Source organism: Streptomyces sp. NPDC048419 (assembly GCF_043200415.1).
Taxonomy (GTDB): Bacteria; Actinomycetota; Actinomycetes; order Streptomycetales; family Streptomycetaceae; genus Streptomyces.
Window position 1 is genome coordinate 340,820 of sequence record NZ_JBICXT010000001.1, and the last position, 56,563, is coordinate 397,382.

Annotated in this window: 48 protein-coding genes and 3 pseudogenes (1 of these 51 only partly in view); 20 read left to right on the plus strand and 31 right to left on the minus strand. The window is 72.0% G+C overall.

The features are described from left to right. Nucleotides 1-124: 124 nt before the first annotated feature. A complete protein-coding gene (locus ACGFYN_RS01485; protein WP_393863666.1) occupies nucleotides 125-2,668 on the plus strand; it encodes an ATP-dependent Clp protease ATP-binding subunit in 2,544 nt (847 codons plus the stop codon). On the opposite strand, the gene ggt is transcribed toward ACGFYN_RS01485, so the two are convergent. Further along, entirely contained in the window at nucleotides 2,669-4,483 is a 1,815-nt protein-coding gene (ggt, locus tag ACGFYN_RS01490; protein WP_393863667.1) for a gamma-glutamyltransferase, read from the minus strand. A gap of 105 nt (nucleotides 4,484-4,588) precedes the next feature. On the opposite strand from ggt, the gene ACGFYN_RS01495 reads away from it, so the two are divergent. After that, entirely contained in the window at nucleotides 4,589-5,350 is a 762-nt protein-coding gene (locus tag ACGFYN_RS01495; protein WP_393863668.1) for a hypothetical protein, read from the plus strand. Nucleotides 5,351-5,466: 116 nt separating this feature from the next. Continuing rightward, nucleotides 5,467-7,032 carry a CocE/NonD family hydrolase gene (locus ACGFYN_RS01500; RefSeq protein ID WP_393863669.1) on the plus strand — a complete coding sequence of 522 codons (1,566 nt, stop codon included), beginning with the start codon at nucleotides 5,467-5,469 and terminating at the stop codon, nucleotides 7,030-7,032. 229 nt (nucleotides 7,033-7,261) lie between these two features. On the opposite strand, the pseudogene ACGFYN_RS01505 reads toward ACGFYN_RS01500, so the two are convergent. From ACGFYN_RS01505 to ACGFYN_RS01555, 11 genes and pseudogenes are all read right to left on the minus strand, one after another. Then, nucleotides 7,262-7,375 (minus strand): annotated as a pseudogene (locus tag ACGFYN_RS01505) (amino acid ABC transporter ATP-binding protein); the annotation flags it as partial. A gap of 126 nt (nucleotides 7,376-7,501) precedes the next feature. Then, on the minus strand, nucleotides 7,502-7,909 hold the full coding sequence (locus ACGFYN_RS01510; protein WP_393863670.1) for a DUF6278 family protein: 408 nt from the start codon (nucleotides 7,907-7,909) through the stop codon (nucleotides 7,502-7,504). Nucleotides 7,910-8,114: 205 nt separating this feature from the next. Continuing rightward, complete coding sequence (locus ACGFYN_RS01515) at nucleotides 8,115-8,894, minus strand: exodeoxyribonuclease III (RefSeq protein ID WP_393863671.1); 780 nt, start codon at nucleotides 8,892-8,894, stop codon at nucleotides 8,115-8,117. A gap of 51 nt (nucleotides 8,895-8,945) precedes the next feature. Next, nucleotides 8,946-9,581: an MBL fold metallo-hydrolase gene (locus ACGFYN_RS01520; protein ID WP_393863672.1), complete on the minus strand. Its 636-nt coding sequence runs from the start codon at nucleotides 9,579-9,581 to the stop codon at nucleotides 8,946-8,948. 25 nt (nucleotides 9,582-9,606) lie between these two features. Then, entirely contained in the window at nucleotides 9,607-10,908 is a 1,302-nt protein-coding gene (locus tag ACGFYN_RS01525) for an alpha/beta fold hydrolase (RefSeq protein WP_393863673.1), read from the minus strand. A 145-nt stretch (nucleotides 10,909-11,053) separates the two neighbouring features. After that, a complete protein-coding gene (locus ACGFYN_RS01530; protein ID WP_393863674.1) occupies nucleotides 11,054-11,797 on the minus strand; it encodes a hypothetical protein in 744 nt (247 codons plus the stop codon). A 385-nt stretch (nucleotides 11,798-12,182) separates the two neighbouring features. Then, nucleotides 12,183-14,198 carry an SWIM zinc finger family protein gene (locus ACGFYN_RS01535; protein ID WP_393863675.1) on the minus strand — a complete coding sequence of 672 codons (2,016 nt, stop codon included), beginning with the start codon at nucleotides 14,196-14,198 and terminating at the stop codon, nucleotides 12,183-12,185. Then, nucleotides 14,195-17,020, minus strand: coding sequence for an SNF2-related protein (locus tag ACGFYN_RS01540; protein ID WP_393863676.1), 2,826 nt, complete (start codon nucleotides 17,018-17,020; stop codon nucleotides 14,195-14,197). Before ACGFYN_RS01540 ends, ACGFYN_RS01535 begins: the two co-directional genes overlap by 4 nt. Before the next feature lie 107 nt (nucleotides 17,021-17,127). Continuing rightward, entirely contained in the window at nucleotides 17,128-17,709 is a 582-nt protein-coding gene (locus tag ACGFYN_RS01545) for a sugar kinase (protein WP_393863677.1), read from the minus strand. Continuing rightward, entirely contained in the window at nucleotides 17,706-18,854 is a 1,149-nt protein-coding gene (locus tag ACGFYN_RS01550) for an ROK family glucokinase (RefSeq protein ID WP_393863678.1), read from the minus strand. Before ACGFYN_RS01550 ends, ACGFYN_RS01545 begins: the two co-directional genes overlap by 4 nt. A 176-nt stretch (nucleotides 18,855-19,030) precedes the next feature. Continuing rightward, nucleotides 19,031-19,768: a GntR family transcriptional regulator gene (locus ACGFYN_RS01555; RefSeq protein ID WP_393864144.1), complete on the minus strand. Its 738-nt coding sequence runs from the start codon at nucleotides 19,766-19,768 to the stop codon at nucleotides 19,031-19,033. 129 nt (nucleotides 19,769-19,897) lie between these two features. Here ACGFYN_RS01555 and ACGFYN_RS01560 point away from each other — a divergent pair, with 129 nt between their 5' ends. Beyond that, entirely contained in the window at nucleotides 19,898-20,920 is a 1,023-nt protein-coding gene (locus ACGFYN_RS01560) for a Gfo/Idh/MocA family oxidoreductase (RefSeq protein ID WP_393863679.1), read from the plus strand. On the opposite strand, the gene ACGFYN_RS01565 is transcribed toward ACGFYN_RS01560, so the two are convergent. From ACGFYN_RS01565 to ACGFYN_RS01580, 4 genes are all read right to left on the minus strand, one after another. Then, a complete protein-coding gene (locus ACGFYN_RS01565; RefSeq protein ID WP_393863680.1) occupies nucleotides 20,913-21,413 on the minus strand; it encodes a hypothetical protein in 501 nt (166 codons plus the stop codon). The two genes, ACGFYN_RS01560 and ACGFYN_RS01565, sit on opposite strands and share 8 nt — an antisense overlap. A 35-nt stretch (nucleotides 21,414-21,448) precedes the next feature. After that, on the minus strand, nucleotides 21,449-22,633 hold the full coding sequence (locus ACGFYN_RS01570; protein ID WP_393863681.1) for a cytochrome P450: 1,185 nt from the start codon (nucleotides 22,631-22,633) through the stop codon (nucleotides 21,449-21,451). A 69-nt stretch (nucleotides 22,634-22,702) separates the two neighbouring features. Beyond that, on the minus strand, nucleotides 22,703-23,383 hold the full coding sequence (locus ACGFYN_RS01575) for a response regulator (RefSeq protein ID WP_393863682.1): 681 nt from the start codon (nucleotides 23,381-23,383) through the stop codon (nucleotides 22,703-22,705). A 50-nt stretch (nucleotides 23,384-23,433) separates the two neighbouring features. Then, on the minus strand, nucleotides 23,434-24,687 hold the full coding sequence (locus tag ACGFYN_RS01580) for a sensor histidine kinase (RefSeq protein WP_393863683.1): 1,254 nt from the start codon (nucleotides 24,685-24,687) through the stop codon (nucleotides 23,434-23,436). Between the two features lie 180 nt (nucleotides 24,688-24,867). Here ACGFYN_RS01580 and ACGFYN_RS01585 point away from each other — a divergent pair, with 180 nt between their 5' ends. Next, a complete protein-coding gene (locus ACGFYN_RS01585) occupies nucleotides 24,868-25,068 on the plus strand; it encodes a hypothetical protein (RefSeq protein ID WP_393863684.1) in 201 nt (66 codons plus the stop codon). Nucleotides 25,069-25,122: 54 nt separating this feature from the next. On the opposite strand, the gene ACGFYN_RS01590 is transcribed toward ACGFYN_RS01585, so the two are convergent. The 3 genes from ACGFYN_RS01590 to ACGFYN_RS01600 form a co-directional block, all read right to left on the minus strand. Then, nucleotides 25,123-25,527, minus strand: coding sequence for a ribonuclease domain-containing protein (locus ACGFYN_RS01590; RefSeq protein WP_393863685.1), 405 nt, complete (start codon nucleotides 25,525-25,527; stop codon nucleotides 25,123-25,125). A gap of 123 nt (nucleotides 25,528-25,650) precedes the next feature. Next, complete coding sequence (locus tag ACGFYN_RS01595; RefSeq protein WP_393863686.1) at nucleotides 25,651-26,262, minus strand: dihydrofolate reductase family protein; 612 nt, start codon at nucleotides 26,260-26,262, stop codon at nucleotides 25,651-25,653. An 86-nt stretch (nucleotides 26,263-26,348) separates the two neighbouring features. Continuing rightward, a complete protein-coding gene (locus tag ACGFYN_RS01600; RefSeq protein ID WP_393863687.1) occupies nucleotides 26,349-27,158 on the minus strand; it encodes an AIM24 family protein in 810 nt (269 codons plus the stop codon). Nucleotides 27,159-27,278: 120 nt separating this feature from the next. Here ACGFYN_RS01600 and ACGFYN_RS01605 point away from each other — a divergent pair, with 120 nt between their 5' ends. After that, a complete protein-coding gene (locus ACGFYN_RS01605) occupies nucleotides 27,279-28,025 on the plus strand; it encodes an SDR family oxidoreductase (protein WP_393863688.1) in 747 nt (248 codons plus the stop codon). A gap of 59 nt (nucleotides 28,026-28,084) precedes the next feature. On the opposite strand, the gene alc is transcribed toward ACGFYN_RS01605, so the two are convergent. Both alc and allB read right to left on the minus strand, forming a co-directional pair. Further along, on the minus strand, nucleotides 28,085-29,200 hold the full coding sequence (gene alc, locus ACGFYN_RS01610) for an allantoicase (protein ID WP_393863689.1): 1,116 nt from the start codon (nucleotides 29,198-29,200) through the stop codon (nucleotides 28,085-28,087). Nucleotides 29,201-29,239: 39 nt separating this feature from the next. Next, nucleotides 29,240-30,580: an allantoinase AllB gene (allB, locus tag ACGFYN_RS01615; protein ID WP_393863690.1), complete on the minus strand. Its 1,341-nt coding sequence runs from the start codon at nucleotides 30,578-30,580 to the stop codon at nucleotides 29,240-29,242. Between the two features lie 254 nt (nucleotides 30,581-30,834). Between allB and ACGFYN_RS01620 the strand changes: the two genes are divergently transcribed. After that, nucleotides 30,835-31,632 (plus strand): IclR family transcriptional regulator, encoded by a 798-nt coding sequence (locus tag ACGFYN_RS01620; protein ID WP_393863691.1) that lies wholly within the window; start codon nucleotides 30,835-30,837, stop codon nucleotides 31,630-31,632. A gap of 109 nt (nucleotides 31,633-31,741) precedes the next feature. Here the strand turns inward: ACGFYN_RS01620 and ACGFYN_RS01625 are convergent, their stop codons facing one another. Further along, complete coding sequence (locus ACGFYN_RS01625; RefSeq protein WP_393863692.1) at nucleotides 31,742-32,056, minus strand: DUF5955 family protein; 315 nt, start codon at nucleotides 32,054-32,056, stop codon at nucleotides 31,742-31,744. 186 nt (nucleotides 32,057-32,242) lie between these two features. On the opposite strand from ACGFYN_RS01625, the gene ACGFYN_RS01630 reads away from it, so the two are divergent. Next, complete coding sequence (locus tag ACGFYN_RS01630) at nucleotides 32,243-32,842, plus strand: NTP transferase domain-containing protein (protein ID WP_393863693.1); 600 nt, start codon at nucleotides 32,243-32,245, stop codon at nucleotides 32,840-32,842. Between the two features lie 184 nt (nucleotides 32,843-33,026). Further along, entirely contained in the window at nucleotides 33,027-34,661 is a 1,635-nt protein-coding gene (gene aceB / locus ACGFYN_RS01635) for a malate synthase A (RefSeq protein WP_393863694.1), read from the plus strand. Nucleotides 34,662-34,772: 111 nt separating this feature from the next. Here aceB and ACGFYN_RS01640 read toward each other — a convergent pair whose 3' ends face one another. Further along, nucleotides 34,773-35,678: a HipA family kinase gene (locus tag ACGFYN_RS01640; protein ID WP_393863695.1), complete on the minus strand. Its 906-nt coding sequence runs from the start codon at nucleotides 35,676-35,678 to the stop codon at nucleotides 34,773-34,775. Nucleotides 35,679-35,693: 15 nt separating this feature from the next. Further along, nucleotides 35,694-37,208, minus strand: a complete 1,515-nt coding sequence (locus ACGFYN_RS01645; protein WP_393863696.1) for an IucA/IucC family protein — start codon at nucleotides 37,206-37,208, stop codon at nucleotides 35,694-35,696. A gap of 93 nt (nucleotides 37,209-37,301) precedes the next feature. On the opposite strand from ACGFYN_RS01645, the gene ACGFYN_RS01650 reads away from it, so the two are divergent. The 3 genes from ACGFYN_RS01650 to ACGFYN_RS01660 are packed head-to-tail and all read left to right on the plus strand — an operon-like array spanning nucleotide 37,302 to nucleotide 40,968. Beyond that, on the plus strand, nucleotides 37,302-38,831 hold the full coding sequence (locus ACGFYN_RS01650) for an IucA/IucC family protein (protein ID WP_393863697.1): 1,530 nt from the start codon (nucleotides 37,302-37,304) through the stop codon (nucleotides 38,829-38,831). Between the two features lie 59 nt (nucleotides 38,832-38,890). Further along, nucleotides 38,891-40,156: a VWA domain-containing protein gene (locus tag ACGFYN_RS01655; protein ID WP_393863698.1), complete on the plus strand. Its 1,266-nt coding sequence runs from the start codon at nucleotides 38,891-38,893 to the stop codon at nucleotides 40,154-40,156. Continuing rightward, nucleotides 40,156-40,968, plus strand: a complete 813-nt coding sequence (locus tag ACGFYN_RS01660) for a hypothetical protein (RefSeq protein ID WP_393863699.1) — start codon at nucleotides 40,156-40,158, stop codon at nucleotides 40,966-40,968. The genes ACGFYN_RS01655 and ACGFYN_RS01660 overlap by 1 nt, the downstream gene beginning before the upstream one ends. Before the next feature lie 126 nt (nucleotides 40,969-41,094). Here ACGFYN_RS01660 and ACGFYN_RS01665 read toward each other — a convergent pair whose 3' ends face one another. Further along, the gene (locus ACGFYN_RS01665; RefSeq protein ID WP_393863700.1) at nucleotides 41,095-41,721 is read right to left on the minus strand and encodes a winged helix-turn-helix transcriptional regulator; all 627 of its coding nucleotides are present in this window, start codon (nucleotides 41,719-41,721) and stop codon (nucleotides 41,095-41,097) included. 82 nt (nucleotides 41,722-41,803) lie between these two features. On the opposite strand from ACGFYN_RS01665, the gene ACGFYN_RS01670 reads away from it, so the two are divergent. The 5 genes from ACGFYN_RS01670 (at nucleotide 41,804) to ACGFYN_RS01690 (ending at nucleotide 46,124) form a co-directional block, all read left to right on the plus strand. After that, nucleotides 41,804-43,012 (plus strand): pyridoxal phosphate-dependent aminotransferase, encoded by a 1,209-nt coding sequence (locus tag ACGFYN_RS01670; RefSeq protein ID WP_393863701.1) that lies wholly within the window; start codon nucleotides 41,804-41,806, stop codon nucleotides 43,010-43,012. Nucleotides 43,013-43,106: 94 nt separating this feature from the next. Then, the gene (locus ACGFYN_RS01675) at nucleotides 43,107-44,264 is read left to right on the plus strand and encodes a serine hydrolase domain-containing protein (protein WP_393863702.1); all 1,158 of its coding nucleotides are present in this window, start codon (nucleotides 43,107-43,109) and stop codon (nucleotides 44,262-44,264) included. Between the two features lie 67 nt (nucleotides 44,265-44,331). Beyond that, complete coding sequence (locus ACGFYN_RS01680; protein WP_393863703.1) at nucleotides 44,332-44,931, plus strand: histidine phosphatase family protein; 600 nt, start codon at nucleotides 44,332-44,334, stop codon at nucleotides 44,929-44,931. Nucleotides 44,932-45,001: 70 nt separating this feature from the next. Further along, nucleotides 45,002-45,637, plus strand: coding sequence for a hypothetical protein (locus ACGFYN_RS01685; RefSeq protein WP_393863704.1), 636 nt, complete (start codon nucleotides 45,002-45,004; stop codon nucleotides 45,635-45,637). Nucleotides 45,638-45,701: 64 nt separating this feature from the next. Beyond that, on the plus strand, nucleotides 45,702-46,124 hold the full coding sequence (locus tag ACGFYN_RS01690) for an acyl-CoA thioesterase (RefSeq protein WP_393863705.1): 423 nt from the start codon (nucleotides 45,702-45,704) through the stop codon (nucleotides 46,122-46,124). 534 nt (nucleotides 46,125-46,658) lie between these two features. Here the strand turns inward: ACGFYN_RS01690 and ACGFYN_RS01695 are convergent. After that, a pseudogene (locus tag ACGFYN_RS01695) lies at nucleotides 46,659-46,823 on the minus strand (winged helix-turn-helix transcriptional regulator); the annotation flags it as partial. Between ACGFYN_RS01695 and ACGFYN_RS01700 the strand changes: the two are divergent. Together ACGFYN_RS01700 and ACGFYN_RS01705 are read left to right on the plus strand one after the other, a co-directional pair. Further along, a pseudogene (locus tag ACGFYN_RS01700) lies at nucleotides 46,823-47,212 on the plus strand (MFS transporter); the annotation flags it as partial. The pseudogenes ACGFYN_RS01695 and ACGFYN_RS01700 sit on opposite strands and share 1 nt — an antisense overlap. A 111-nt stretch (nucleotides 47,213-47,323) precedes the next feature. Then, entirely contained in the window at nucleotides 47,324-50,344 is a 3,021-nt protein-coding gene (locus tag ACGFYN_RS01705; protein ID WP_393863706.1) for a glycosyl hydrolase, read from the plus strand. Nucleotides 50,345-50,402: 58 nt separating this feature from the next. Here the strand turns inward: ACGFYN_RS01705 and ACGFYN_RS01710 are convergent, their stop codons facing one another. Then, nucleotides 50,403-51,257 (minus strand): NAD(P)H-binding protein, encoded by an 855-nt coding sequence (locus tag ACGFYN_RS01710; RefSeq protein ID WP_393863707.1) that lies wholly within the window; start codon nucleotides 51,255-51,257, stop codon nucleotides 50,403-50,405. A gap of 96 nt (nucleotides 51,258-51,353) precedes the next feature. Here ACGFYN_RS01710 and ACGFYN_RS01715 point away from each other — a divergent pair, with 96 nt between their 5' ends. After that, on the plus strand, nucleotides 51,354-52,151 hold the full coding sequence (locus ACGFYN_RS01715; RefSeq protein ID WP_393863708.1) for a helix-turn-helix domain-containing protein: 798 nt from the start codon (nucleotides 51,354-51,356) through the stop codon (nucleotides 52,149-52,151). Between the two features lie 60 nt (nucleotides 52,152-52,211). Here the strand turns inward: ACGFYN_RS01715 and ACGFYN_RS01720 are convergent, their stop codons facing one another. The 4 genes from ACGFYN_RS01720 to pucL all read right to left on the minus strand — a co-directional run. Then, nucleotides 52,212-52,832 carry a TMEM175 family protein gene (locus tag ACGFYN_RS01720; protein WP_393863709.1) on the minus strand — a complete coding sequence of 207 codons (621 nt, stop codon included), beginning with the start codon at nucleotides 52,830-52,832 and terminating at the stop codon, nucleotides 52,212-52,214. A gap of 64 nt (nucleotides 52,833-52,896) precedes the next feature. Then, nucleotides 52,897-54,264 carry a nucleobase:cation symporter-2 family protein gene (locus tag ACGFYN_RS01725; RefSeq protein WP_393863710.1) on the minus strand — a complete coding sequence of 456 codons (1,368 nt, stop codon included), beginning with the start codon at nucleotides 54,262-54,264 and terminating at the stop codon, nucleotides 52,897-52,899. A gap of 195 nt (nucleotides 54,265-54,459) precedes the next feature. Continuing rightward, nucleotides 54,460-55,839: an 8-oxoguanine deaminase gene (locus tag ACGFYN_RS01730; protein WP_393863711.1), complete on the minus strand. Its 1,380-nt coding sequence runs from the start codon at nucleotides 55,837-55,839 to the stop codon at nucleotides 54,460-54,462. A 136-nt stretch (nucleotides 55,840-55,975) separates the two neighbouring features. Further along, nucleotides 55,976-56,563, minus strand: the 3' portion of a protein-coding gene (gene pucL / locus ACGFYN_RS01735; protein ID WP_393863712.1) for a factor-independent urate hydroxylase. Its footprint extends 345 nt past the window's final position; the window shows 588 of its 933 coding nt (coding positions 346-933); the start codon falls outside the window, past its right edge; its stop codon occupies nucleotides 55,976-55,978.

The window sequence follows — 56,563 nt, forward strand, 5'->3', positions numbered from 1 at the left end:
TGCCCCCGTCCGGCGGTCGTGCGAAGGTGGTGTGACCGGGCCCTGTTGGGGCACCCGCGTGGGCCAGCACGTCGATCAGCGAGCGCGTCCCGGGCCGCGCCTCGGGACGCCGGAACGGAAGGCCATGACCAGCGGCTTCAGTGGCCCTGAGGGCTACGACCCCTTCGGCGAATTCCTCGCCCGCTTCTTCGGCGGCCCGCGGTCGGGCCCCCGGCAGATCGACATCGGGAGACTGCTCAGTCAGCCCGCCCGGGAGCTGGTCCGGGGGGCCGCGCAGTACGCGGCCGAGCACGGCAGCCGGGACCTCGACACGCAGCACCTGCTGCGCGCCGCGCTGTCCAGCGAGCCGACCCGGAGCCTGCTCAGCAGGGCCGGCGCCGATCCCGACTCGCTGGCGTCGGAGATCGACGAGCGTTCCGGCCCCGCCCAGCACACGGCGGAGGAGGCACCGCCGCCCACCTCGCTCTCCCTCACGCCGGCCGTCAAGCGGGCGCTGCTGGACGCCCACGACCTGGCGCGGGCCAGCGGCGCCGGCTACATCGGCCCCGAGCATGTGCTGAGCGCCCTGGCCGCGAACCCCGACTCGGCCGCCGGGCACATCCTCAACGCGGCCCGCTTCGCCTCCTCGGGGCTGCCGCCCGAGGCGCCGGAGGCTGCCCCGCCGCGCGGCGGCGAGCGCCCCCGCCCCACGGACACGCCCACGCTCGACAAGTACGGCCGCGATCTCACCGACCTGGCGCGGCAGGGCCGTATCGACCCGGTCATCGGACGGGACGAGGAGATCGAGCAGACCATCGAGGTGCTCTCCCGCCGCGGCAAGAACAACCCGGTGCTCATCGGGGACGCGGGCGTCGGCAAGACCGCCATCGTGGAGGGGCTCGCACAGCGCATCGCCGACGGGGACGTGCCCGACGTACTGCTCGGGCGCCGGGTGGTCGCGCTCGACCTGACGGGTGTGGTCGCCGGTACCCGCTATCGCGGCGACTTCGAGGAGCGCCTGAACAACATCGTCGGCGAGATCCGGGCCAACTCCGAGAAGTTGATCATCTTCATCGACGAGGTGCACACCGTCGTCGGCGCCGGAGGCGGCGGCGAGGGCGGCGGGGCCATGGACGCCGGCAACATCCTCAAGCCGGCGCTCGCCCGCGGCGAACTGCACATCGTCGGCGCCACCACGCTGGAGGAGTTCCGCCGGATCGAGAAGGACGCGGCACTGGCCCGCCGCTTCCAGCCGATCCTGGTGCCCGAGCCGACCGGGCCGGACACGATCGAGATCCTGCGCGGGCTGCGCGACCGCTACGAGGCCCATCACCAGGTCAGCTACACCGACGAGGCCCTGGTGGCCGCCGTTGAGCTGTCCGACCGCTATCTCACCGACCGCCGCCTGCCCGACAAGGCCATCGACCTGATCGACCAGGCCGGCGCCCGGGTACGGCTGCGGGCGCGCACCAAGGGCACCGACGTGCGCGCCCTGGAGCGCGAGATCGACCAGCTGACCTGCGACAAGGACCAGTCGGTCGCCGACGAGCAGTACGAGCGGGCGATGCAACTGCGCGACCGTATCGCGGAGTTGAAGCAGCGGATCGCCGACACCGACGGCGGGAACAAGGCCGACGAGGGGCAGCTGGAGGTGACGGCCGAGGCGATCGCCGAGGTGGTGTCCCGGCAGACGGGCATCCCGGTCAGCAGCCTCACCCAGGAGGAGAAGGAGAAGCTGCTCGGCCTGGAGGAGCACCTGCACGAGCGGGTGGTCGGCCAGGATGAGGCCGTCGGCGTGGTCTCCGAGGCGGTCCTGCGCTCGCGCGCCGGGCTCGCCAGCCCCGACCGGCCGATCGGCAGCTTCCTCTTCCTCGGGCCGACCGGCGTCGGCAAGACCGAGCTCGCCCGCGCCCTCGCCGAGGCCCTGTTCGGCAGCGAGGAGCGCATGGTCCGCCTGGACATGAGCGAGTACCAGGAACGCCACACCGTCAGCCGGCTGGTCGGCGCCCCGCCCGGCTACGTAGGCCACGAGGAGGCCGGCCAGCTCACCGAGGTGGTGCGCCGGCACCCGTACTCGCTGCTGCTGCTGGACGAGGTGGAGAAGGCGCACCCGGACGTCTTCAACATCCTGCTCCAGGTGCTCGACGACGGGCGGCTGACCGACTCCCAGGGCCGCACGGTCGACTTCACCAACACGGTGATCGTGATGACCAGCAACCTCGGCTCCGAGGCGATCACCCGGCGCGCCGCCGGCATCGGCTTCGGGTCGGGCGGCCCCGACGCCGACGAGGAGGCGCGGCGCGAGCAGATTCTGCGTCCGCTGCGCGAGCACTTCCGGCCGGAGTTCCTGAACCGCATCGACGAGATCGTCGTCTTCCGCCAGCTGACCGGTGATCAACTCCGGCAGATCACCGGCCTGTTGCTGGAGAGGACCCGTCGGCTGCTGCACGCGCAGGGCGTCACGGTCGAGTTCACGGACGCGGCCGTCGACTGGCTCGCCGAGCGGGGCTACCAGCCCGAGTACGGCGCCAGGCCGCTGCGCCGCACCATCCAGCGCGAGGTCGACAACCAGCTCTCCCGGCTGCTGCTCGACGGCCGGGTCCAGGAGGGCGGCCGGGTGACGGTGGATGTCGAGGACGGACGGCCGGCCTTCCGCACGGAGGACCTGCCGACCGCCCCCGAACTCTGATCACCGCGCGGGGCGCACCACCATCGCGGAGCCGCCGCCCCGGCGCACCTTCTCGGCGGCGGCGAGCCACTCGCCGTTCGGCAGCCGCTGCACGCCGGTCGCCGCGCCGATCTCGGGGTTGAGGCTGAAGGAGTGGCCGATGGCCTCCAGCTGGGCCCTGATGCCGGTCGGGCTGGTGTCGTTGTAGAGCGCCGGTTCGAGTTCCGTCTTGGCCGCGTTGCGCTGGCTGGCGCGCGGCGCGGCGATCGCGTCGACCAGCGGCAGCCCGCGGTCGAGGAACTCGGTCAGCGTCTGCAGCACGGTGGTGATGATGGTCGCGCCCCCGGGTGAACCGAGCGCCACCACGGGCTTGTTGTGCCCGTCGAGCACGATCGTCGGCGAGATCGACGAGCGCGGCCGCTTGCCGGGACCGGGCAGGTTCGGGTCGTGCACGGCCGGGTTGGCCGGGGTGAAGGAGAAGTCCGTCAGCTCGTTGTTGAGCAGGAATCCGCGGCCGGGCACGGTCATCGCGCTGCCGCCGGTCTGCTCGATGGTGAGCGTGTAGGAGACGACGTTCCCCCACTTGTCGGCCACCGTGAGATGGGTGGTGTTCTCGCCCTCGTACGTCGTGGGCGCCGCCGTACCGCCGCTGCCGCAGGACGCCGGATGCCGCGGGTCGCCGGGCGCCACCGGGCTGGTGAGCACCGCGTCGTCCTTGATCAGACAGGCCCGTGAGTCGGCGTACCTCTGCGAGAGCAGTTCCTTCGTCGGTACGTCCTCGAAGGCGGGGTCGCCGACCCAGCGCCCGCGGTCGGCGAACGCGATCCGGCTCGCCTCCAGGTAGTGGTGCAGGTACTGCACCTCGCTCGCCTTCGAAAGGTCCGTGTTCTCCAGGATGTTGAGCGCCTCGCCGACGGTGGTACCGCCGGAGGAGGAGGGCGCGATGGAGTAGACGCCGAGGCCGCGGTACGAGGTCCTCGTGGGTGCCTGGAGCTTGGCGCCGTAGGCTGCGAGGTCCTTGTCCGAGAGCTTGCCCGGGCGGGCGTTCCAGCCCGAGGCGGGGTCGACCGGCGGCTTGTTCACGGTGTGGACGATGTCCTTGCCGAGGTCGCCGTGGTAGATCGCGCCGACGCCCTTCTTGGCCAACTCCTCGTAGGTGCGGGCGAGTTCGGGGTTCTTGAAGGTGGAGCCGACCACGGGGAGCTGCCCGCCGGGCAGGAACAGCCTGGCCGTGTCGGGGAAGTAGCGGAAGCGGGCCTCGTTCGAGGCCGTCTGCGAGCGGAAGGTGTCGTCGACGGTGAACCCGTCCCGGGCGATCCGTTCGGCGGGCCTCAGCACCGCGCCGAGTCTCTTGCTCCCCCACTGGTCGAGCGCCGTCTGCCAGGTGTCCGGCGTACCGGGCGTACCGACGCTCAGGCCGCTGCTGACGGCGTCGGCGAAGGCGAGCGGCTTGCCGTTCTCCACGAAGAGGTTCGAGTCGGCGGTCAGCGGTGCGGTCTCGCGGCCGTCGATGGTGTGCACCGTACGGGACTTGGCGTCGTAGTAGACGAAGTAGCCGCCGCCTCCGATGCCGGAGGAGTAGGGCTCGGTGACGCCGAGCGCGGCGGCGGTGGCGACGGCCGCGTCGACCGCGTTGCCGCCCTTCTTCAGGACCTCGATGCCGGCGGCGGACGCGTCCGCGTCGACGCTCGAGACGGCGCCGCCGTAGCCGACGGCGACGGGAACTTTCGCAGGAGTGCCGCTCTTCGACGCGGCGGGTGGCGCTGCCGCGCCCACCGACACCACGGCGGCAGAGACCGCGAGGACGGAAAGTTTCCGTGCCACAGGACGACGCATGCGCACCTCCGGTGAGAGACCGTCCGCGCAGCTTAATCCACCGGCATGTTCCCGTCAGGAACGACTCGAACACGGGTTTCCCGCGGCCCGCTAGCATGCGCGCCCATGAATGACGACGTGCGCAACATCGTCCTGGGCGTGGTCGCCGCCGGCATCAGTGCCGCGCTCGGCTGGCTGGCCCGTACCTACCTGTGGAAGCGGAAGCTGCGCCGCAAGCAGGCGTTCTTCGGGTTGCCGGACAACTCCGAGTCACTGCTCGTGGTGAACCGCGGCGCCGGAGGGCCCGAACTGACGGTGATGCGGTACGACGTGTTCGCCCTCCTCGAACTCGCCGCCCTCATCAAGGACTGCAACGCCCACGCCCAGATACTCCCGCACGACGCGGCACGCCAGGGCTTCGGCGAACGCACCGAGTTCTGCGTGGGCGGCCCCGCGTCCAACCGGCGCATGGTGGCGCATCTGGCCTCCATGCTCCCCGGTGTGCGGGTGAACGTGGACGCCGAACCCGGCCCCGACCGCGGCGCGTTCCAGATCGGCACCGAGCGCCACCGCGTGGAGCCGGGCCGGGAGGAGTACGCGCTGCTCGCCCGCCTGACGGCCGGCCAGAGTCCCAACACCCGGCCCGTCTTCCTCTTCTGCGGCCAGACCGCCATCACCAACCAGGCCGCGACCCGCTATCTCGCCCGCAACCACGAGCGCCTCACCCGCAAGCACGGCAACAGCTCCTTCGTGCTGCTCCTGAAGGTCGTCAACTCGCAGGCGTACGGCCCCGACGTCGTCGAACTGGTCGCGGACGTGACGCGCGCGGCGCAGACGGAGTTGCCTGCGACCAGCACATCCGCCCGCAGTTCACACCGCGCCTCCTGAAGCCCGACATACTTCAACAATCGTTACTGGCACGTAACTTACCGACGGGTTACTTCCAGTAAGGGACGGAGGTTACCGTCTGGTCACTTTGCACTGACACGAGAGAGGAGTGACCCGTGGGACTCCACCGCAAGGCCCTGCGCACGACCGCCGTGGGCGCCGTATCCGCGACTCTGGTCGCCGGCTGCGTCCTCGGGTTCGCCCCCACCGCACAGGCCGCCGGCGCCGTCCGCTTCGTCGACATCACCGGCGACTCCGGCACCGTCCTGAAGGCGAACGTCGTCACACCCGCCGGCGACGACGGCACGCAGCGCCACCCGCTGCTCGTGCTCCCCACGAGCTGGGGCTTCCCCCAGGTCGAGTACCTCGCACAGGCGCAGAAGCTCGCGAACCTGGGCTATGTCGTGGTCAGTTACAACGTGCGCGGATTCTGGCAGTCCGGCGGCGAGATCGACGTGGCGGGGCCGTCCGACACGGCCGACGCGTCCAAGGTCATCGACTGGGCACTCGCCAACACCCCGGCGGACCCACGGCACATCGGCATGGCGGGCGTCTCCTACGGCGCCGGCATCAGCCTGCTCACGGCCGCACACGACAAACGGGTCAAGGCGGTGGCATCCCTCAGCGGCTGGGCCGATCTCATCGGATCGATCTACTCCGGCCGCACGCAGCACGTCCAGGCGGCCGGGCTGCTGGACGGCGCGAGCCTGGTCACAGGCCGCCAGAGCTCCGAAACACGCCAGGTCTTCGACGACTTCTACGCGTCCAACCTGGCCAGGGAGCAGGAACTCATCGACTGGGGGAAGAAACGTTCCCCCGGGACATACGTGGACCAGCTCAACAAGAACGGCGCGGCGGTCATGCTCGCCAACGCCTGGGGCGACACGGTCTTCCCGCCCAACCAGAACGCGGACTTCTACGAGAAACTGACCGGCCCAAAGCGCCTCGAGTTCCGCCCCGGCGACCACGCGACCGCCGAGCTGCCCGGGCTGTTCGGACTGCCCAACGACGTCTGGACGGACACCGAGCGCTGGTTCGACCACTACCTCAAGGGCGCGGACAACGGCATCGACCGCGAGCAGCCGGTGGAGCTCAAGTCTCGTTCCACGGGCGGCTACGAGGGCTACCCGGACTGGAAGTCGGTAGCCGCGACCGAGCGGAAGATCGCCCTCGGCGGCACCACCACGATCCACACCAACGTCGACTCGGGGGCGGACGGCGGGATCGTCTTCCTCTCCAGCATCCTCGACCAGGTGGCCAAGCTTCCCCCGGTCGCCTCGATCCCCCTGCTCCCCCGCCGCTGGGCCGCCGTATGGCAGTCGGAGAAGTACGGCACGGCCCAACAGATCCGCGGTACGGCCAAGTTGCACACCACGGTCACCCCGACCAAGGAGAGCGGCACCCTCGTCGCCTACCTGTACGACGTGGGGCCGCTCGGCCTCGGCAAGCTGGTCAGCAACGCGCCGTACACCTTCCACGGGCTCACGCCCGGAAAGCCGTTCGGTCTCGACCTGGATCTGTTCTCCACGGCCTACGACGTCCCGGCAGGGCACCGGCTCGCCCTGGTCGTCGACACGGTCGACCCGCTCTACATCGAGCACAACCCGTCCGGCGCTCAGCTGACCTTCTCCTCGCCAGCGGACGACCCGTCGTACGTGTCGATTCCGCTGCGCAAGCAGTGATCTCCGGCTGCCGCCGGGCGGGTGGGGCTCTTCGGCTCAGCGCTTGAGGACCTCGGACAGGAAGGGGGCGCGCTCGCTGCGCGGGCCGGTGGCGACGCGGTTCGATGCGCAGCGGGCGAAGCCCGTCGGGTGCGTGACGGCGAATCCGGTCATGCCGTCACGGGCCGGTTCGCCGGCGGACCCCACGGGGTCCGGAAGCCGGCGGGACCGCTTGTCGGCGTCCTCCTTCGATGACCACGACCACCTCCCCCTTGCCGACGGTGAGATCGATGCCCTGCAGGACATTCAGCTCCCCGTAGTACATGTTGACGTCATGGAGTTCGATCAACGGATCGACGGCCATACGCAGCCCAACTCACTTTCAGCTGTGTCGTCCTCTCGGCAAACTATCCGGACCGGGAGGGAGTGATCGCACGACACGCACTTTTCGGGCATAAGCCGTATTTACGTCGATCTTAGGTCCATCGGGTCACACCTCCGCGACCTCGCCGTACAGCTGCGAGAGTTCGGGCACCCCGCTCGCGGCCCACTCGTGCCCTGAGGCTACGACGTCGAACTCGCGGCCGGAGGCCAGCCGTACGACGGGCTGGCCGCTCGGCCAGATCTCCCAGGCAGCACCGGTCACGGTGCGCACGATGACGGTTCCCAGGTAAAGGCCCGCGTCGTTGCCGAGCCAGTGCAGCACCTCTTCGTCGTCTCTCCAGCGCGGCAGCAACTGATCCAGCGCCTCCAACGAGGCGGCGGAGTCGTCCAGTTGGACGCCGTCCTGGGACGCCTGGGAACGCAGCAGCTCGCACTCGGAGAGAAGCTCGGCGATGCCCTCCGGGTCGGGGACGCCCTGACTCTCCTGCCGGTGGCCCAGAAAAGGGATCTTCATACACCCAGCGTGTCATTCGCACCGGCGTGCGCACCACAGGCGCGCAGGCGCTCGCTTCGGGGCGATATCGCGCCGAGCCCGCTCATGGCGCGTTGACGCGTCACTGCCGTCTCTCCAGCTCCACCCTGCGTCTTTCGTCCCACCCGCCAGCGCGAGGAGTCGGCCGTGCGTCGACGTGTCCGGGGATTCGCGAGGACGCCCGTCCCTAGACGTCCAGGTCCACCACGACCGGTGCGTGGTCCGAGGCGCCCTTGCCCTTGCGCTCCTCGCGGTCCACGTAGGCGTCGGAGACCGCCTTGGCGAACGGCTCGTTGCCGTAGACCAGGTCGATGCGCATGCCGCGGTTCTTGGGGAAGCCGAGCTGGCGGTAGTCCCAGTAGGTGAAGGGGTGGTCGTACTTGAGCGGGCGCGGGACGACGTCCGTCAGGCCGGCCTCGCGCAATGACGCGAGGGCCGCGCGCTCGGCCGGGGTGACGTGGGTGAGGCCTTCGAAGGCGGCCAGATCGTAGACGTCGTCGTCCGTCGGCGCCACGTTGTAGTCGCCCATCACCGCGAACGGGCGGCTGCCGGCCGCGTCGCCGGCGACGGCCGCCTTGAGTGCCTCGAACCACTGGAGCTTGTAGGCGTAGTGCGGGTGGTCCACCTCGCGGCCGTTGGGCACGTAGACCGACCAGACGCGGACCGGGCCGCAGGTCGCGGAGATGGCGCGGGGCTCCACGGCACCCTCGTAACCAGGGTCGCCGGGCAGGCCCTTGACCACTTCCTTGAGGCCTACGCGGGAGAGCACCGCCACGCCGCTCCACCTGCCGGTCGCGTTCACCGCCGCCTCGTAGCCCGCCTCGCGCAGCTGGTCGAACGGGAACTGCTCCTCGGCCAGCTTGGCCTCCTGGAGGCAGAGCACGTCCGTGTCGCTGCTCTCCAGCCAGGCCAGGAGCCGCGGCAGGCGGGCGGTGATCGAGTTGACGTTCCAGGTCGCGATGCGCATGTCTCACAACCTACCGGGCGGGTCCGACAACGTGGTCCCGCCCGGGTCCGCTCACAGGTCGGCCGAGGCTCCAGGGGCCAGCCGCAGGTGCTCCGCACCGCCCAGCGCGCCGACCTGCCGGTCGTAGATGGGGCGGGCCAGGTCGGTGAGCAGGGCGTCGTGGATGTCGTAGGCGCGCTGCGGCTCGACCTCGCGGACGTAGTCGATGACCTCGGAGATCTTGTTCCAGGGGGCCATCACCGGGAGCATCAGTGTCTCGACGGGGTGGTCGGGGACGGTGAGGGCGTCGCCGGGGTGGAAGACGCTGCCGCCGTCGACGAGGTAGCCGACGTTCGTGATGCGCGGGATGTCCGGGTGGATGACGGCGTGCAGTTCGCCGTGGACCTGGATGTCGAAGCCCGCCGCGGTGAACGTGTCGCCGTGCCCGACGGTGTGTACACGGCCCGGGAACGCGGCCGAGAGCTGTTCCGCGACGGACCTGAGGGTCCAGATCTCGGCTGCCGGATCGGCCTGCATGGCCGCCCTCAGCCGCTGCTCGTCGAAGTGGTCCGGGTGCTCGTGGGTGATGAGGATCGCATCGGCGCCGACCGCGGCGTCCTCCTCGCTGAATCCGCCGGGGTCGAGGACGAGCGTGCGCCCGTCCTTCTCGAGCCGGACGCAGCTGTGCGACTTCTTCGTGAGCTTCATGACTCCCATCGTGCCCCTTCGCGGGTCACTCGGTGGGAGTCGTCTCCTCTCTTATGACCTGCTGGGCCACCTTGAACGCGCGGCCGGCCGCCGGCATGCCGCAGTAGACGGCCGCCTGAAGCAGAACCTCCTTGATCTCACCGGGGGTGAGGCCGTTGCGCAGGGCGGCGCGGATGTGGGAGGCGAGCTCGTCCGTGTGGCCGCCCGCGACCAGGGCGGTGAGCGTCACACAGCTGCGGGAACGCCGGTCGAGGCCGGGACGGTCCCAGATCTCGCCCCACGCGTACCGGGTGACGAGCTCCTGGAAGTCGCCGGAGAACTCGTCCGCCTGCGCCAGCGTCTGGTCGACGTGCGCGTCGCCGAGCACCTCGCGGCGCACCTTGATCCCGGTGTCGTAGGGGTCGTGCCGTCCCGGCAGCTGTCCGGGCACGATCACCGGGGGCGCGATCTCGGCGACCGGCACGGGCAGCGGAGGAGCGGCGCCCAGAACCGGCTTGACCGGCGCGGCGGGGATGGCCATCTGGCCGGTGTCCGAGTCGAAGGCGGGCTTCCAGGGGGAGGAGAAGTGCCGGACCAGCAGGTCGGAGACGGCGGCCGGCTGCTCGACCGGCACCAGGTGGGAGGCGCCGGGGACGACGGCGAGGCGGGCGTCGGGGACGCCGGCCACCAGGGTGCGGGCCTCCGCGGGGCCGGTGACCCGGTCCTCGGAACCGACCAGGACGAGGGTCGGCACTCCGACGCCGCCGAGGTGGGGGCGAACGTCGAACGAGGCCAGCGCCTCGCAGGCGGCGATGTAGCAGCCGGGGTCCGTGGTGCGCACCATCTGCACGGCCCAGTCGGTGATCGCGGGCTGCGCGGCGGCGAAGCCGTGGGTGAACCAGCGGTCGGGAGAGGTACGCGCGATGGGGTCCAGGCCGTTGGTGCGCACGATCACCCCGCGCTGGCGGAACTCGTCCGCCGTGCCGAAGCGGGGCGAGGCGGCGATCAGCGCGAGGGAGGCGATCCGCTCGGGATGGCGCAGCGCCAGTTCGAGGCCGACCGCGCCGCCGAGCGCGCAGCCCGCGTAACCGAAGCGCTGGACGCCGACCGCGTCCAGCGTCGCCAGCAGCCGGGAGGTGAGGTCGTCGACCGAGCCCACGGGGTAGGCGGGCGCGCCGCCGTGGCCGGGAAGGTCGAAGCGGAAGACGCGCCAGTGCTTCGTCAGCTCCGGCACCTGGCGGTCCCACATGTGCCAGGTCGTACCGAGCGAGGGACCGAGGATGAGGACCGGGGCGTCTTCCGGGCCGTCGAAGCGGTACTGGAGGGCAGGGGTCTTCGTCTCGTTCACCGCTCCACGCTAACCGCCCATTCCGGCCCTCCGGATACGGGGCCCCACGTCCTTACACCTGACTCCCGCGGATCATCGGCGAACCCTCACACCACCTTCACCGGTGGTCCAGGGTTCGCCGCGGCAGGGGCCGGCCGGCTCCGGATCAGGCGCGCAGGGTGACGCCGAACCGGGTCTTCATCCGGTGCAGCTCCCACAGCGAGACGCCGGTCACCGACAGCGGCCCGCCGAGCATGGCGCAGAACTTGACGACCGGCGGGCCCTCCGGCAGACCGTCGCCGATCACGTTGAAGATCGCGAACAGCCACACCAGCGCCATGGTGATCACGGGCGGCAGCATCGGGTGGACCTGGGCGGTGTTGAAGGCGCTGCGGGCCGAGTACAGCGAAGCCAGGATGAAGAAGGGGATGCCCCACACGATCACCACCGTCGCCGCGATGAGGAGCACATACTCCATCACGGTCGGCTGTTCGTCGGTTCCGATCCGAGATGCCGGGACCGTGATCACGCCGATGACGACGATCGTCAGCACGTACCAGCCGACCGCCTTGAGCGGGGCGCGCAGCCGGGAGCGCATGTGCGGCCGCAGGTGCGCGGGCGCGTAGTAGATGAATCCGAGGATGACCAAGGGCCCGGCGACCAGCAGCAGGACAGGGGCGACGAGCATCTGGGCGGCGCTGCCGTACGCCGCGTCCGACCAGCGGTCCGGGTTCACGTTGTAGACGAAGACCAGGGCCACCGTGGCGGCGGCACCGAGCACCGTGCGGGTCACCTGGACGCGGTCCACGGTCCGGTCCACGATCCGGCCGTCGCCCTCCTGCACGAAGAGCTTGGTGGCGACGCGGTGCGCGGAGCGCAGGATGGCGGCGACGAGCCAGAACGGCGACACGTAGCGCAGGCAACCGCCGCTGCGCCGAGCGGGAACGCGCGGCGTGGGCTGCGGACCGTAGGGGTACGGATTCGGGTTCGGGTACGGCGGCTGGTTCGGGTACGGCCCCGGATGCGGTGGAGGCGGACCGTAGGGGCCGCCCTGCGGTGGTCCGTACGGTCCGCCGCCCCAGCCCTGACCTCCCGGTCCGTTGCCGCCAGGCTGACCCGGGCCGTTTCCCGGCCCCCATCCCCCCGTAGCCATGCCTCTCCCCGTTCGCTTTCGGCCAGTTGCTGCCTGTGCCCTGTGGTGCCACCGCGGAGTGTAGTGGCACATCGGGTGACAGCGGCCACGCTCGTTGCCGGTCACGCCGCCTGGTCGGTCGTGCCACATACGTGCATACCCGTCAGCCCTCGGGCGAAGCGCCCAGGCCGGTCAGGGCGCCGACCGGATCGAGGTCGGGGGTGCCGCGGGGCCACCAGTCGTCGTGGCCAGGTTCCGACTCGTACGCGTACCACAACCCGTCCCGGCCCAGGCGGAGTTGGACATGGCCGCGGGGATGGGTGAGGTGGTTGCGCCAGGGGCGGAAGGCGGGGAGGTCGGCGGCGAGGAGGAGCGTGCGGGCGCGGTCGAAGCGTCCGGCCGGCGGGTCCCAGGGCTCCTCGAGGACGGCGAGACCTTCGATGCCGCCCTGCCGCCAGGCCGCGACCGCGCGGGCCAGTTCGGCGGGGGTGCGGTCGGCGGCTGAGGCCAGCGAGGCGTAGAGCGAGCGGGAGCCGGCGGTGAGGCCGGACCCGGGGCGGGCGGCGGCGAGCCGGACCGCGTCCTGCCACAGCGTCAGCTCCGCCACCGGATCACGGCCGGTGCTGAGCAGGGCGTGGGCGCGGGTGGCGGCGTCGGTCGCCAGCTGGTCCAGCGCGAAGGGGTCGGGGCCGCCGGGCGCCGCCGGATAGACCGGAGGCTGCTCGGGGTGCGCAGGCACGGGCAACGGCGTCGGGAGCGGCGGGAGTTGGCGTGGGGCGAGGACGTCCGTGGCGCGTACGCCCGGGAGCGGGGCCGGTGCCTGTTCGCGGGCGGCGCGGGCCGCGCGGGTGGCGTTCAGACGGGACAGGGCGTCGAGCAGCTCGCGCTCGCCTCGGCCCCGCAGCAGGAGCAGTACGAAGGGGTCGGCGTCGAGCAGACGGGCCGTCTGATAGCAGAGCGCGGCGGCGTGTTTGCAGGGGTGGCCGCGGTCGGGGCAGCTGCAGTGGGGGTCGAGGTCGCGGGGTCCCGGCAGCAACGGCACTGCGCAGTCGGCGAGCGACTGGGGAAGCTCCTTGTCGAGGAGCGCCGCGATGTGCCCCGGCCGCTCGGCGGCGGCGTCCAGGAACCGCGCCCAGTCGGCGTCGTCCAGTGTGCGCAGCCGCACCTGCACGCGGTACGGGCGCGGGCGGCTGCCCCGCACATAGGCCAGCACGAGTCCGGGTGTCACGGTGATGGCGTCGACGTTGCCCTGCTCGGCGTAACTCCGGCCCCGCGCCAGCCGCTTGGCGTCCAGGGCACCCTCCTCCAGCGCCGTGACCCAGGCGTTGCCCCACCAGGTCCCGGCGAAGCGGGTGTCGGACGGGGAGGCCGAGGCACGGGACGGGAACGCCGGGAACGTACGGCGCAGTTCGCCGTCGCGGCCGGGAGCGGCCATGGACGGCGTGCGCGAGGGGGCGAGGTCGGGCAGGTGTGCCTCGCCGGCGGCGGCAGGAGCGCGGCCGAGTCGGGCTCTCTCCCGGACTTCGTCTTCCGTGCCGGAACGGGACTGCGCGTCGCTCCCCTCCCGCGGCCGTACATCGTCGTCGTACGCCTCTTCCGGTCCGGCCGCCGCGTCGGGCATGCGAAAGGCGTCGGCGAGCAACTCCCGCATGTCCCGGGCCTGGAGGCCGGGCGTACGACGGCGGGGGACGCCACGGGAGGTGTCGGCGGCCGGACGCCGCGGCCGGCGCCCGGTCTCCTCCCGCGCCCGCAGCGACTCCGCTCGCGCGGCTCGCAGCGCCTCGCGCGCGACGTCTCCGGGGCGCGCCGGGGCAGGGTCGGCCGGCCTCGGCCGGTGCTCCTCCCCCGGCTCCTGAGGTTCGACGTCCGGCGTCTCGCCGGGCGGCGCCGAAGCGGTCGACCGGCGAAGCGCCGCGCGCGCGCCATCCCCTGGCCGCGGCTCGGCGCGCTCGGGCATCTCGGGCACGCCGGGTGCAATGCGCGCGTCGGGTACATCGTGTGCGTCGGGCAGATCGGGTGCTTCGCGTGCATCGGGTGCTTCGCGTGCCTCGGATTCATCGCGTGCGTCGGGCGTCTCGGGCGCGCCCGAGGTGGCGGCCGGCTCCTGCTCTGCTGCCCCCTCCCGCTCCCGCGCCTGCCTCAGCGCCCGGCGGGCCTCGTCGGCCGGGCCCGGGGTCATGCCGGTCTCCGCAGCGACACCAGGTCGGAGAGCTCGCGGTCGGTCAGTTCCGTCAGGGCCGACTCGCCGGAGCCGAGGATGGCGTCGGCCAGGGCGCGCTTGGCCTGAAGCATCTCGGCGATACGGTCCTCGACCGTGCCCTCGGTGATGAGGCGGTGGACCTGGACCGGCTGGGTCTGGCCGATGCGGTAGGCGCGGTCGGTGGCCTGTTCCTCGACGGCCGGGTTCCACCAGCGGTCGAAGTGGACGACGTGTCCCGCGCGGGTGAGGTTCAAGCCCGTGCCTGCCGCCTTCAGGGACAGCACCAGGACCGGTGTCGCGCCGCTCTGGAAGCGGTCCACCATGCGCTCGCGCTCCGGTACCGGCGTGCCGCCGTGCAGCAGGTCCACCGGGACGGCGCGGGAGGCCAGATGGGCGGTGATCAGCCGGGCCATGCCGACGTACTGCGTGAAGACGAGCGCCGAGCCGTCCTCCGCGAGCAGGGTGTCCAGCAGCTCGTCGAGCAGCGCCAGTTTGCCGGAGCGGGCGAGCAGGCGGCCGTCGGCCACGGCCTCCTCCTTCAGATACAGCGCCGGATGGTCGCAGATCTGCTTCAGCGCGCCGAGCAGCTTCAGCACCAGGCCCCGGCGCGCGATGCCCTGCGAGGTCTCGATGGTGTGCATCGACTCCCGCACCACCGCCTCGTACAGGGCCGCCTGTTCGCGGGTGAGCGGCACCGGGTGGTCCGTCTCGGTCTTGGGCGGCAGTTCGGGCACGATGCCGGGGTCGGACTTCTTGCGGCGCAGCAGGAAGGGGCGGACCAGACGGGCCAGCCGGCGCACGGCCTCCTCGTCCTCGCCGTTCTCCACCGCGCGCGCGTGCCGGGCGCGGAAGGACTTCAGCGGGCCCAGGAGGCCGGGGGTCGTCCAGTCGAGCAGGGCCCACAGCTCGGAGAGGTTGTTCTCCACCGGGGTGCCGGTGAGCGCCACGCGCGCCGGGGACGGGATCGTGCGCAGGGCCTTCGCCGTCGCCGAGTACGGGTTCTTCACGTGCTGCGCCTCGTCCGCGACCACCATGCCCCAGTGCTGCTCGGCCAGCCGCGGTGCCGTGGTCCGCATCGTGCCGTACGTCGTCAGGACGAAGCCGCCGGTCAGGTCCTCCAGCGAGCGGTCCGGGCCGTGGAAGCGGCGCACGGGGACGCCGGGCGCGAAGCGGCCGATCTCCCGCTGCCAGTTGCCGAGCAGGGAGGCGGGGCAGACCACCAGGGTCGGCTCGCGGCGGGCCCGCTCGAGGTGCAGCGCGATGACGGTGATGGTCTTGCCGAGACCCATGTCGTCGGCGAGGCAGCCGCCGAGACCCAGGGAGGTCATCAGGTCCAGCCAGGCCAGGCCCCGGAGTTGGTAGTCGCGCAGGGTCGCCCGCAGACCGGCCGGCGGCTCGGCGGGGCCGATGCCGGCCGTGAGCCGGTCGCGCAGGCCGGCCAGGGCGCCGACCGGAACCGCCTCGACCGTCTCGCCGTCGACCTCCGCGGTGCCGCTGAGCGCGACCGAGAGCGCGTCCACCGGGTCGAGCAGGCCCAGCTCCCGCTTGCGGGCCTTACGGACGAGGGCTGGGTCGACCAGCACCCAGCGGTCCCGCAGCCGCACGACCGGGCGGTGGGCCTCCGCGAGGGAGTCCATCTCGGCCTCGCTGAGCGGGTCGCCGCCGATCGCCAACTGCCAGCGGAACTGGAGGAGTTCCTCGCTGTCGAAGAAGGCGGTGCCGTCCGTCGCGGAGCCCGGTGCGGGCCGTACCACCGCGGTCGCGCTCAGGTCCTGGGCCAGGTCGCGGGGCCAGTGCACGGCGACCCCGGCGGCCGCGAGCCGGGTCGCCGCGACGCCGAGCAGGTCGCCCAGCTCCTCGTCGTACAGCGGCAGGACGTCGGGCACGTCCTGCTCGGAGAGCCGGTCGAGCGGCGGCCAGATCCGCGCCGCGCGACGCACGGCGAGGGCTGCGTCGACGCGCGCGCGGGGGCCGAACGCCGCGTCCGCCTCGCCCGCCCACAGGGCCGCCGCGTCGGCGACCAGGGTGGGGTCGGCCAGGCTGTGCACCTGGACGATCGCGGCGCCCGCGGTGCGCACTCCCTCGTCCCGGTCGAACAACTCGTAGGCCGACAGGTCGAGTCGGAGCGAGATGCGCACGCCCGCGTCCATGCCGGCGGCGACCTCGGCGGCCCAGTCCTCGGCGTCGGGCAGATGCTGCGGACGGCGGTCCGCGAAGGGCCGGCCGGACGCGTGCGGTGCGGCGGGGGTGCGCGGGAGGGTGTCCGCGACCGCGTCCAGGAAGGCGCGCATCAGCGCCTCGGGCTCGGGCAGCCGGAGCGGGCCCGGTCCGGGCAGCGGGACCGCATGGCCCTCGTACGGAAGGGCCGCGGCGACGGCACGGACATGCGCGATGTCGTCCGGGTCGAGGGGACCCGCCCGCCAGGCGTCGTGGCCGGTGGCCGTCAGGCCGGGCAGCAGGCGTCCCCGTGCGGTGAGCCGCAGCGCGTGCAGGGCCGCCGCGCCCCAGCAGGCGGTGGCGGGGTGGGCGGCGGGGTCGCGCCGGGCCCGGACGAGCAGGGGCAGGGCCTCGCCGACCGGGAGGGACAGTGCGGGGGCGGTCCTGCGCCGCACGCCCGAGCCGTGCGGTCGTACGACGGTGAGTTCGGTGTCCTCGGCGGGCAGCGGGCCGTCCTCGGGGTCCCAGAAGGCGAACCGGCCGTCCCTCGGCAGGGGCGCGGGCAGGAAGACGGCCGCGAGCCGGACGGGGACGGACACCTCCGCGCCCTGCTCGCGCTCGGCCACCGCAGCCGTGTCGCCCATACGACCTGTCACCTCCCGCCCGCGAATCGGATCAGACGTCTTCGACTCTACGGGCGGGGTCTGACAATCGGCTCCGGTCACGGCGCCGGGGCGCGCCTGCTCACTGCCTAGGGAACCGTGCGGGAGACGACGTAGAAGAACGGGTTGTTCTTGTTCCCCAGGCTCATCATGACGTCCTGGGTCGGCTTCGGTGCCTTCTGCTTGTGTACCAGGCCGTACCAGGGGCCCGGGCTGGTGAAGTCCCAGCCGGTGATCTTCTGGTCGCGGGCGCTGATGGTGATCTCGCCCTTCTTCAGGTCGGACCGCTTGACGCCCATGTCCTTCAGGAAGACGTCCAGGTTGGCCTTCGGCGTCTGGAACTGGACGTAGAGCCGGCTGGTCTTCCAGTTGTTGGTCTCGTAGGCCGCGACCTTGCCCGACGGGTGCGGCATCGGCACCTGGTAGAGGCGGCGCTGCACCTTCGAGGGCCAGCCCTTGGTGAGGCCGGTCGCCGCGTACTTCGCCTCCTTGTCCTTGCCGCTGTTGCGGCTCTGGTTGGCGGAGACCGCCAGGTAGCCGGCCGGGACGCCGATGAGCAGCACGATGATGAGCAGGGTCAGCGCCCGGCGGCGGATCTTGTGCCGGCTGTCCTCGGGCGGCCTGGGCGGCTCGTCCGAGGGCGCGGACTGGTGCGGCAGGGACGGCGTCATGCGCTGTCCCGCTGGGAACGGCGGGCCTCGGTGTAGCGCGCGTAGCGCTCGTGCCGCTCGACCCTGCGCCGGTTGGCGCGGCGGAAGCGGCGGGCGACCAGGCGGGCCAGGTCGGCGGCGCCCACCATGCCCGCCTCGGGGCCGAGCTGGGCGCGGACGATACGGGCCTCGGGGCGGTAGCCGCGGCCGGTGAGCTGGCGCTTGAACGCGTCGCGCGCGGGAGCGATCAGCAGGTCGTCGGCCGCGGACACACCGCCGCCGATGACGAAGCAGGACGGGTCGAGGGCGGCGGCGAGGTTGGCGATGCCGACGCCGAGCCACTGGCCGATGTCCTGGAGCAGCTCTATGCACATCGCGTCGCCGTCGCGGGCCAGCTCGGTGATCATCGGGCCGGTGATGTCGCCGATCTGGCCCTTGACGTGCTCGATGATCCCGTACGCCACCGGGGAGTCGGCGACGGCCAGCTCCTTGGCCTCGCGGACCAGCGCGTTGCCGGAGCTGTACTGCTCCCAGCAGCCGCGGTTGCCGCACGGGCAGCGGTGACCGCCGGGCACGACCTGCATATGGCCGAACTCGCCCGCGACGCCGTACTTGCCCCGCTTGACCTGGCCGTCCTCCAGGATCGCGCCGCCGATGCCGGTACCCAGCGTGATCATGACGAGGTGGTCCTCGCCGCGGCCCGCGCCGAAGCGCCACTCGGCCCAGGCGGCCGAGTTGGCGTCGTTGTCCACCAGGACGGGCACGGCGAGCCGGCCCGCGAGGCGGTCGCGCAGCGGCTCGTTGCGCCAGGACAGGTGGGGCGCGAACAGGACGCGGTTGCGGTCGGCGTCGACCCAGCCGGCCGCGCCGATGCCCACCGCGTGCACGTCGTGCCGGTCGGACAGGTCCAGCACCAGCTCGACGATGGTGTCCTCGACGACCTTGGGGCTCTTGGACTTGTCAGGCGTCTCCGTGCGGACCTTCTCCAGGATGTTGCCGTCGGCGTCGACGACGCCCGCCATCACCTTGGTGCCGCCGATGTCGATGCCCACCGTCGGCACGCGGGGTGCGGTCAGGTGCGAGCGGCGCTCCCTCGTGCCGACCGTGCGCAGTGCAGGGGCGCGGCGGGAGCCTATGGGGGCGGTGAAGTTGCCGTAGGTGCTCATCAAGGCCCGATTCTGCCGCACGCTCACGCTGTGTGCCGAATGGGGCGGTGGCGGGGGTGCGCCTTCGCCGCCGGGTGCGGGTCGTCCCGGGCCGGTCGCGCAGTTCCCCGCGCCCCTTGGGAACAGGGTGTTGCATTGTCCGCACATTGTGTCGAACTGGGCGGCGGCTGATCCCTCTACGGCCGCACCAGCAGCTGGAACTCGAACGAGTAGCGCGACGGGCGGTACGTGTGCGTGCCGTACTCGACCGCGCGGCCGGTGTCGTCGAAGGTCACGCGCTGCATGGTGAGCAGCGGGGCGCCCTCGGGTTCGGCGAGGCGCTCGGCCTCGGCGGCGGTGGCCGCGCGGGCGCCGATCGTCTGGCGGGCGCTGTGCAGCGTGATCCCGACGGCGCGCATCATCCGGTACAGGCCGGTGGCCTCCAGCTGCCCGGTGTCCAGGTCGAGCAGGCCGGGCGGGATGAAGTTGCACAGGTGGGCCATCGGCTCGCCGTGTGCGAGGCGCAGTCGCTCGACCCGGTGCACATCGCTGTCCTCGGTCACGTTGAGGGCGGCCGCGACCTCGGCGGTCGCCGGGACGACCGTGTTGACGAGCACCCTGGTCGCGGGGCGCTGCCCGGCCGCCTCCAGGTCGTCGTAGAGGCTGGAGAGCTCCAGGGGGCGCTTGACCTGGCTGTGCACGACCTGCGTGCCGACGCCGCGGCGGCGCACCAGGAGACCCTTGTCCACGAGCGACTGGATGGCCTGGCGGACGGTGGGCCGGGACAGGCCGAGCCGTGCGGCCAGTTCGATCTCGTTGCCCAGCAGGCTGCCGGGGGTGAGCGCGCCGTGCTCGATCGCGGCCTCCAGCTGCTGGGAGAGCTGGAAGTACAACGGCACCGGAGAACTCCGGTCCACACTGAGCTCGAGCGACACGGTGGGGTCCACTTCTGGTTTCGGCACGGGGCGAGCGTAGCTCCAGGAGTTGTTGACGGGAAGTTGTGTAGTTCGATTGTCCGGACATATGCATTGACAGCGTACGCACGGAACCCTCACTTTGTTTCCATGCGCATCGGGGTCATCGGTACGGGGCGGATCGGCGCCATTCATGCGAACACGCTCAGCCGCCATCGCGACGTGGGGTCCTTGATCCTCACGGACGTGGATCCGGCGCGGGCGCAGGAGCTCGCGCGCCGGCTCGGGGAGACTGCGGCACCGGGGGTGGACGAGATCTTCCGGTGGGGCGTGGACGCCGTGGTGATCACCACCGCGACCGCGGCCCACGCCGAACTGATCGGTCGGGCAGCACGCTCGGGGCTCCCGGTGTTCTGCGAGAAGCCCATCGCGCTCGATCTGCCGGGCACGCTGCACGCGATCGGCGAGGTCGAGGCGGCCGGGACCATCCTTCAGATGGGGTTCCAGCGCCGTTTCGACACCGGCTACCAGGGCGCCCGGGACGCGGTGCTCTCGGGCCGGCTCGGGCGGCTGCACACCGTGCGGGCGCTGACGTCCGACCAGAGCCCTCCCCCGCCCGCGTGGCTGCCGCTGTCCGGCGGGCTGTACCGGGACACGCTGATCCACGACTTCGACGTGCTGCGCTGGGTGACCGGGCGCGAGATCGTCGACGTGTACGCGGCCGGGTCCGACGCGGGGCCGGCGATGTTCCGCGAGGCGGGCGACGTGGACACCGGCGCCGCACTGCTCACGCTCGACGACGGCACGCTCGCCACGGCCACGGCGACGCGGCTGAACGGCGCCGGGTACGACGTCCGCATGGAGCTGGCCGGCGAGCTCGACCAGATCGTGGTCGGCCTGGACGACCGGACGCCGATCGCCTCCACCGAACCGACCGGGCCGCCCGCCGCGGACAAGCCGTGGACCGGCTTCCTCGAGCGCTTCGGGCCCGCCTACGAGGCCGAGCTGGCCGCGTTCGTCGAGGTCGTGATGGGGCAGCGGGCCAATCCCTGCGACGGCCGCGAGGCCCTGCAGGCGCTGCGGATCGCCGAGGCGTGCGAGGTCTCCAGACGGGAGCGCAGACCGGTGGCCCTCGCGGAGATCCCGGGGCGGGCGGAGACCGCGTTCAGGTGAGCAGGCGGACGGCCGGGGCCGCGGTGTCCGTGGCCAGCGGCGCCTCGCAGTGGGCGCAGCGCAGTTCGCAGGGCCGGACCAGGTTGGTCTGGATGCTGTGCTTGCCGGGCTCCTTGGTCTTCGGGCAGTAGTAGCCGACGTGCAGCCGCACCCAGGGGTGGCTGGTGGGCGCCTGGCCGCGCCGGCCGTCGCGCGCGTCCTCGAAGGGCGACCACCAGAAGTCGACGAGGGCCCGCAGGGCCAGCCGGTCCTTGCCGGACGTCGTGTCGTACGCGGCGATCCGGCCCGCCGTGTAGTGGCGCTGGAAACCGCTGCGGCTGCCCGAGCACAGGGCCCGCTCCGCGCCGCGCTCGTAGACCGTGGTGCGGCCGGTGCGCTCGCAGATGAAGCAGTCCACGCTGAACTCCAGCTTGGAACGCCAGTGCAGATTGTGGAAGTCGTCGCCGCCGAGCTCTCCGGTCAGCTCGGCGGTGATCTCCGCGGTGCGCAGCACGCCTGCCCCCCTCGATGCTTCTGGATCAGGGTGTTCTACCAGCGCACCGGCAGACTGCGCACCCCCCGCATCAGCATGCCGGGAAGCCACTCGCCGGGTGGTCCGTCGAGGGCGAGGCCGGGGGCGCGCTCCAGCAGGGCGCGTATCGCCGTACGCGCTTCGAGACGGGCCAGGGGGGCGCCCAGGCAGTAGTGCACGCCGTGGCCGAAGGCGAGGTGGCCGCGGGTGTCGCGGCCGAGGTCGAAGCGGTCGGGGTCGGGATAGCGCAGCGTGTCCCGGTCGGCGGCGGTGAGGCCGATCATCACCGCGTCTCCCCGGTCGATCTTCGTGCCGCCGATCTCCAGGGGCTCGGCGGCGAACCTGAACGTGGCGTTCTCCACCGGCCCTTCGTGGCGCAGCGTCTCCTCCACCGCCCGGTCGACGAGGCTCAAGTCGGCGCGCAGGACGGCTAGTTGGGTCGGGTGCCGGAGCAGCGACAGGACACCGCTGCTGATGAGGTTGACCGTAGTCTCGTGCCCCGCGACGAGCAGCACGAAGGCCATGCCGCGCAGTTCGCCCGCGGAGAGCCGGTCGCCGTCCTCGGCGGTGGTGCGGATCAGGTCGCTGAGCAGGTCGTCGCCCGGTCCGGCGCACCGCTTGTCCTCTATCAGCTCGGTGAGATAGGCGGCGAGCCGCACGAACGCGTCGTGCTCGCTGTCCGCGCCGGTCGGCGCGACCGCCTCGCTCGACATCGCGCGGAACGCCGCACGGTCCATCTCGGGCACGCCGAGCAGCTCGCAGATGACGGTGATGGGCAGCGGGTACGCGAACGACTCCACGAGGTCGGCGCGGCCGTGCGGCAGCATCGCGTCGAGCAGTTCGCGGGTGATCTCCTCGATGCGCGGCCGCAGTTCCTCCACGCGGCGCATGGTGAAGGCCCGCGAGACCAGGGCGCGCAGACGCGTGTGCCGGGGCGGGTCGGTGCCCAGCAGGTACTTGCCGATCAGCTCCTCGTCCAGGAACAGCATGCCGATCTTGGTGGCGTCCTTGGACAGCCGCGGGTCGGCGAGGGCGGCGCGTGCCTCCTCGTACCCGACGACGAGCCAGGTCTCGTGGTGCTGGTCGGGCACCGGCAGCCGGACCCGGTGCACCGGGCCGCGCTCGCGCAGCCGCGCGTACACGGGATGCGGGTCCGTGCGGAACCCGTCGCCGAACTCCCCCAGGTCGATCGCTTCCGCCATGCCCGCCCCGTCCCGCCCGTCCCCCGCCGGTTCTTGTCCCGGTGCATGGTCAACGCACGGCGGGTGCCGCTAGTGCCCGTTCGTCCCGGGTTCCTCCAGAAGGCCCGCGTCGTAGGCCAACAGGGCGATCTGGACACGGTTGTTGAGATCGAGCTTGGCCAGGATGCGGGAGACGTGGGTCTTGACGGTGGCGACGCTCATGAACAGCGTGGCGGCGATCTCGGCGTTGGACAGGCCGCGGCCGACCGCGACGGCGACCTCGCGCTCGCGGTCGTTGAGGACGCCGATGCGCACGCGCGCGTGCGTGCGCCGGGTGTCGGCCGCGTTGCCCACCGCGTGCTCCACCAACTGGCGTGTCACGGTGGGCGACAGCACGGGATCGCCGACCGCGACCCGGCGCACCGCGTCGACGATCTCGGCCGGCGGCGTGTCCTTGAGGACGAACCCGGCGGCACCCGCGCGCAGGGCGCGCAGCACCTGCTCGTCTGCGTGGAAGGTGGTGAGGACCACGACCTGGGGCGCGTCCTTGCGGCCCCGCAGCCGCTCTGTCGCCGTGAGACCGTCCACCGACGGCATCCGGATGTCCATGAGGACCACGTCGGGGCGGGTGCGGTCGACGAGTGCCTCGACCTCGGTGCCGTCGGCGGCCTCCCCGACGATCTCGATGTCGTCGGCCCCGCCCATCATCAGGGACAGGCCCGCACGCACCAGGGGATCGTCGTCCACGAGGAGCACTCTGATCGCAGTCATGGGCCTTACGTAATCACGGCGGGCGGGTCCGCCGTGCACGGGTCGTGCCATCACCACGGCAGCCAGGCCCGCACCCGGAACCCCCCGTCCGGCTCCGGCCCGTGGTCCAGCCGGCCGCCCGCGAGCGTGGCCCGTTCGGTGAGCCCGATCAGGCCCTGTCCGGAGCCGGGGACCGCGGGGACATCGCCCTCCGGAGCGGGATTGCGTACGTCCACCACGAGGCCGTCGCCCGGGGCGCCCGTGACGCACACGTCGACCTCCGTGCCGGGGGCGTGCTTGCGGGCGTTGGTCAGCGCCTCCTGGGCGATGCGGTACGCGGTGCGGCCGACGGAGGAGGGGACGTCGGCGGGGTCGCTGACCCGGCTCGCGAGAGTGACCTTCATGCCGGCCTCGCGGCACTCGGCGACCAGCGCGTCCAGCGCGGCGAGCGTCGGCTGGGGGCGGCCCTGGCCCGCGTCGTCGGGCTCGCCCGCGCGCAGCACGCCGATGATCTCGCGCAGGTCCTGCAGGGCCTCGTGCGCGCTCTCGCGGATGACGCCGGCCGCGCGCGCGATCTCCTCCTGGGGCGCGCCGGGCCGGAACTCCAGGGCGCCCGCGTGCACGCTCAGCAGGGTCAGCCGGTGCGCGAGGACGTCGTGCATCTCGCGGGCGATGGCCTCGCGGGCCAGCCGCTGCGCCTGCTCGGCGCGCAGCTGCGCCTCCGTCTCGGCCCGCCGGGCGCGCTCGCGCAGGCTCATCATGAGCTGGCGCTTGGAGCGGACGAACATGCCCCAGCCGATGACGGTGAGGGTGGCCAGCTCCGTGAAGGCGACGGCTCCCCCGTACGGCAGGTCGGGGTCCGGGCGCAGCCAGAAGAGCAGCGGGATCTGCGCGATCGCGATGCCGCCGATCCAGGCGACGTAACGGAAGGGCCGGTGCACGGCGAGGGTGAACAGGGCGACGGCACCGGCGCCGCCCGCCGTGTTCGACACCAGGCCGACGGGGATCATCGCGATGGCGAGTCCGAGCGGCCAGCGGCGGCGCAGCCACACCGCGGCGCAGGCCAGCGCGCCGAGCAGCTGGTCGACGACGGCGAGGGCGTGCGGGGTGTGGGGGTCGTTGCTCAGGGTGTCCGCGGCCGCGAGACCGAGGGCGACGGCGAGCAGGAAGCAGGTGAAGTCGACGACCCAGTCGCGCGCGGTGCGCCGGGGCCGCCGCCCGGTCCGCTCCGCGTCGGGGTCGAGGTCGTGCAGCAGGGCCGACGGGAACAGCCATCTGCGCCCTATGACCCCCGCTGCGGCAGGCGTCGCCTTGTCCTTGCTCACGGGCGACAAATCTACGCAGGAATGCCGGGCGTCACCGCTGCGGACGGGGGATCCCCGACCAAAGTCGCACCACCAAAGACTTTCGGCGCGAGCGGCCCGCGGGGCGGGGGACTTCCGGCGGGCACGACTCGCCCCGCGGCCGATTGTCCGTGGGGGGACCGCGGGGCGAGGCTCATGGCCATGAAGCAGGTGCTGGAGGTACTCGGTTTCGTCGCCCTGGTGCAGGGCGTGCTGGGCCTGTTGCACGAGTGCACCGACTGGCATGTCGGCCTCGTGCAGCGGCTCGGTCTCCTCGACGGCTACGGGATCTACGCGAGCGTCGCCCTGGTGGTGCTGGCGTTCGCGCTGTTCGCCGCCGCGGAGAGCCGGAAGTCCGGCTGAGGACCGGACCTCCGGCTGGTCGCGCCGTTCCTGGTGCCGAGCGGGGGAAGTCGCTCAGCAGCCGAAGTCGACCAGGTCGAACGTGGCGTAGTGGTCGGATGTGTAGTAGTCCTCCTTGGTCTGCTCACCGGTGACGATCCGGCGGGCGCCGCGGGTGGAGGAGCCCGGCGTCTTGACCGTGTACTCGTGGTAGTAGCCGGAGGACTCGCTGGGCAGGACGCCTTCACGGTTCGAGAAGACGGTGCCGTCCTGCTCGTACGGGTACGGGCCGCCCTGCGCGATCAGGTCCAGGGTGTCGTGCGCCTGTGAGGGGAGGGCGCCGTAGCAGATGCTGCCGACCGAGGCTGCGGAGGCGACGGAGGCGTCCGCCGTGCCGACGGAGACGGTGCCGCCCACGAGGAGGGCGGACAGGAGGGCGGCTGCGGCGCCGATACGAGTGGTGCGTGGGGGGATTCGCATGACCTCATGATGACGCGCGTAGACAGTGGCATGTCAATGACAAGCCCGGAGATTTTCCCTTGACGTCCGATGAGTTTCCCGCGAGTTAACCTGCCCGCGGCGGCCTCACCGGACGCGGCCGGGTCACGCGAACGAGCCGTATTCCGGGCGCCCCGCCAGGTCGTACGTCTGGATGGAAACGCCCTTGGAGGTCAGGCTCCCGCCCGCGTGCCGGAACCGGGTCGGTACGGCGCCGTCCGCGAAGAAGCGGAGGCCGGAGCCGAGCACCACCGGGAACGTCAGCAGGTGGAGCGTGTCCACGAGGCCGAGCGCCAGCAGGGACTGGACGAGCGCGCCGCTGCCGTGCACCTGGAGCTCGCCGTCGGTGCGCTCCTTGAGGGCGGTGACCTCCTTGGCGAGATCGCCGTGGATCACGGTGGTTCCGGCCCAGTCGGGGTCGGTGAGGGTGGAGGAGGCGACGTACTTCGGCAGGGCGTTCAGCTTGGCGGCGACGGGGTTGGCCGGGTCGGTCACCTTCGGCCAGAAGCCGGCGAAGGTGTCGTAGGTGCGGCGGCCGAGGAGGAATGCGCCGGGGCGCTCGAAGACGCCGTCGACGAACCGTCCGAAGTCGTCGTCGTTGAACGGGAAGCTCCAGCCGCCGTGCTCGAAGCCGCCGCGGGTGTCCTCCTGGGGGCCGCCGGGCGCCTGGTACACGCCGTCGAGGGTGACGAAGATCGTGGAGACGAGCTTGCCCATGGCGGGTGCCTTCCTGGTGCGGGGTCTGCTGTCATCACCTCAGACCCCGCGGGCACCCGCAACTCATCGGCCGGACGTACGGTCGCTCATCCCGAGTGGGTGGAGAACAGTCCGCCCGTCGGGCCCTGCTTGTCGCCGCCCTGGGCCTTCTTCAGGGCGTTGGCGAGGCTCTCGATGGTGAGGGACTGAAGGATCACCCGGCCGTTGCCCTCCAGGGTGGCCAGGGAGAGGCCCTCGCCGCCGAAGACGGCGTTCATGAGGCCCTGGCGGTTGAGTCCGCCGATGCGCTGGACCCCGTACTGGATGCCCTCCTCGAAGGCGACGACGCAGCCCGTGTCGACCTCGATACGGCCGCCGAAGTCGGCCGGGTCGAGGTCGATGAAGTTGCCCGCGCCCGCGATGATCACCGTGCCGCGGCCGGTGAACTTCTCCAGGATGAAGCCCTCGCCGCCGCTCATGCCGGTGCGGCCGCCCTGGAAGGCGATACCGAAGTCGACGGTGGACTCGGCCGCGACGAAGGCGTCCTTCTCGGCGAACCACGCGCGCGTGCCGTCGAGTTCGAGGGCGCGCATCTCGCCGGGGAGCACGCCCGCGAAGCCGACGGTCCCCTCGCCGCCCTGGGCGCTGAAGTACTGGAACGCCATCGACTCGCCCGCGAGCATGCGCTGGCCGGCCTGCATCGCGGTGCCCATGGCCTGGCGGAGCATGCCGCCCATGCCGCCACCGCCGCCCTGCGGCTGGCCGCCGTTCGACGGGCCCGACAGACGGGTCTCCATGGTCACGTTCGTCGTCTTGAAAAGGAACTTGCCGGCCTCGCAGTACACGGTCTGGCCGGGGCTCAGGTTGACGACCGCCATCTGCATGGCGTTGCCGACGATCTCTTGCTGAAGGGTCACGGGAGGAGAACGCGGGAGGTGGAGGGAAGAGTTCCGGCCTGACCCGCTGTGTTTCGGCCACTCGATCTCGGTGTCCGCCCGCCGCCAGCACTCGCGGGCGGGGGCCGCTGGGATGGAGCCATGACGACGACATACGGAACGCTCGAAGGCAAGGTCGCCCTGGTCACCGGCGGCAGCCGCGGCATCGGGGCGGCGACGGCGGTGCGGCTCGCCCGGGAGGGCGCGGACGTGGCCCTCACCTATGTGAACGGCAAGGAGGCGGCGCAGGACGTCGTACGGCGGATCGAGGCACTGGGGCGCCGGGCGGTGGCCCTGCGCGCGGACGCCGCGGACGCGGACGAGGCGGCCGGGGCGGTGGCGCGCGCCGCGGAGTCGCTGGGCGGGCTCGACGTGCTGGTGAACAACGCGGGCGTGGGTGTGCTCGGTCCGCTGGAAGGGCTGTCGCTCGCCGAGGTCGACCGGGTTCTGGCGGTGAACGTCCGTGGCGTGTTCCTGACGTCCCAGGCGGCGGCCGCGCGGATGCCGTCCGGCGGCCGGATCGTGACGGTCGGCACGTGCATGACGCAGCGGGTGCCGGGGCCGGGCGGGACGCTGTACGCCACGAGCAAGGCGGCGCTGGTCGGCCTGACGAAGGCGCTCGCGCGCGAGCTCGGGGCCCGCGGCATCACGGCGAACATCGTGCATCCCGGGCCGACGGACACCGACATGAATCCGGCGGACGGGCCGTATGCGCCGGACCAGGCGGCGATGACGGCACTGGGCCGGTTCGGGACGGCGGAGGAGGTGGCGGACACGGTCGCGTATCTGGCGGGGGCGGACTACGTGACCGGGGCGGAGTTCGCCGTGGACGGCGGACACGCCGCCTGAAGGAACACGTGGGGCGCACCGGTGCTGTCCCTCCGGTGCGCCCCACGCGCGTGTGCGTGTCAGCCGCCCAGTTCCTGGTGCCTGGCCGCGAGGCCCGTCGCGCCGGCTTCCGTCAGGGAGCCGTACAGGCGCAGGCGGGAGATGCCGCCGTCGGGGTAGATGTCCACGCGCGCGTGCGTGCCGACGGCCGGGGCCGCCAGGACGAAGCGGTGGTTGGTGTCGGGCTGCAGGCGGGTGCGCGGGAGGACCTCGTGCCACTCGCCGCTCTCGCCGTCCTGCACCGAGACCGACGCCCAGCCCGCGCTGTTGCCCTTCAGGTACGCCGTGTCGATCTCGACGGCGCGGATCTCGGACTGGGCCGCGAGGCCGTAGCGGATCCAGTCGTTGCCCTGGTCGCGCCGGCGGCGGGTCTCCCAGCCGTCGTCCATCTTGCGGGAGCGGCCCGGCTGGATGGTGTTGGTGGCCGGGGAGTAGAAGAGGTTGGAGGCGTCCTCGACCCGGCCGCCGTTCTCGAGGGCGACCACGTCGAACGTGCCGAGGGTCCGCAGCCAGTTCGGGTCGGGTACGACCTCGCCGTGGACGCGCAGGCGCGCGATGCCGCCGTCGGGGTGCTGGTTGACGCGCAGGTGCGTGAAGCGCTGCTCGGCCGAGACGGCGAAGCCGTTGGCGGCGTGGCCGCCGACCGGGGTGCGCGGGACCAGCGTCGTCCACTTCACGTCGTCCCCGAAGAGCTCCTCGGGCGAGGGGGAGCCGGGCAGGGACGTGGCCTCGACCGACACCGCCTGCGGGTAGTTGCCGCGGAAGTGGGCCGTGTCGACGACGATTCCGCGGATCACGCCGGGCGCGCCCAGGCGGACCAGCGCCCAGTCGTGGTCCTCGGCGGTCGGCCACGGGTGGCCGGCGGAGGCACCGCGGCGGCGGCGCGTCTCCCAGCCGTCCATGATCTTGCCCTTGTGCCCGAAGTGCTCGGGGTCGAACTCGGCCGGCTCGGGCACCAGCAGGTTCTCCCGCTGGGCGAAGAACTCGTCGTTGGCGGCGATGACACCGGCGCCGAGCTGCCGGTCGGCGAGGTTGGCGTACTGGGTGAAGGGGAAGTCGGCGGTGCGGTAGTCCGCGTACGGGTCGCCGCCTCCGTAGGGGTTCGCGTCACCGGTGAAGCTCGGTATCGCCGTCACGTCTTTCCTTTCGTTCTCGCCGCTGCTGATGCGGGTGGATCAGGGGGTGCGGGTGAGCAGGCGGCCCTTCGGGCCGGTGAACTCGCCGCCGGCGACGATGCGTTCGCCGCGCAGCCAGGTGGACCTCACGACGCCGCCAAGGGTCTTGCCCGCGTACGCCGTCACGCGGTTGCGGTGCTGGAGGGCCGCCGGGTCGACGGTGAAGGTCTCGTCGGGCGCGAGGACCGCGAAGTCCGCGTCGCGGCCTGCCTCGATGGCCCCCTTGCGGGTGTCCAGGCCGACCAGTTCCGCCGTGCGCGACGACATCCAGCGGACCACGTCCTCCAGGTCGTGACCGCGCTTGCGGGCCTCGGTCCACACGGCCGCCAGGCTCAGCTGGAGGCCGGAGATGCCGCCCCAGGCGGTCGCGAAGTCGTGCGTCTTGAGGTCGGCCGTGGAGGGCGAGTGGTCGGTGACCACGCAGTCGACGGTGCCGTCGGCCAGCGCCTGCCACAGCAGGTCCTGGTTGGCGGCCTCGCGGATGGGCGGGCAGCACTTGAACTCGCTGGCGCCGTCGGGAACCTCCTCGGCGGTGAGGGTGAGGTAGTGCGGGCAGGTCTCGACAGTGATGCGTACGCCCTCCGCCCGCGCCCGGGCGATCAGCGGCAGCGCGTCGGACGACGACAGGTGCAGGATGTGCACGCGCGCGTCGAACCGCTTGGCCTGCGCGATCAGTTGGGCGATCGCTGTGTCCTCGGCGTCGCGCGGGCGGCTGGCGAGGAAGTCGGCGTACCTGGGGCCGCCGTGCTGCGGGGCGGCGTCCAGGTGGTGCGGGTCCTCGGCGTGCACGATCAGCAGGCCGCCGAAGGAGGCGATCTCCGCCAGGGACTGCGCGAGCCGGTCCTGGTCGAGGTGCGGGAACTCGTCCACACCCGACGGGGACAGGAACGCCTTGAAGCCGAACACACCGGCCTCGTGCAGCGGGCGCAGGTCCTTGACGTTGTCCGGCAGGGCACCGCCCCAGAAGCCGACGTCGATGTGCGCCTTGTCGGCGGCGACCTTCCGCTTCGTACGGAGGTTGTCGACCGTCGTCGTCGGCGGCAGGGAGTTGAGCGGCATGTCCACGAGGGTGGTGATGCCGCCGGCCGCCGCCGCGCGCGTGGCGGTCCAGAAGCCCTCCCACTCGGTGCGGCCGGGGTCGTTGACGTGCACGTGCGTGTCGACCAGGCCGGGCAGCAGGACGTCGTCGCCGAAGTCCTCCAGGCGGGCACCGGCCGGTACGGCGGCGTCATGGGGGAGGACGGCCGCGATCTTCCCTCCGGCGACCGCGACGGACGCGGCGCGCGTCCCCTCGGGCGTGATGACGCGCGTCGAGCGCAGCACCAGTTCTACGTCGGACACCCGAACCCCTCTCAGCCGCCGCGAGGTACTTCCACGTAACGGATTTCAACGTTCTGTTGAAGGAGTCTTCACTCCCGGTTCCGAGCCGTCAAGGCCACACTTCTTCAGAGTGCGCCTTCCGCACCGACTCTGGACGTTTCCACAAGGCGGAATTATAATTCCGGCAAGCAGAACGTAGCTATGCACAACCAGGGAGTCAACCGACTGCCGGGTAGGCTTCAGCAACTTCCCGCCAGTCCCGAAAGGAACGCGCCGTGCCGACGTCCAGCGCCAGCACCACCGAGTCCGCCAGGTCCAACGGCGGCGGGGTCCAGTCACTCGAGCGCGCCTTCGACCTGCTCGAGCGGATGGCCGACGCGGGCGGCGAGGTGGGGCTGAGCGAGCTGGCCGCGAGCAGCGGGCTGCCGCTGCCGACCATCCACCGCCTGATGCGCACCCTGGTGGCCTGCGGATACGTCCGCCAGCAGTCCAACCGCCGATACGCCCTCGGCCCGCGCCTGATCCGCCTGGGCGAGTCCGCGTCCCGGCTGCTCGGCACCTGGGCCCGCCCCTATCTGGCCCGCCTGGTCGAGGAGACCGGCGAGACCGCGAACATGGCGCTGCTCGACGGCGACGAGATCGTCTACGTCGCCCAGGTGCCGTCCAAGCACTCGATGCGCATGTTCACCGAGGTCGGCCGGCGGGTCCTGCCGCACTCCACGGGCGTCGGCAAGGCGCTGCTCGCGAACACCCCGGACGACGAGGTGCGGGCCCTGCTCCGGCGCACCGGCATGCCCGCCGCGACGGAGAAGACGATCACCACCCCGGAGGGCTTCCTGGCCGCTCTGGAGGACGTGCGCCAGGCCGGTTACGCGGTCGACGACAACGAGCAGGAGATCGGTGTCCGCTGTCTCGCGGTCTCCGTGCCCAACTCCCCCACCGCCGCCGCCATTTCGATCTCGGGCCCGGCGGGCCGGGTCACGGAGGCCGCGACGGACACGATCGTCCCGGTGCTCTTGCAGGTGGCGTCGGAGCTGTCGGAGGCGCTGGCGAGCTCGGGGCCGGCGGCCTAGGGCTTGCCGCCGAAGTCCCCGCGTCCGGGCCGGGCATCGCCAAAGGCGCGAATTCCGCGACAGGCCCCGGTCCGCCTCACCGAGCAAATGTTCCCGTGGAGCAAATCCCTCAGCGGAGCGGTGGGTCCCCGAACAGGTCCACCGCGTCGCGTACGTCCGACAGGCCCCGGGCCAGCGCGCTGACCGAGCCGATCGCGCCGGCGATCAGCAGCAGCGAGCGGCGCAGGCGGCGGACCTCGGGAGCGCCGTCGGTCGTCATCGCGGCGAGGGCGGCGAGTTCGTCCTCCGCGATGCCGCGGTCGGGGAACTCGGCCGGGTGTGCGGCGAGTTCGCGACGCAACCGGGACACGGCGGTCCGCAGTCCGGCCACCCTCGGGTCCTCGTCGCTGCCGATCACTGACCTCTGCCCCAAGCTCCGCAACACGGCTCTCCCCTTCGCACGCCCTTGTGCGCAGTCACGCGTGATCCCGCCGAACACCCCGAGGCGCTGGTCGGGTGCCAGGGGTCGCGGGTCAGTAAACGCCACGCGATGCGAGCTACGCCACAGTGCGGACGGAAATTCAGTCTCCGGAAGCCGGGCACTCGCCCTGGCGTCAGGTATGCAGAACACATGACGGAGAACGAAGACCGGATCGCCGGGCTGCTGCTCGCGGCGGGCGGCGGGCGCCGGCTCGGCGGGCGCCCCAAGGCACTGCTGGAACACCGCGGGCGGCCGCTCGTCGAACACGCGGTCGGCGTACTGCGCGCGGCCGGCTGCTCCCGCGTCCATGTGGTGCTGGGGGCGCGGGCCGACGCCGTACGGGAGCGGGCCGCGCTGGAGGGGTGCGTGCTCGTGGAGAACCCGGAGTGGGAGCAGGGCATGGGGTCCTCGCTGCGGGCCGGGCTGGACTCGCTCACCGGGACGGGGGCCGAGGCCGCCGTCGTCTCGCTCGTCGACCAGCCGGGGATCGGGCCCGAGGCGTTCGCCCGGGTGCTGGCCGCGTACCGGGACGAGACCTCATTGGCGTCGGCGGCCTACGACGGCGTACGCGGGCATCCCGTCCTGTTCGGCCGCGCCCACTGGGCGGGCATCGCCGAGACCGCGACGGGGGACCGCGGGGCCCGCGACTACCTCAAGGCGCACGCGCCCGCGATCACGCTCGTCGAGTGCGGGGACGTGGCGCGGCCGTACGACATCGACACGGCGGCCGATCTGGTCCACCTTGAGTGAACGGGATGGCACTGCGCGCCACCTTCCCTCGACTCAGAGAATCTCGATATCAACAAACCATTGAAGTTCCACAATGAGGAAACTAGTATCCACTGTTCAGAAGCGCCCTACCGCTCCAGGGGCGTTCTCAGCCGTACCCGGTTCGACTGGCACCCGGTGCCACCGCTGAAGGAAGTGACAGCTCATGTCCGCACCAGCGCCGTCCCCGCTGGCCATCGTCGACGCCGAACCCCTGCCGCGGCAGGAGGAGGTCCTCACCGACGCGGCCCTCGCCTTCCTGGCCGAGCTGCACCGGCGGTTCACGCCGCGCCGTGACGAACTCCTCGCCCGCCGTGCGGAGCGCCGCGCCGAGATCGCCCGCACCTCCACGCTCGACTTCCTCCCGGAGACCGCCGCGATCCGCGCGGACGACTCCTGGAGGGTGGCCCCCTCCCCCGCCGCGCTGAACGACCGCCGGGTCGAGATCACCGGTCCCACGGACCGCAAGATGACCATCAACGCCCTCAACTCCGGTGCCAGGGTGTGGCTCGCGGACTTCGAGGACGCCTCCGCGCCGACGTGGGAGAACGTCATCCTCGGTCAGGTCAACCTGGCCGACGCGTACAGCCGGAACATCGACTTCACGGACGAGAAGTCCGGCAAGTCGTACGCGCTGCGCCCGGCCGAGGAGCTGGCGACGGTCGTCATGCGCCCGCGCGGCTGGCACCTGAACGAGCGTCACCTCGTCGACGCCGACGGCAGCCAGATCCCCGGAGCCTTCGTCGACTTCGGTCTCTACTTCTTCCACAACGCCCAGCGTCTGCTGGACCTCGGCAAGGGCCCGTACTTCTACCTCCCGAAGACGGAGTCGCACCTCGAGGCCCGTCTGTGGAACGAGGTCTTCGTCTTCGCGCAGGACTACGTCGGCGTCCCGCAGGGCACGATCCGCGCCACCGTCCTGATCGAGACGATCACGGCCGCGTACGAGATGGACGAGATCCTCTACGAACTCCGCGACCACGCCTCGGGGTTGAACGCCGGCCGCTGGGACTACCTGTTCTCCATCGTCAAGAACTTCCGTGACGGCGGCGCCAAGTTCGTCCTGCCGGACCGCAACGCGGTGACGATGACGGCCCCGTTCATGCGGGCGTACACCGAACTCCTCGTCCGCACCTGCCACAAGCGCGGTGCGCACGCGATCGGCGGCATGGCAGCGTTCATCCCCTCGCGCCGGGACGCCGAGGTCAACAAGGTCGCCTTCGAGAAGGTCCGCGCCGACAAGGACCGTGAGGCGAACGACGGTTTCGACGGCTCCTGGGTCGCGCACCCCGACCTGGTGCCGATCGCCATGGAGTCCTTCGACAAGGTCCTGGGCGACAAGCCGAACCAGAAGGACCGGCTGCGCGAGGACGTCCACGTCGAGGCCGCCGACCTGATCGCCGTCGACTCCCTGGACGCCAGGCCGACCTACGCGGGTCTGGTCAACGCCGTTCAGGTGGGCACCCGTTACATCGAGGCCTGGCTGCGCGGCCTCGGCGCGGTCGCCATCTTCAACCTCATGGAGGACGCGGCCACCGCGGAGATCTCCCGCTCGCAGATCTGGCAGTGGATCAACGCGGGCGTCGAGTTCGAGCACGCCGGGAACACGGTGAAGGCCACGCCGGAGCTGGCCCGCAAGGTCGCCGCCGAGGAACTCGACAACATCCGCAAGGAGATCGGCGAGGAGGCCTTCGCGGCCGGCCACTGGCAGCAGGCCCACGACCTGCTGCTGACCGTCGCGCTCGACGACGACTACGCGGACTTCCTGACGCTGCCGGCGTACCAGCAGCTCGAAGGCTGAGCGCTCCTCGGAGAAGGCTGAGCCCTCCAGGAGGCGCAGGCTTGTCCGAGTGGCCCCGGGACCTCTCCGGGGCCACTCGGTCGTGCACGGCCCGCCGCACCCTGATGGCACTCAGCCGAGGTGGGCCGACCAGTCCTGTTCCGCCGCCGGCTTGCCGTGCAGGTCCGGGACCCGCTTCAGCCAGTCCGGACGGCCCTGTCGAGATCTGGCCGCGCGGGCGGCCTCCTCGGCCGCCAGCTGGTCACCTCCCGGGAAGTCGGTCGGGAGCCACTGGTCCGAGGCCCGCACCCGCGCCAGCAGATAGCCGACGTAGGCCTCGCGCATCTCGTCGGGTGTGCCGAAGTCGGTGAGCCAGGGGTCCGGGACCATGGCGAGGATCTCCCGGAGCAGCTTCTCGGTCACTGCGGGCGCGAGTTCGGCGTCGGCGGCGCGGGTGTCCGGACCGTACAGACCGAGGGCGTGATGGCGGAAGTCGTACGCCTTGCCGGGTGCCGAGGTGTCCCAGCGGTGGTGGAAGACGAGTGCGGCACCGTGGTCGATCAGCCACAGGCGCGGGGGCACGGTGCCGAGCGTCGGCCAGACCATCAGGTTGGAGCTGTGCACCGTGCGGTCGACGTTCACCGTCAGGGCGTCGAGCCAGACGATCCGGCCCGCCTCCACCGGGTCGACGGGGAAGACCCTGGCGATGTCCGGGGTGAAGTCCTTCGCGCCCGGCAGGAAATCCATGCCGAGGTTCAGTCCCGCACTCGACGCGTGCAGGTCGCGCACCTCCTGGTGCGGCTCGTCGCCGGCGATCGCCGGGTCGAAGTGCACGAGCACCAGCTCGGGGAAGCGCAGTCCGAGGGCACGCGCGAGTTCGCCCACGATCACCTCGGCGACCAGCGCCTTGCGGCCCTGGGCGGAGCCGGTGAACTTCACCACGTACGTGCCGAGGTCGTCGGCCTCGAAGACTCCGGGTACGGAGCCGCCCGACCGCAGGGGGGTCACGTATCGAACGGCAGTCACGTCGCGCAGCACACCCGCCAGGGTATGTCAGCGCTCCGGCACGGGCCGGGCCAGCGGGTTGGGCAACGGTAGATAGCGGGCGTCCGCGCCGTCCGCGCCGGTCCAGCGCAGCAGCAGGTTCGTCTTGCCGGGGAGGGTCGGCGAGGCGAGCAGGCCGGCGATCTCGGGCAGGTCGTGGCGGGCGAGTTCGCGGCGGGCGGCGGGCCAGGGGTCGAGGCCGGGGTGGTGTTCGGCCAGGGCGGCGGCGATCTCCGTCAGGTGGTTGACGACCAGGGTGTAGACGAGCCGCTCCCAGCCGGCCGCCCGGTCCACGTCCGCCAGCAGCTTCACGCCCTCGGCATCCCGGAACAGCGCCTGCACCGGGAGGCCGTCGGCGTCCACGGCGACCAGCGTGTTCTGCAGATGCGCCTCGATCACGACGCCGTGCCCGGCGAAGGCGGCCAGCGCCGGCGGCACGACCGCCCTCAGATACGCCTCCCACCAGGCGGCCGGGTCCCGTGTGTTCTCCAGCGGGTTGCCCGCGAAGCCCTCCACCAGGCCCGCGGCGAGCAGTGGGGTCGCGCCGGGCAGCAGATGGCCGTGCAGTCCGTCGCGGACGAGGACGGCGAGCTCCTCGAAGGCGAAGCCGGCGGTGCGGTATCCGCGATCGCTCAGCCAGGCGGCGGACCCGCCCGCGAACGCCTTGGTGGCCTCCGCGTCGATCCGGCGGAGCTTTTCCAGGTCGTGCCGCCAGAGCCGCCGGATGTCGTTGGTGATGCGGACGTCGAGGCTGAACTTCAGGAACAGATCGCGATCGGGGGCGTGGAGCGTGCGGATCGCGGCCGTCGGCCAGGTGTCGAAGGCGGCCGTGCCCAGCCGCACGAGCCGGCCGTCGGCGAAGGCCGACGTGAGCTCCCGGCCGACGAGGTCGAGCTGCCACGGGTGGGCGGGCAGCAGCCGGTAGCCGGGCGGCGCCTCCCCCAGCGCGTCCAGCGCGGAGGTGTCCCCCTCTTCCACGACCTCGTCCTCGCGCACACCCAGCAGCACCAGCGGGAAGCGGGCGTACGCCTCGGGGGCGTACGCCAGCCAGCCGGCCACCGGGCCGCCGCCGCGCGCCTTGGGGGCCGGGTGATAGGGGTGGCCGGTGATGAGGGACTGCTCGGAGAGCAGGTACGGATCCTCGGGCGCCGTCGCACGCGCGCGTGCGGCGAGCAGCGCGGCCACCGCCTCGCGGCTGTCGATCATCTCGGCGGGCAGGTCGTGGTTGGACAGGCCGGTGTGGCGGCGCAGTTCCTCGGCGACCAGCTTGACCAGCTCGGTGTGGCCGATGTGGTGCCAGCGGCCCGCCGCGTACACCTCGGGGGCGGCGGGCCGCCGGGTGCCACGGACGCGCAGCAGACGGTCCACGCCGGGGAGCCGGTACGTGCGCAGGGCGCCTGCCTCCGCGGCGGGCTCCGCCAACTCGCGCAGAAGGCAGTTGAGCAGCGGTGCGGACGCGTAGGCGTCGGCGCGGGCGGCGAGGTCGTCACCGGCCGGCGGGGGGATGAGATCCACGCGATCCACTCGTTCCCTGAAGTCCGTGAGGGGGGAGACGATCAGTATGGATGCCGTCGCACCCTGTTCGTGATGCCCTACTCGTACCCGAGGAGCCCGCCCGTGCACCGTCCCCATCCCGCGGAGGCCGAGGTCGCCGACGAGCTGGCCGAGGTCCGGCCGGACCTGCTGCCACGGTACGCGACCGAGCTGCCGGGTGCCCGGGCCGCCGTGCTGACCCGGCTGTGGCGGGCCCTCGCCCACGAGCCGCTGCCGTGGATCACCGGACGCGAGCGGGGCCGCGGGGAACTCACCCTGCGCCTCGCGGACGGCCGCCGGCTGCACGGACCGCCCGCGGACCCGTACGCGACCGCCTCGTACGTCACCGCCGTGCACCTGGACGATCAGGCCTACGACCATCCGGCATGGCTGATGACCGATCTCGCCGTGCCGCACGGTGACGGCTTCGCGGGCGAACTCGGCCACAGCGCGGCGTCGTTGGCGCTCTCCCGGGCCGGGCAGCAGGCCTCCTCGCAGGAGTGGCCCAGCGTCGACTGGGAGTGGGAGCAGCGCGTGGTCGACGGGCATCCCTACCACCCCAACTGCCGCTCCAGGCCCGGTTTCTCGGTCGCCGAGCAACTGGCGTACGGGCCCGAGCACCGGCCGGTGGTGGAGCTGGGCACGGTGCCGGTGCGGGCCGAGGAGTGCCTGGTGACCGGGGTGTGGCCGGACTCGATGCGGGACGGAGGGCGGCTGCTGCTGCCGGTGCACCCGTGGCAGGCGGCGCATGTGCTCAAGGGGCACGGTGGCGAAAGGGCGGCCCGTGACGTGGTGTTCGCCGCGCACCCCCTGATGTCACTGCGCACCCTCGCCGTGCCGGACGGCAGCCACGTCAAGACCGCGCTGAGCGCCCGGCTGACGTCCTCCGTGCGGGACATCTCGGTCTACTCGGTGGGGCTGTCGGCCACCGTCTCGTCCTTCGCCGAGGTGGTGGCGGCGCGCACGGACGGACTGTTGCACGTCACGCGCACATGGGGTGCGGCCACGGCCGGTTCGCCCGACCTCGCGGCCGTGGTGCGGGAGTCGCCGCAGACGTACGCGGCGACGGACAGGGGCGAACGGGTCGTGCCGGTGGCCGCGCTGGCGACCACGCGTCTGCCCGAATCCCCCTCCTGGCTCGCCGACTTCACCCGTCTCACCCTCACCGTCGGACTCTGCCTGCTGGAGCTGGGTGTGGCGCTGGAGGCGCACGGCCAGAACCTCCTGGTCGTGCTCTCCGGTACGGGTGCCCCGCTGCGGCTGGTGTACCGCGACCTCGCCGACATCCGGGTCGGTCCGGCCCGCCTCGCCCGGCACGGCGTCCCGCTCCCGGAGCTGACCGGACGAATCGTCACGGACGACGAACAGACCCTGCGGCGCAAGCTGTTCGGCTCGCTGGTGGCGGGGGCCCTCGCCGCTACGGCGGGTTCGGCGGCGGCGCTGGGAACGGCGCTGGAGACGGCCGTACGGGACCTGCCGCGTACGCCCGACCTGGCCGCGCTGCTCGGCGGTCCGGTGCCCACGAAGGCCCTGACGCTCATGCGGATGTCGCCCGGCACGCCCGGGGACCAGTGGACCGAACTCCCCAACCCGCTGCTGGATCAGCCATGGTGACGTCCCGTTGGTGACGTCGCGTTTTGGAGCCCGGCACCTCTGATCAATAAGATCCGCCGATGATCAGAACACAACGGCTGGCGGCAGGAGTGTGTGCCCTGCTCGCCGCCCTGGCGGCCGGGCTCGCGTTCCCGGCCGCGGCGAGCGCCGGTGAACCCACGGGCGGGGGCACGCCGAAGGTCGACCTCGTGCTCGACGTCAGCGGCTCCATGCGGAGCCGGGACATCGACGGCGGCACCCGGATGGCGGCGGCGAAGCAGGCGTTCAACGAGGTGCTGGACGCGACACCAGGGGACGTCCAGCTCGGCATCCGCACGCTGGGCGCCAACTACCCGGGCGAGGACCGCAGGACGGGCTGCAAGGACACCGCGCAGCTCTACCCGGTGAGCACGCTGGACCGCACCGAGGCGAAGACCGCGGTGGCCACGCTCTCGCCCACCGGCTGGACGCCGATCGGCCCCGCCCTGCTGAAGGCGGCCGACGACCTCGGCACCGACGCGGGCTCCAAGCGGATCGTGCTGATCAGCGACGGCGAGGACACCTGCGCGCCGCTCGACCCGTGCGAGGTGGCCCGCGAGATGGCGGCCAAGGGCATCGGCATGACCATCGACACCCTCGGCCTGGTCCCGAACACCAAGCTGCGCAAGCAGCTCAGCTGCATCGCCGAGGCGACCAGCGGCACCTACACCTCGGTCCAGCACACCGACGAACTCACCGACAAGGTCAACCAGTTGGTGGACCGCGCGGCCGACCCGGTGGTGACGCCGGTGGCCACCGAGGGCGCCGCGCGGTGCACCGGCGCGCCCTCCCTGAAGTCCGGTCTCTACACCGACCGCGAGGAGTTCGGGCAGCAGCGCTGGTACAAGGTGGACGTGCGGCCCGGCCAGGAGCTGCGCGCCTCGGTGAGCGTCGCGGCCGACCGGTCCGTGAATCCCGACTACGGCGTGCTGCTGCGGGCCTTCACGGCGCACGGCCGTGAGATCGTGCGCGGCGAGGCGGCGGGCAACGGCCGTACGGACATGGTCTCCACGGGGCTGCGCTACCCGAAGGCGGAGAGCGACGACGACGATGCTCCCGCCGAGACGGTGTGCCTTCAGGTCACCAACTCCTTCTCGGCCACGTCCGGTGTGAAGACCACGCCGGGCCTGCCGGTCGAGCTGACCGTGGACGTGGTCGGCGGCCCGTCGCAGGCGGGCGACGTGGCCTCCTTCGGGCTCGGCCGCGGCTGGTGGCTGCTCGGCGTACTGGTGCTGACCGGCTTTCTCGCGGGTCTGATCTGGGGCTGGGTATCGCGCTGGCGGGTCGCGGTCTGGAGGACCAACTAATGCGGATCACACATGCGTTGAGCGCTGCGGCGCTGCTGTTCGGACTGGCCGTCACACCGGCCGTCGCCGACTCCTCGCCGTCGCCGAGCGCGTCCGGTGACGATTCCGCGCCGACCGCGGCGGGTACGTCCTTCCGCACGGCGGCCGAGATCGAGCCGGGGCAGCAGGCCACGGCGAGCGCCTCCACGGGCGACTACCTGTACTGGTCGTTCCCCGCCGACGCCGGCCTTCGGCCCACCGTCAAGGCGACGGTGAAGCTGCCGGCCACGCACGCGGCGCAGACCTGGCAGATCGACGTGTACGACGGCCTGCGCCGCCGTCAGTCCTGCCAGTACGGGGCGCAGACGCGCACCGCGGCGCAGGGCACGGCCTCGGTCGACCTGGCCTGCACGCTGCGGACCGTGCGCTCCTGGTCCGAGGAGTGGGCCAACGACCCGCTGCCGGGCACGTACTACGTCCGGCTGACGGCGGTGAACCTGGCGACCGCCGACCTGGGGCAGCCGATCGGCGCCTCGGTGCAGGTCGGCTCCAAGGGCATCGGAGGTTCCGCGGCGGTCGACGGCTCGCTGGCGAAGCCGCTGGTGCCGGGGATCGCGATGACGTCCAAGTCCGGGGAGAGCGACGGAGATTCGTCGAAGGCCGCGGTGCTGTCGAGCATCGAGCCCGACGACGGCTGGGCGTCCGGCTGGTGGTCCGACCGCTGGGTGTGGACGGGGGCCGGCGCGGTGCTGGCCGCGCTCGCGGGCATCGGCGGATACGCGCTGACGCGGGGGTCGGGTCGTCGTCCTTCGCGGGTGCCTCCGGGCGCCTGACGGGCCCTCAACTGAGGATTTCCCGCCCGAAGGTTTCTCGATGGGCCCGCCGCACACGATTGCGGCGGGCCTCTCTCATGCCTGCCGGACGCTGACGCCGCCCGGATGCTGACGCCGCCCGGACGCTCACGCCTCCCGCAGCGCCTTCGCCAAGGTGCCCTCGCCCGTCACCGTGACGCGTCCGTCCCGGACCGCCTCCGTGAGGCCCAACTCCCCGCGGCCGACGGCCGCGCAGGTCTCGGCGTCCAGGACCAGTCGCGCGTCCGGTTCGCGGGGAGCGGGCCCGTCGCCGTACACGGGACCGTCCGCGGCACCGACGTGCAGATGGAAGTCGCCCTCCTCCAGCCGGACTTCGACGAGGCCCTCCCCCTCCAGCGAACGCAGCAGCGGGAGCGCGAACCAGTGGGCGCGCAGGGCGTCCGTCGGCCGCCGCTCCCCCAGCTCGGCCTCGCCCCACGTCCCGAGCGCCTGCAGCACCGGCAGCAACTCCCGTCCCCGGGAGGTGAGTTCGTAGACGTAGGCGGCGCCCGGCGGTGGCAGCCGGCGCCTGGTCGCCAGGCCGTCCCGCTCCATGTCCTTCAGCCGGGAGGCGAGTACGTCCGTGCTCACGCCCGGAAGGTCCGCGTGCAGATCGGTGTAGCGCCGGGGTCCGGCCAGCAGCTCGCGGACGATCAGCAGGGTCCAGCGGTCACCCACCAGGTCGAGGGCGCGGGCCGCGGAACAGTACTGGTCGTAGCTTCGGCGTCGTGACATGCGACGCAGTCTAGACATGTCATTGGACTTTCCAAGCACCTACTTGGTAAAACCAAGCAACACCAGATACCGGAGGGGCGCAATGGAGTTCCGGCAGTCGAACAAGCTCAGCGAGGTCTGTTACGAGATCCGCGGCCCGGTGATCGAGCACGCCAACGCGCTGGAGGAGGCGGGCCACAGCGTGCTGCGCCTGAACACCGGCAACCCGGCGGTCTTCGGTTTCGAGGCGCCGGAGGAGATCCTCCAGGACATGATCCGGATGCTGCCGCAGGCGCACGGATACACGGACTCCCGCGGTGTCCTCTCCGCCCGCCGGGCGGTCGCCCAGCGCTACCAGGCCCTCGGCCTCCAGGTCGGCGTCGACGACGTCTTCCTCGGCAACGGCGTGTCCGAGCTGGTCTCGATGGCCGTGCAGGCGCTGGTCGAGGACGGCGACGAAATCCTCGTGCCCGCACCGGACTTCCCCCTCTGGACCGCGGTGACGACCCTCGCGGGCGGCAAGGCCGTCCACTACCTGTGCGACGAACAGGCCGAGTGGTACCCAGACCTGGCGGACATGGCGTCGAAGATCACGGACCGGACGAAGGCCGTGGTCATCATCAACCCGAACAACCCCACCGGCGCGGTCTACCCCAAGGAGGTCATCGAGGGCATCCTCGACCTCGCCCGCCGCCACGGCCTGATGGTCTTCGCCGACGAGATCTACGACCAGGTCCTCTACGACGACGCCGTCCACCACTCGGCCGCGGCACTCGCCCCCGACCTGGTCGTCCTCACCTTCTGCGGGCTGTCGAAGACGTACCGGGTGGCGGGCTTCCGCTCGGGCTGGCTGGTGGTGACCGGCCCCAAGCAGCACGCACGCAGCTATCTGGAGGGCCTGACCATGCTGGCCTCCATGCGGTTGTGCGCCAACGCCCCGGCCCAGTACGCCATCCAGGCCGCACTCGGCGGCCGCCAGTCCATCCGCGAACTGACCGCGCCCGGCGGGCGGTTGCACGAACAGCGGAACGTCGCCTGGGAGAAGCTCAACGAGATCCCGGGGGTGTCCTGCGTGAAGCCGAAGGGCGCGCTGTACGCCTTCCCGCGCATCGACCCCAAGGTCCACAAGATCCACGACGACGAGAAGTTCGTCCTGGACCTGCTGCTCCGGGAGAAGATCCAGGTCGTCCAGGGCACCGGCTTCAACTGGCCCGCCCCGGACCACTTCCGCATCCTCACGCTGCCCCACGCGGACGACCTGGAGGCGGCGATCGGCCGGATCGGACGGTTCCTCGGCGGGTACCGGCAGTAGCGGTCACCTTTCCCTGCGTGAAGCGGCGGGGAATTCCCTGCCCCTGCCCCCTTGTTGGTGGATTCCGTATCCGATCACCGACAAGGGGGCTCGCGTGTCGCAGGACGTACAGGGAACGGTGGCCGAGGGATTCGAGGGCGTACGTGAGGAGTTGACCGCCTTCCTCGCCGGGGAACGGGACGACCCGGGAGTACAGCTGGTGGCGTACCACCACGGGCGGCGGGTGGTCGACCTGTGGGCCGGGGAGGGGATCAGCGGGAACTCGCTGACCAGTCTCTTCTCCATCACGAAGGGCGCCGCACATCTGGTCGTCGCGCTCCTGGTGCAGGAGGGGGTGCTCGACCTCGACCGTGAAGTGGCTTCGTACTGGCCCGAGTTCGCGGCGGAGGGCAAGGACCGGCTGACCCTGCGGGAGCTGCTGGAGCACCGGGCGGGACTGGTCGGCATCCCCGACGAAGGCTTCACCACGGCCGAGTTGGCCGACGACCGGCTGATCGCTGCGCGACTGGCCGGGCAGAAGCCGCTCTGGGAAGCCGGCGGCGGGTACGGCTACCACGCGTTCGTGATCGGGGCGCTCACCGGCGAGGTGGTGCGCCGCGTGACCGGGCGGTCGATCCAGGAGCTGTACGACGAGCGCGTCCGGGAGCCGTACGCACTGGACCTGCACCTCGGCCTCCCCGAGGAGCTGGAGCCGCGCTGGCGCGAGGTGCGGCCGCTGCTGCCGACGCCGGAGGAGGCACAGGCGCTGGCCGCGCGGGCGGCGGCCCCTGGCAGCCCGCCGTACATCGCCTTCAACCGGAGCGCGCCCGAGCCGACCGACCTGGTCGCCCTCGGGAACGACCGCAGGGTGCGGGCGCTCGGCCCCACCTCCCTGGGCGGGGTGGGCAACGCGCGCGGGGTGGCCGGGATGTACGCCGCGGCGATCAGCACCCTGGACGGCAGGTCGCCGCTGCTCACCCGGGAGACGGCCGCCCTGTTCGGCGGCCTGCGGACGCCCGGGCCGGACCTGGTGACCGGGGGCGACGACCACTTCGGGCTGGGCTTCGAGTACCTCGCCGGACGCCACCCGTTCCTCGGCGAGCACTGCTTCGGGCACAGCGGCGCGGCGGGCTCGCTCGGCTTCGCCGACCCGTCGAGCGGGGTGGCGTACGCCTACACGCGGCGGCGTTTCGCCTTCCCCTCGATCGTCGGAGCCTCCCCCGAGAACGGCCGTCTGGCGGAGTCCGTCCTGCGGGCGGCGACGACCGTGTGACACGGTGCGGGTAGGGCCTGGGACGGCCCGGCAGCTCCTGGCCGGGCCGAGCGGAAGGGTGAGGGGCATGGGTGACGTCTTTCTCGTCCGGCACGGTGAGACCGAGTGGTCGCGGTCCGGGCGGCACACCGGCTGGAGCGACGTTCCGCTGACCGAGCGCGGGCGCCGGGAGGCGCGGGGGCTGGTGCCGCTGATCCGGTCGCACCGGATCGGGGCGGCGTTCTGCAGCCCGTTGCAGCGGGCGCGGGAGACGGCGGAGCTGATCGGGCTCCAGGACGTGCGGATCGACGTGGACCTTCGGGAGTGGGACTACGGCGGGTACGAGGGGATCACCACCAACGAGATCCACCGCACCCGGCCCGACTGGTTCCTGTTCACGGACGGGGTGGCACCGGGCCCGCCCGAGCACCCCGGGGAGTCCCCGGAAGAGGTCGGCGAGCGCGCCGACCGCGTGCTGGCGAAGGTCGACGCGGCGCTCGCCAACACCGAGGGCTGCGTGGTGCTCGTGGCCCACGGACATCTCCTGCGGGTGCTGACGGCCCGGCGGCTCGGGCTGCCGGCGTCGAGGGGGGCGCTGTTCCAGCTGGCCACCGGCACGCTGGGCCGGCTGGGGACGGAGCACGGGCGGCCTGTGATCGCGGCGTGGAATGTCAGACCCGGGTCGTAGTCTTCGAATGGGCCGGTCAGAGCTGGTAGCGACGGTCCGGAGGAGACCTGCCGAGGGGAAGGAGCACGCCGTGACGCAACCGCCCACCGCCGCCCAGCGGCGTGTGATCGACACCGCCGATCCCGTGACCGGGCGGCTGCGGGGTACGGAGCCGCAGCTGGCCGCGCTGGTGAAGCGGGGGCTCGCGTTCCGGCATCCGCGGCCGCCGCACGACCACTTTCTGACACCGGCCGGACACCGGATACGGGAGACCGACGATGAGCAGGCGCCGGTGGAGCCTGAGGCGCCCGCCGCCACCGCAGGCGTGTTCGCCGCGCGCGTCGGCGGCGAGCAGCGGCCGCCGGAGAGCGGGCCCGCCCGTGCGCGCGAGGTGCACAGTGCCTGGCAGGGCCTGCTGGAGCTGCGCCGGATGACACATCCGGACGGGTCCATGGAGCGGCCGTGCGGCTGGGAGCGTACGCATCTGGTGCAGGCCGCCGCGCTCGCCCTGGAGGCTGCGGGCCACCGCCCGGCCGGGCCGGAGGGGGCGGACGGCTACCGGGTGCGCGCCACCCCGCAGCCGGAGGCCGTCGCCGTGTACGAACCGGCGGCCGAGGCACGGCGGGCCTGCGCGGCGACCCTGGAGCGGGCGGGCTGGCAGGCCGGCGAGTACGCGGAGCCGCGGACCGGGACGCGCTATCTGCTGGCATCGCCCCGCCGGACATGACGAGCATGCCAAGATCAGTGATCGTTGCAGCAGGCACGAGACTCCTGTACGAGAAGGGAACGCAGTGAGCGAGCCGTTTTCCGTCCCGGTGACCGTCCGCGGATACGAGACCGACGTCCAGGGCCACCTCAACCAGGCCGTGTACCTCAACTACGCGGAGCACGCCCGCTGGTCGCTGCTGCGCGCGGCGGGGATAGGCCAGGCGGAGCTGATAGGCAGAGGCGTCGGCCCGGTGGCGCTGGAGACCACCATCCGCTACCGGCGGGAGCTGCTCGCGGGCGACGAGGTCGAGGTGACGTGCGCCTTCCGCTGGGGCGAGGGCAAGACGTTCCGCATGGAGCAGACGATCCGCAAGGCGGACGGCGCGGTGGCGGCCGAGATCACCGCGGTCGGCGGCCTGATGGACCTCAAGGAGCGACGCCTGCTCCCCGAACCGCAGAAGTACTTCAAGGAACTGGCAACCGCCCCGGGCCTGTTCGGACTGTGACCGGCCCGGTCCTGCCCGGACTGTGACCGGCCGGGGCGTCTTCGGACTCCGACCCCGGCCCGGGCCTGCCCGGACTCCGACCGGCGCGGCCTGTCTTCGGACTCTGACCCGGCCGGAGCCTGCCCGGACCCCGACCGGCCCGGGGCGTCTTCGGACTCTGACCCCGGCCCGGGCGGGCCCGGACTCACCCGCCCGTGGCATGTTCGGACTCTGACCGGCCTGGGGCGTCTTCGGACTCTGACCCGGCCGGGGCCTGCTTGGACATTGACGGGCCCGTGGCACGTTCGGACTCTGACCCGGCCGGGGGCGACTTCGGACCCGGCCGGAGCCTGCCCGGACCCCGACCGGCCCGGGGTGTCTTCGGACTCTGACCGGCGGGGCCTGCCCGGACTCCGACCGGCCGGAGCCGGCGCAACTCCGCCTCGCAGCCCGCGAATCCCGCCTCGCACGCCGGCCGACGACCACCGCACCCGGCCCACGACCCCGCACCCCAACTCCCGACGCGCGAACCTCCGACGCCCCGGCCGGCGGACGTCACACGTCGGTCGGATCGGGCTGGTGTTCCTCGTCGTAAGCCGCCCGGGACTCGGCGATGTACACGCGGTTGCGCTCGGCCCAGTCGGTCAGCCGCTGCAAGGTCTCGTGCAACTCGCGTGCCACCGGCGTGAGTTCGTACTCCACCTTCGGGGGGACCGTCGGCGCTGCTGAGCCGGGCCCCCGCGCACGGCTCCTACGTCACCGACGTGCTGCCCCCGATGCTGCTGCTGGCCGCCGGATTCGCCGCAGCCATGCCCCCGCTGACCCAGCTCGCCATGTCGGGCGCGAGCGAGGAGGACGCGGGGCTGGCGTCCGGTCTCTTCAACACCACTCAGGTGGTGGGTGGTTCGCTTGGGCTCGCGGTCCTGAGCACGCTGGCGGGGAGCCGCACCGACGGGCTGCTCGGCCACGGCGCGGAGCTGATTCCGGCCACGGCGGAGGGATACCGGCTGGCGTTCCGGGTGGCGACGGCCGTGGCACTGGCGGCCCTCGCTCTGGCGGCGACCACGCTGCGGGCCCGGAAGAGCCGACGGGCCGGAGTCTCCCTTTGAATCGTTGTCACCCCTATTGACCTCCATCGGCGCGCCGTTCTACCGTTCCCGGGTTCATGGTGTTTGAAACGATTCAATACCCGCTCACCCGTGACCACTTGGGGCTGAACCATGCACGAAACCCACCCGCGCCGTGGCGGCATGACACGGCGGTCCGTGCTGACGGCCGGTCTGACGACCGGTGTCCTCGCGGCCCTCGGCCCGGCGGCGAGCGCCGCCTCCCCCGCACAGACCGCCGCCGCGGCCGGGAGCGCCCCCACGGCGAGCTGGTTCGCCGCACCGGCCAAGGCGGTCCGGCCGAAGTTCCGCTGGTGGTGGCCGGACGGCCTGGTGGAGCCCACCGAGATCGCCCGTGAGATCGACCAGATGGCCGACGCGGGCTTCGGCGGCGCCGAGATCGCGGCCGTGCACCACAGCATGACCGACACCTCCGTGCTGGACACCGCCCATCACGGGTGGGGCAGCGCCCCCTGGCGCGACGGGGTGAAGGCCGCGCTGAGACAGGCCGCGAGACGGGGGCTGACCGTCGACCTCACCCTCGGCCCGAGCTGGCCGGTGGCCGTGCCGGGTGTCACTCCGGACGACGAGGCCGCGGTCAAGGAACTCGCCTACGGCAAGGCCACGTTGACCGGCGGCGCCGCCTTCGACGGCCCGGTGCCCGCCCCTGTCCACGCCGCCGCCTCGAGCGTGACCGCGCAGAAGCTGTTCGCGGTACAGGCCGCCCGGGTCAACACCGCCTACTCCAGCGGCAAGGCCACCGGCCTGGACGCCGACAGCGTCACCGACCTGACCGACCGGGTCTCCGGCGGCAGCCTGAGCTGGACCCCGCCCGACTCGGCGACCTGGGTGGTCCTGTCGTACTGGCAGCGCGGCACCGGCCAGCAGCCCGAGGCCGGACCGCACTCCTCCCCCGCCGCCTACGTGGTCGACCACTTCAGCGCGGCCGGCACCGCCGCCGTCACCCGCTACTGGGACGCCACGATCCTCGACTCCACGCTGCGCAAGCTCCTGACGGCCGCGGGCGGTGCCTTCTTCGAGGACTCCGTGGAGCTGGAGACCAAGGGCCTGCAGTGGACGCCGGGACTGCCGGCCGCCTTCCGCGCGCACACCGGACGCGACCTGCTGCCGTATCTGCCCGCCGTGATCCTGGACAACAGCAACCAGATCTTCGCGTTCGAGGCCCGGCTCACCCAGGAGATCCGGCACGACTTCTGGGCCACCGTCTCCGGCCTGTTCAACGAGCACCACATCGGCGCGCTGAAGACGTGGGCCCACGGGCACGGCATGAAGCTGCGCTCGCAGCCGTACGGCCTGCAGACCGACGCCATCGCCTCGGCGGCCCTGCTCGACATCCCCGAGGGCGAGTCGCTCGGCTTCAAGAACCTCGACGACCACCGCTGCCTGGCCGGCGGGCGGGACATGGCGGGCAGCCGCGTGCTGTCCTGCGAGTCGGGGGCCTACGCCGGCGGCGCCTACAACACCACCTGGGACAAGTTCCTGCGCACCATGGGCGGCGCGTACGCGGCGGGCGTCAACCAGACGGTGATCCACGGCTTCTCCTACGCCACCGCGCCCGGGGTGGGCTGGCCCGGCTTCGCCGCGTTCAGCCCGTACAGCGGGGCGCCCGGGTACGGCGAGTCGTGGGGGCCCAGGCAACCCACCTGGCACCATGTGGCCGACGTCGCGGGCTACATCGGCCGGATCCAGCAGGTGCTCCAGTCGGGCACCGTCCGCGCGGACGTCGCGGTCTTCCGGCAGACCGGCTACTCCGCGACCGGCATCGGGGCGTCCTGGCTGACCTCGACCGGCGTCCCGCTCGGCTGGACCCACCAGTTCCTGAGCGGCCCGCTGCTCGACCTGCCGAGCGCCAAGGTCTCCGGCAAGCGGCTCGCCCCGGCCGGCCCGGCCTACAAGGCCCTGTTCCTGGAAGGTGACTTCTTCTACGGCTCCACGCCCACGCTGGCCGTGGACGACGCCCGCAAGCTGCTGAAGTTCGCGCGCGCCGGTCTGCCCACCGTGCTGCTCGGCGCCTTCGACCAGGCCCTCACGCCGGGCGTCCCCGACAGCGGCGAGACCGACGAACTGCGCTCGCTGACAGCCCGGTTGCTGGCACTGCCGAACGTCCGCAGGGTCACCGACAAGACCCTGGTCGGCGCGGCGTTCGCGGAACTCGGCGTGACCTCCGACGTCACCTACTCCGTGTCCTCGACGCTGCTGAACGCCCACCGGGCCACCGGCGAGGCCGACTTCTACTACCTGTGCAACGGCAAGCACGCGGAGACCGTCAAGCCCGCCGTCACCGCCATCGACCACGACGTGACGCTGCGCGCCACGGTGCGCACGGGCGCGGCCACGGTGCCGTACCTGCTGGACCCGTGGTCCGGGCGGGTCACCCGGCTCGCCCGATACACCCAGGACGGCGACGCGTTCACGTTCCGGGTGACGCTGCAGCCGGGCGAGACGATGGTGGTCGCGCTGGGTCGGCCGGGGCTGTTCGGGGACCGCGACGGGAACCGTCCGCACGCGGTCGCGACCGACGCGGACAGCGTGCTGTTCGCGGACGGTTCGCCGGCCGTGCGCGCCTTCGCGGCCGGCACCTTCACCACCACGCTGTCCACCGGGCGCAAGGTCACCACCAAGGTCACCGACGTGCCCGCGGCCGTCACACCCGCGACATGGACGCTCTCGGTCGACGACTGGCAGCCCGGTGCCGACGCGACCAGCACCACGGTGGTCCGGCACACCCTCGTCCTGGACGCCCTGCTGCCCTGGTCGCAGATCCCGGAGCTGGCCGACGTCGGCGGCATCGGCACCTACCGGACCTTGGTCACCCTGCCGAAGACCTGGTCCTCGGCGGACGGAGCGCTGCTGAAGCTCGGCAGCGTCACCGACACCTGCAGGGTCACCGTCAACGGCACCCGGCTCGACCCGGTCGACCGCGTGAACCCCGTGGTGGACCTCGGCGGCCACCTGCGCAAGGGCGACAACACGATAGAGATCGAGGTGGCCACACCGCTGTTCAACCGGCTGCGGGTCAGCAACCCTGCGGTGTTCGGCACGGCGGCCCGGCAGGCGTACGGCCTTGTCGGACCGGTGCAGTTGGTGCCGTACGTCCAGCGGAACGTGGCCTGAGCGCCGGTGGCCGTGCGGCACCCGGAAGCCCGTCCGGGTGCCGCACCGCCGCCCCGTCTCACCCCCGTGCGAACGCCGGCTCGTGGTCCTCGGCCCACTGCCGGTAGGTCCGCGCCGGCCGGCCGAGCGCCTCCTGCACATCCCCGGTGACGACGTCGTTGCCGCCCTCGTGGATGAACCGGGCGGTGACCATGAGTCCGTCGGCGTAGTTCTCGTCCAGTCCGGCGGCGAGCAGCTGCGTGCGTCGCTCCTGCGGCGACAGGTCGTGCAGTGGCACGGGACGGCCGAGTACGTCGGCCAGTACGGCGGCCTGCTCGTGGGCGCTGAGTGTCTCCGGGCCGGTCAGGGTGTACGTACGGCCCGCGTGCCGCGGGTCGAGCAGCGCGGCCGCGGCGGTCTCCGCCACGTCCCGCGGATCGACGACCCCCTGCCGTCCCGTGCCCATCATGTTGGACGCGGGCGTGCCCTCCCTGACGGCCGGGACCCAGCTCAGCGTGTTGGAGGCGAAGGCGGAGGGCCGCAGGAGCGTCCACTCCAGACCACTGGCACGCGCGGCCTCCTCGCCGTGCAGATGCCAGGTCCCGAACACGCCCAGCCGGGGGTCGCCGGTGCCGATGGCGGAGAGCTTCACGATCCGCCGCACCCCCGCGGCCTTCGCCGCCGCGGCCAGGCCGCGGTCGTGTTCGGCGTCGTCCGGGCCGAAGACCCCGACCAGGAAGGCGGCCTCCGCGCCTGCCATCGCCGCCTCGACGGACGCCCGGTCGCGATGGTGTCCCACGGCGGTCTCCGCCCCGGCCGGCACCCGGGCCTTCGCCGGGTCCCGGCTCAGGGCCCGCACCTTCTCGCCGCGCGCCGCGAGCTGTCGTACGACTTCACTTCCGATGGTGCCCGTGGCACCCATGACGAGGATCATGTCCACCACGGTGGGCCGCCCACGGCCCGGATCTCTTGGAAATTCCGGCACGGTTCGGCGGCCCGGGCGGCCGTGCGGCGCGCTTACGGTGGAGGGGTGACGAACGCCGTGTTCCGAGAGGTCCTGCCCACGCCGGAGGTGCTGCGCCCATGGGTGGCCGGCGTCGGGTCCGTGTCGGTCGGGGACGGGCCGACGGAGCCGTTCGTGCATCTGCCGGAGCCAACGACGAGAGTCGTGGTCCGCTCCGGGGAGCACGGTGGCCGCGGCGCCCTGGTCGTCGGCCCGCGCGCCCGGGCCTCGTACCACTGGGGCAAGCGCCGGGTGTCCTGCGTGGAGCTGCGGCTCGCGCCCGGCACCGTGCGCCCGCTGCTCGGCGTCCCGGCCGTCGACCTCGTCGGGCGCGCCGTGCCGCTGGGAGACCTGCCGGTTCCGGCGCTCCGCCAACTGGCCGACGAGCTGCGGAGGTTGACGCCCGAGGAGGCCCTGGCCCATCTCTCGGACGTGCTCCCGGAGCGGCTCGCGGCCGCCGCGGACCGGGCCCGCGTCGAGCTGGTGCGCGCCGGTGTCGAGGCGATGTCCGTACGGAGCGGTCAGGTCCCCGGTTCGGTGGGCGACGTGGCGCGCGATCTCGCCGTCAGCGAGCGGCAGTTGCGCAACCTGTTCGCCGAGGGTGTCGGCCTCTCGCCCAAGCACTACGCCCGGATCAACCGTGTGCGCACCGTCCTGGACCACGCGGCCACCCGCTCCTGGGCCGAACTCGCCGCCGCCACCGGCTACTACGACCAGTCCCACATGACGTCCGACTTCCGCACCCTCATGGGCGTGCCGCCCCGCTCGTACTTCACCGGCCGGTTCCCGCAGGCCACGCCCTGCCGGTCGATCCGCCGGGCCTGAATGCGGATGCGGGCGCTGTACACGACGCAGGCGGGGCTGCCGCCGAGTTGCTCGCCAACCTCATGAACCGGCCGGGCCCGGACGGGTCGGCACCGGAACCTGGTTGAAGCCGTAGTACAGCGCGATCAGCCCGTGGGCGGCCAGGGTGAGCGGGGCCGAGACGAAGGCCAGGGCGACCGTGAGCGGGTAGGCGAGGGTGCCGAGGGCGAAGCGGGCGCGGGTCGCGCGGGCCGCGGGGATGTCGACGCGGGAGTCGAAGAGGTGGCCGGTGCGGGTGAGGTGCCACCACAGGGCCTGGAAGGTGAGGGCCATCGCCACCATGACCAGGCTGTAGACCGCGGCCGCGACGTGCGAGGTGGCGTCCTCGCGCAGATACTCGGCGAGCATCGCCGTCGGCCACGGCACCGCGGCCACCACCATCAGGACCAGCAGGTTCAGGAACATCAGGAGGCGGTCGACATGGGCGACGTAGCTGAACACCTGGTGGTGGTTGATCCACATGATGCCGATGACCAGGAAGCTGACCACATAGGCGGCGTAGGAGGGCCATTGGGCGCCGAGCGCGTGCCACAGGCTGCCGTGCTCGCCGACCTTCGGGACCTTGATCTCCAGGATGAGCAGGGTGATGGCGATGGCGAACACACCGTCGCTGAAGGCCTCGACGCGGCCGGACTCGTTCATGGGAGACAGACTGCCCCATCTCCGGTGCGGGGCACGGCGATTATCGTGCCCCGCGGCCGGCAGGTCAGTGCACGACGGCGATCTGCTCGCCGGCCTCCATGGGATGGGTGACATCCTCCTCGTCCCGGCCCTTGCCGAGGTGGTTGAAGACCAGGTTCAGCACCACCGCCGCCACGCAGCCCGTGGAGATGCCCGAGTCCAGCACGATCCGCGCGGTCTCCGGGAAGGCGTGGTAGAACTCCGGCGCGGTGATCGGGATGATGCCGACGGCGAGCGATACGGCGACGATCAGGATGTTGTTGTCCTTCTCCAGGCCCGCCTTGACCAGGGTCTGGATGCCGCTGGCCGCGACCGAGCCGAACAGCACCACGCCCGCGCCGCCGAGCACCGGGCGCGGTACGACGGCGATGAGCGAGGCGGCCATCGGGCACAGGCCCATCAGGACCAGGAAGCCGCCGCCGGTGGCGACGACGTACCGGCTGCGGATCTTCGTCATGGCGACCAGGCCGATGTTCTGGGCGAAGGCGCTGCACATGAAGCCGTTGAAGAAGGGGCTGAGGGCCGAGCCGAGGGTGTCGGCGCGCAGCCCGGCCGCGATCGTCCTCTCGTCCGCCGGCCGCTCCACGATCTCGCCCAACGCCAGCATGTCCGCGGTCGATTCGGTCATCGAGACCACCATCACCACGCACAGCGAGAGGATCGCGGCGAACTGGAACTGGGGCGTCCCGAAGTGGAACGGGGTCGGGAAGCCGACCACGTCCGCGTCCGCCACCGGACCGAAGTCCGTGACGCCGAAGGGGATCGCGATCAGCGTGCCGGCGACCATGCCGAGCAGGACCGCGATCTGTTTGACGAAGCCGCGGGTGAAGCGGCGAAGGAGCAGCACGATCACGAGAGTGGTGGCGGCCAGGCCCAGGTAGGTCGCCGAACCGTAGTCGTGCGCGGCGGGGTCGGGTCCCTGCGCCCAGCCGAAGGCCACCGGCAGCAGGGACACGCCTATGAGCGTGATGACCGTGCCGGTGACGACCGGCGGGAAGAAGCGGACCGCCTTGCTGAAGAAGGGGGCGGCCAGGAAGCCCAGCAGACCCGCGACCATCACCGCGCCGAAGATGATGGGCAGCGCGTCCGACTTGTCCTTGGTGGAGGCCACGACCGCCGTCATGGGGGCGACACCGGCGAAGGTGACGCCGTTGACGAAGGGCAGTCGTGCGCCGATCTTCCAGATGCCGAGGGTCTGCAGGAAGGTGGCGAGGCCGGCGGTGAAGAGACAGGCGCCGGTGAGGAAGGTGAGATCGGTGGCGGAGAGGCCGATGGCCGCGCCGACGATCAGAGGCGGGGCGACGACCCCCGCGTACATGGCGGCCACGTGCTGCAGGCCGGTCGTCGCCATCTTGGGTGCGGGCAGGCGTTCGTCAACGGGATGGGCGGCCACGGCGGCTCCTCCGGTCGGTTACACGTCGGCTCTGACGTGGGTGTCAGGGAGGTGGGGCGCGGTCGTGCGGGACCGGGACGGAGACCGTTCCGGGGCACACGCGTCCACGCGCGCCCCGGAGACGGCCGCCATGGAACCAGTGGTCCACGGCTACCGGTCGAGGGCCGTCCCCCCCGACCGGAGATCTTCAACTGTTCAGGCCTGCGCGGTGATCCGCGCGAGCCGCTGTGCCTCGTCCCGCGTGGAGCGGGCGATGGCGTCCTCGTCCACGTGCAGCAGGCGGCCCTCCTCGACCACCTGGCGCCCGTTCACGAACGAGGCGGTGACCGGGGCCGCCGCGCCGAAGACCAGCGCGGTCACCGGGTCGGCGATGGAGGCGTGGGCGAGGGTGTCCAGCTTCCACAGCACCAGGTCGGCGAGCTTGCCCGGCTCCAGGGAACCGATCTCTGCGGCGCGGCCGAGGACCTGCGCCCCGCCGTAGGTGCCGAGGCGCAGCGCCTGGCGGGCGTTGAGCGCTGCTTCCCGGTGCGCGCCGAGGCGGTTGATCAGCAGGGCGTTGCGCAGTTCGGTGTGCAGCTCGCCGGACTCGTTGGACGCCGTGCCGTCGACGCCGAGGCCGACCGGGACGCCGGCCGCCAGCATGTCGGGGACGCGAGCGATGCCGGCCGCGAGGCGGGCGTTGGAGGACGGGCAGTGCGCGACACCGGTCTTCGTACGGCCGAAGGCGGCGATGTCGGAGTCGTTCATGTGGACGCAGTGCGCCATCCACACGTCCTCGCCGAGCCAGCCGGTGGACTCGAAGTAGTCGGTCGGGCCCATGCCGAACAGTTCCTTGCAGAACTGCTCCTCCTCGACCGTCTCCGAGCCGTGGGTGTGCAGGCGCACCCCGAGGCGGCGAGCCAACTCGGCGCCCTCACGCAAGAGTTCGGTGGAGACGGAGAAGGGCGAGCAGGGCGCCACGGCCACCTGGGTCATCGCGTCGAACGAGGCGTCGTGGTGCTCCTTGACGGTCTGCTCGGTCGCGGCGAGGGCGCCTTCCAGGGTCTCGACGGCGAAGTCCGGGGGCAGGCCGCCGTCCTTCTCGCTGCGGTCCATCGAGCCGCGGGCGAGGGTGAAGCGGACGCCCATCTCACGGGCGGCGCGGATGATCGCGCCGGACAGGTCGCCGGAGCCCTTGGGATAGACGTAGTGGTGGTCCATGGCGGTGGTCACGCCGCCGCGGGCCATCATCCCCAGGGAGCCCTGGGCTGCCGCGTAGACCATCGGCTCGTCGATGCGCGCCCAGGTCGGGTACAGCGCGACGAGCCAGTTGAAGAGGTTGTGGTCGGTGGCCAGACCCCGGGTGATCCACTGGTAGAAGTGGTGGTGGGTGTTGACCAGACCGGGGCTCACCAGGTGGCCGGAGGCGTCGATGCGGCGTACGACGTTCTCCAGGCCCTCGGGGGCCCTGCCCGCGCCGAGCGCCTCGATGCGGTTGCCGGCGATGACGACGTGTCCGTGTCCGTACTCGGTGTCGTGTGCGTCGACCGTCGCGATCGAACAGTTCTCGATGACGATGCGCTGGGCTGCTGCCATGATGCGTCCTTTTCACTCAATGGACTTGTGCGGAGGGCACGGCAGGACCCTAGAAGTTTTGAGTGCCGTGACCGGGGATGCGGGGAGGCGGGTTCCCCGGTCACGGGTGCCGAAAGAGGGATCCCTCGGGGGGAGATCAGAGGTTGGTGAGGTCCACCGGGATCTTCGGCTCGCAGCCGTCCCGCAGGATCGTCGCCTCGATCAGGCCGTAGGGACGGTCGGCGGCGAAGTACACAGCACCGTCTTCGGTGGCGTTCTTCAGCCCGAAGGGCTCCAGGTCGACGAGGAAGTGGTGCTTGTTCGGCAGCGAGAAGCGGACCTCGTCGATCTCGCTGCGGTTGTTGATGATCCGCGAACCCATCTGGTACAGCGTCTGCTGCAGCGAGAGCGAGTACGTCTCGGCGAAGGCCTGGAGCATGTGCTTCTTCGTCTGCTCGTAGGACTTCTCCCAGTTGGGCATCTTCTGCTCGTCGTCGGTCCAGTTGAACCGCCAGCGGGCGGAGACCGACGTCGCCAGGATGCGGTCGTAGGCCTCCTGGAGCGTCGTGTACTTGTCCTTGACGTAGCCCCAGAACTCGGAGTTGGTCGAGTTCATCACCGTCAGGTCCTTGAGGCCGGAGACGACCTCCCAGTTCCGGCCGTCGTAGGTGATCTGGGTGAGGCGCGTCTCCCGGCCCTGCTTCACGAACGAGTGCTTGACCTCGTCGGCGCCGATGAACCGGGA

Excerpts from the sequence above, each read along its gene's own strand:
- ACGFYN_RS01665 (WP_393863700.1), bottom strand. The coding sequence starts at position 41,721 with ATGTCACGACGCCGAAGCTACGACCAGTACTGTTCCGCGGCCCGCGCC.
- ACGFYN_RS01545 (WP_393863677.1), bottom strand. The coding sequence starts at position 17,709 with ATGACGCCGTCCCTGCCGCACCAGTCCGCGCCCTCGGACGAGCCGCCC.
- ACGFYN_RS01595 (WP_393863686.1), bottom strand. The coding sequence starts at position 26,262 with ATGGGCAAGCTCGTCTCCACGATCTTCGTCACCCTCGACGGCGTGTAC.
- ACGFYN_RS01535 (WP_393863675.1), bottom strand. The coding sequence starts at position 14,198 with ATGACCCCGGGCCCGGCCGACGAGGCCCGCCGGGCGCTGAGGCAGGCG.
- ACGFYN_RS01560 (WP_393863679.1), top strand. The coding sequence starts at position 19,898 with ATGCGCATCGGGGTCATCGGTACGGGGCGGATCGGCGCCATTCATGCG.
- aceB (WP_393863694.1), top strand. The coding sequence starts at position 33,027 with ATGTCCGCACCAGCGCCGTCCCCGCTGGCCATCGTCGACGCCGAACCC.
- ACGFYN_RS01585 (WP_393863684.1), top strand. The coding sequence starts at position 24,868 with ATGAAGCAGGTGCTGGAGGTACTCGGTTTCGTCGCCCTGGTGCAGGGC.
- ACGFYN_RS01485 (WP_393863666.1), top strand. The coding sequence starts at position 125 with ATGACCAGCGGCTTCAGTGGCCCTGAGGGCTACGACCCCTTCGGCGAA.
- ACGFYN_RS01630 (WP_393863693.1), top strand. The coding sequence starts at position 32,243 with ATGACGGAGAACGAAGACCGGATCGCCGGGCTGCTGCTCGCGGCGGGC.
- ACGFYN_RS01730 (WP_393863711.1), bottom strand. The coding sequence starts at position 55,839 with ATGGCAGCAGCCCAGCGCATCGTCATCGAGAACTGTTCGATCGCGACG.
- ACGFYN_RS01590 (WP_393863685.1), bottom strand. The coding sequence starts at position 25,527 with ATGCGAATCCCCCCACGCACCACTCGTATCGGCGCCGCAGCCGCCCTC.
- ACGFYN_RS01605 (WP_393863688.1), top strand. The coding sequence starts at position 27,279 with ATGACGACGACATACGGAACGCTCGAAGGCAAGGTCGCCCTGGTCACC.
- ACGFYN_RS01720 (WP_393863709.1), bottom strand. The coding sequence starts at position 52,832 with ATGAACGAGTCCGGCCGCGTCGAGGCCTTCAGCGACGGTGTGTTCGCC.
- ACGFYN_RS01570 (WP_393863681.1), bottom strand. The coding sequence starts at position 22,633 with ATGGCGGAAGCGATCGACCTGGGGGAGTTCGGCGACGGGTTCCGCACG.
- ACGFYN_RS01705 (WP_393863706.1), top strand. The coding sequence starts at position 47,324 with ATGCACGAAACCCACCCGCGCCGTGGCGGCATGACACGGCGGTCCGTG.
- ACGFYN_RS01660 (WP_393863699.1), top strand. The coding sequence starts at position 40,156 with ATGCGGATCACACATGCGTTGAGCGCTGCGGCGCTGCTGTTCGGACTG.
- ACGFYN_RS01540 (WP_393863676.1), bottom strand. The coding sequence starts at position 17,020 with ATGGGCGACACGGCTGCGGTGGCCGAGCGCGAGCAGGGCGCGGAGGTG.
- ACGFYN_RS01655 (WP_393863698.1), top strand. The coding sequence starts at position 38,891 with ATGATCAGAACACAACGGCTGGCGGCAGGAGTGTGTGCCCTGCTCGCC.
- ACGFYN_RS01510 (WP_393863670.1), bottom strand. The coding sequence starts at position 7,909 with ATGAAGATCCCTTTTCTGGGCCACCGGCAGGAGAGTCAGGGCGTCCCC.
- ACGFYN_RS01495 (WP_393863668.1), top strand. The coding sequence starts at position 4,589 with ATGAATGACGACGTGCGCAACATCGTCCTGGGCGTGGTCGCCGCCGGC.
- ACGFYN_RS01520 (WP_393863672.1), bottom strand. The coding sequence starts at position 9,581 with ATGAAGCTCACGAAGAAGTCGCACAGCTGCGTCCGGCTCGAGAAGGAC.
- ACGFYN_RS01575 (WP_393863682.1), bottom strand. The coding sequence starts at position 23,383 with ATGACTGCGATCAGAGTGCTCCTCGTGGACGACGATCCCCTGGTGCGT.
- ACGFYN_RS01710 (WP_393863707.1), bottom strand. The coding sequence starts at position 51,257 with ATGATCCTCGTCATGGGTGCCACGGGCACCATCGGAAGTGAAGTCGTA.
- ACGFYN_RS01550 (WP_393863678.1), bottom strand. The coding sequence starts at position 18,854 with ATGAGCACCTACGGCAACTTCACCGCCCCCATAGGCTCCCGCCGCGCC.
- ACGFYN_RS01515 (WP_393863671.1), bottom strand. The coding sequence starts at position 8,894 with ATGCGCATCGCGACCTGGAACGTCAACTCGATCACCGCCCGCCTGCCG.
- ACGFYN_RS01670 (WP_393863701.1), top strand. The coding sequence starts at position 41,804 with ATGGAGTTCCGGCAGTCGAACAAGCTCAGCGAGGTCTGTTACGAGATC.
- ggt (WP_393863667.1), bottom strand. The coding sequence starts at position 4,483 with ATGCGTCGTCCTGTGGCACGGAAACTTTCCGTCCTCGCGGTCTCTGCC.
- ACGFYN_RS01680 (WP_393863703.1), top strand. The coding sequence starts at position 44,332 with ATGGGTGACGTCTTTCTCGTCCGGCACGGTGAGACCGAGTGGTCGCGG.